Raw genomic sequence first — 56,686 nt, 5'->3', positions numbered from 1 at the left:
GTTTAAAAACAAGAAAGCGCTTGGTATCAAGGCCGACTGGATACATGGCGAGGCACGCGATAATGACAGTTCGTACTTCCTCTACAGCCGCGATGGCGAGCTAGACGTGGACAATAAAGACGCCACGGCAGTAGCCTTCCCTACGTGGGTTGTCAAGCATCCAATCATTTAATCATGTTTTGTCTACGTGTAGTGCGATGGCACAGTTTAGTTTATTAGATTAATTTTCAGATTGACTGATATCCATTAGGATAAATTATGGAGCGTGCTAAATCGTTTATCAATGCTACAAATAGCATTGTAATTAGATATATTTATGCTATTATTGTCATTAAATATTAACACTCTAATGTTATATATAGCATAAATGACCTACTGGGACAAAAAGCTGGTTCGGGAACAACTGGATAAAAGGCTGAAAAGCCCGTTGTTACCCCTTCTCCAATCGGATAATGGCTGGATTAAGCTGTTACGCGAAGCACTAGGCATGTCTACGACACAGTTGGCAAAACGTGTCGGCATTGATCAATCGCGTATCTCTCGGCTTGAGAATGCCGAAATAGATGGCGATCTCAAACTCTCCTCATTAAAGAAACTTGCCGAAGGTCTGAACATGACGTTTGTTTATGGTTTCATTCCACGGGATGGCCTTGAGGATATGGTCAGGCAACAGGCAAAGAAAATCGCTTTGAAGCGTATGCAGCGGGTTAATCACACTATGCGTCTGGAAGAGCAGGAACTGAGCACCGAGGAAAAGGCTAAAGCCTTTGATGATTTGGTGCAAAAGATTATGATTGAAGATGCCAAAGATTTCTGGGACGAATGACAGAGTTTAATTATCCCCCAGGCGCTACGCCCTTAACCCCAGAAGAACAAGATGGCTTGAAGCTCAGGCATATTACCACCCGTGGTGAACTTGACCGCTGGGAGCAGGATAATATTCAGTATGCGCTATCATGGCTTAGCCGTAGACGTAAATCAGATATTCTGGATGAAGATTTTATTCTTCTCTTGCACGAAAAAATGTTCCACAAAGTCTGGCAATGGGCTGGGAATTTTCGCCGATCTGATAAAAATATTGGTGTGTCATGGACAAAAGTCCGTATGGAACTACGCAACCTGCTCGATGATACAAAGACATGGATAGAGTTTAAATCGTATTCACCTGATGAAATTGCCTATCGTTTTCATCATCGTCTGGTTTTGATACATTTATTTCCAAATGGAAACGGTCGTCATTCACGCCTCATAACAGATGTCATTTTAACAGAAATATTTAAGCAAGACCCATTTACATGGGGCAGCGACGATCTCTCCAGCGCAAACGACGTTCGCAAACGTTATATCACGGCTTTAAAAGCTGCTGATGCAAATGATTACAGGTTGTTGAGTGAGTTTGTTAGGTCTTAACTTCCAATCACCGCCTCCAACGCATCATCGGCCGTCTTATTGGTAAAATTAGCCTGGTATCCAATCGTCGTTGTAATATTCGAATGCCGATACAGTTTCTGCAGCATCTGCACAGGGATTTTTTCACCCGAAATGTTACCAAAGGTATGGCGTGATATGTGCATGGTTAGCGGCTTTGTGATATTTGCCAGCTTGGCGATTTGCAGCAGCGCTTTATTGAGCCGTTTAACCGCATAAGAAATCTTACGCTGCACATTGTACGTATCATTGAGATCGTCCAAAACTTTGAGTTCTGGGAAGATTAAGTTATTTTTCTTTTTATCGGCTCTATATTGTTCAATAATCCGTAAAGCCTTATCAGGCACTTTGAGCGACCCCGCTTTGAGGTTCTTGCCCATCGCGTAGTAAAGTCGCTCATTCTGCAAGTCTGACCACTTCATACGCAGGACATCGGATACACGCACCCCTGCAAAATAAAAAGAAAATAACCAGATGTTGCGGGCGTGATGAAAGTAATCGTTGTCGGACAGATCCAGCCCTTCAATCAGTTTTACCTCTTCGGGCATCAAACCGATTTTGACAGAATCTGGAAACTTAATGGCGATTTTATCTTTCCCAAACGGATAGGCTTTGTTATCGACCAGGCCGCCCTTGATAGCCTGATTATAGAATGAGCAGGTGATTGACGATAGTACGCTCAGAAATGCCTCTGGAGCCTTTTAAATAGGCTTTGAAGCGGTTGAGCAGCGGGACTGTGATCTCAGGGAAAGAAATATCCCTATCACCGAGAAACTCCTTAAAATGATTAATGCGTGTCTGGTCGGTCTTCACACGGTTATATTTTCCAGCTTTACGCATATTCTCAATAAAGATATCGGCTTGAGCAAAGAAACTGGGCCCTGCTTTTGGCGTAATGTTGTCCCGTACTGCACTTAGGGCTACTGTTTTTGTTTGCCCTTGCACCAACATCAGACTGTCACTTGCTTCTGTTTTCTTTTGCAGGATCAAATGATTCAGGCGCACAGAATTGGGATGTGACTTTTTGACCTTCTGATTGACCTCATCCCAATCTGTTTTCTTCAGATAATAGCCAAGATAAATATAGGTGGTTTTACGTTCAACGGTAACACGTATAGCAAGCGGATACGTACCGTCATTGCTTCTCTTTTCTCGCAGTACAATTTTTAGCGATGCCATAAAAATTATTATCTTGTTTTTGTAAATCTCAACAAAGATAAAAAGATTTGGTACAACATAGGTACAACAAATCGCGTTTTTTTATGATTTTTTCTGAATTGTTATTTTTGTAACTACCTGACTATCAAATCATATTAAACCATATTGATTCATATAAAACCAAATTTCGTAGGATTCATAACCCTAAGGTCGGCAGTTCGATCCTGCTCCCCGCTACAAGGAAAAAGCCTAATTATCTACAATCAGATAATTAGGCTTTTTCCTTATGGCAGATGTTAAGCATTTGGTTAAGCAACGGAAGGCGCAAAGCAAAAAATCGTCTCTTTTAAAGTAATTTTCAAGGCCTCTAAGAATTTAATTTACTACTTTTCAAGCCTCCTACCCCTCCATCCCATTAAAGAAAGTATCTACATAGCCGACAATTTTCTCAATGATTCTTTCGCCTATGGTTTTTCGTTGTAGGGTTTTCGGTAGCACTTCTAAGATTTTGATAACATCGTTCTTTAGTGGTTTATGACCCGAAAACAGGTAGTCACTAACGATAGTATGCAGTTTGTCAGGGTTTAGCTTTTCTTCCTTCCAAATCGCTTCAAACCCTTTTTGACGTTCGGCTTCCCAATATTCCTCAAACTCGCCTTGTACATCGTCGGCATCTTCAATGATGGGTAAATTCTCATTGATAAATTTCTCTATCAATTCCCGTTTGCTCCGTAGCTGTACCTCACCCGAAAGTAGTTCCATGATTTCTTTGCGCTGCTTGGCTTGTTCGGTTGCTGATACCTCTTTGAGCCGGGCCAATAAACGAAGGATATAGGCTACGTTTATTTCATCCCTTTGAATCAATTCTAATTCAAAATCAACGTCATTTAGAATAGATACGGCTTCTTTCTGCGTATTGCTTTTTACTTTGTCATGCAGGTCTAAGTACTTGCTTTTGAAGTCCTCAAAATCCTGTTCGTCCATTTGCAGGTCTTCAAATTGGAAGTCTGAAAAAGTGGACATAATATTTTTAACCCGTATCAATTCCCGAAACGCTTTGACAAATTCCAGTTCTTCTTCCTCACTTGGCAACTCATCTACACTATCTACGGTGGGTGTTATTTGCAGTAGCTTTTCGTAGGCTTTGTTAAACTTGGTTACGTAGTCTTCATACGGCTTCATTATGATTTCTTCCTTGGCCTCTTTGTTGGAAAAAAGCGTAATGGCATCATCCGTGGCGTTTTTCAGGTTACGGAAACAAACGATATTGCCCTGCGATTTCTTTTCGTTCAAAATTCGGTTCGTTCTCGAAAACGCCTGAATCAAGCCGTGGTATTTCAGGTTCTTATCCACGTACAGGGTATTTAACTTTTTGGCATCAAACCCCGTTAAAAACATATTTACGACCAACAAAATGTCCACGCGGTCGCTTTCTTTGCTTCCTTCTTTTTCCCGCTCCTTTATCCGTTTGGCAATGTCTTTGTAGTAGTTATAAAAATTTTGGCTGTCTTTGGTTGAGTATTTGGTGTTGTACATCTTATTGTAATCACCAATAAACTCGTCCAACTTTTCGCGGGTATGTTTGTTTTCGGTAATGAGTTTTTCGTTTCTATACGCCACTTTGGGTTCTGCTGCCATACGTAACGGTTCATTCTCAACGCCAAAATCCTCATCGGGTAGCATCCCGTTGGCGTTTTTGTCGTCTTCGTTGGCGGTGTAGGAAAAGACAGTAACGACCCTTAAATGATGTTTCCCTTCTTCCTTTTTGGCTTTAAAGAGTTCGTAGTACTTTATCAGCGTATCTACGCTATTGACGCAAAACATCGCGGTAAACTCTTTGTTATGCGTCTTCTTTTCGTGGTTGGCGATGATGTAATCTACAATCTTTTCGAGCCGCTGCGGCGATTCCATCAACTCTTTGGTGTCAATGGCTTCTACCTCTATGTCTATTTCCGTTCGGGTATCGTCTTTCCTGCGGTACTTGCCTACGTATTCTACCGTAAAGCGTAACACGTTTTCGTCGCGGATGGCGTCGGTAATGACGTACTTATGAAGGCACTCATCAAAGAGGTCTTTGGTGGTTCGTTTGCCCCGTTCGTTTTTGACGGAGTTATCTACAAAAATCGGAGTTCCTGTAAAGCCGAAAAGTTGGGCGTTGCTGAAATACTTCTTTATATCGTCGTGGGTATCCCCAAACTGACTGCGGTGGCACTCGTCAAAAATAAAGACAATCCGCTTATCTTTCAGCGCGTCCATGTGTTTGAGGTGGTGCTGCTTACTGATAGCGTTGGAAAGCTTCTGAATGGTCGTTACAATGATTTTGGTATCGTCCGTAAATTTCTTGACCAAATCGCCCGTATATTCCGTCGCATCCACACTGCCCTTAGAAAAACTGTCAAATTCTTTTTGGGTTTGGTAGTCTAAATCCTTCCTGTCCACCACAAACACCACCTTATGCACCTGCGGCAAGGTGGCTAATATTTGACTTGTTTTAAAGGATGTAAGCGTTTTTCCTGAGCCTGTGGTATGCCATATATACCCGTTCTTATGCGGTCCGCCGCTGCGGGTGTTCTTCACGCGCTCTATAATTGCCTCCGTAGCGTAGTACTGATACGAGCGCATGACCATCAGGATTTGCCACGTCTCATGTTGTACTGTGTAACGGGTGAGCATTTTGGAAAGGTGGCAGGCTTCCAAAAACGCGGCTGAAAAGGCTTCCAGTTGTCGGATAGGCTTGTTTTGAACATCCGACCAATAGAAGGTTTGTTTAAAACCATCTTTTGGGTTATTGGCAAAGTATTTGGTATTTACCCCGTTACTAATCACAAAGATTTGAACATACTGAAACAATCCATAAGAAGCCCAATAAGAATGCCGCTGATAACGGTTGATTTGATTAAAGGCTTCTTTGAGTTCCAGCCCTCTTTTTTTAAGTTCTATCTGCACCAATGGCAACCCATTGATAAGAAGCGTAACATCATAGCGGTTTTTATAGGAGCCTTCGTTTTTGATTTGGCGGGTTACTTGGTATTGGTTTTGACACCAAAAATCCATGTTCAAAAACTCAATGTAAACGCTCTGCCCGTTCTCTCGTGTGAGTTGCATCTTATCACGGAGTATTTTAGCCCGTTCAAAGATGTTGCCTTTGTTGAGGTGGTTGAGTACCTGTCCAAATTCCCTATCGGTAAGCCTAACGTTATTGTGCTTCTCCAACTGCGTTTTGAGGTTGGCCAATAGTGCCGCCTCATCGCTGATAGCTACATAGGTATAGTCCAAATCCGTCGTCAGTTGCTTGATAAGGTTATCTTCCAGTAGTTGCTCCGACTGTGTACTCATTTTCTATTTCCATAAAGGTTCGCTTTTCCGATCTAACCTATTTCCCTTCTCATGCGTTCGGCTTTCTTTTCTGTCAGACGATTTTAACAAAATTATCTTCAAGTTTTACGTTAAAATTAATCTCTGCTTTTAATGCCCTAAAAACTTTTAAAACTGTGTCAATTGTCGCACTGTTTGCACTGTTTTCGAGTTTAGAAATTTGAGCTTTCTGCACACCAATAAGTTTCCCAAGTTCTTCTTGTGTCAGGTGGCGCTCTTGTCTTGCAGATTTAATCATTTTTCCTAACACGTCCATACGAAGTTCATACTCGTATTCGTCACGGTCAATTGTCCCGACTTTGCCGATATACTTGTCCTTCATTTCGGCAAGCGAATACGTCTTGATTTCCTTAGTTGCCATGATGATTACTTTTTGGGTTTGTTGTTGAAATATTTGTCTTTTAGTCTTACTGCACGGTCAATTTCATTTGCTGGCACTTTATCGACTTTTTTAATGAAGCCGTGGGTAGCAATTACTAACGTTTCCTTAGTTGTCTGACTTGTCCCAAAATGCAAGCAACCTAATTTGAAGTCCTGCAAATTTTGTCCGAAATTCCCAAATGTCATTTTGCAGTTTCTTGAACAACTTTGGGTCATTCGTCTGTTCAGCAAGGTCAATATTGTAAAATATTTTTTTGATGGTCTTTGGGTCAAGTTCTGCTATAAACTCGTTTGCTTCTTCCATAAACCTCGTCTCAAAATATTTCATTCGCTTCGGTGATCCGATTTAATGTTCTTTGTTTAACGCCACAAAAGTAAATAAAGTTTCTAAATTTGGAAACAAATATCCAATAAATACTTTGCCGTTTGGGGGGGCTTACGCAGAGTTTGAATTATCCCGTATCGGACTGCCGAAGCATCGGACTGCCGAAGCATCGGACTGCCGAAGCAGGGATACCATTATTATAGAGATAAAAGTATTTTTGTGGCCTATTGAACCCTGAAAGGGTGTCATCCCTGCTTCGGCAGTCCGATTCGGGATTTTATCGCATTTGGGACATTTTTTGGCTATCATCATGCCAACCCTTTGGGTTTTGCGTAAATCCTACTACCAAGAAACAATAAACTTGCCTATTATGACAGTAGAAAAATTAAATAACTCAAAAATTCCTATTATTGTTTTTGACAAAAAGTTAGAACAATTTAGAGGTAAGACTTTATTTCCGGAGAAGTTGGCAAAAGCAAATGAAATATTAGCGAAAGCAGGACTCCCAAAAACGCAAAAGTAAAACGATACCAATAGTGCCGCCTCATCGCTAATCGCTACGTAGGCTGGCGGTAATACTAAGAGCAACACAAAACTCAATGGACTCGCACAATTATGACAATCGAGGAGCTAAACAAACGAAAAACGCCAATTGTAGTGATTGACAAGTCTTTAGAAAAGTACAAAGGGAAAAACTTGTTTCCCGAAAAATTAGCAAAAGCCAACGAAGTGCTAAAAAAGATTGGATTACCCAAAATAGCGATAAAATAACACTGCCACCAACGTAAAACTCCCATTTAATTAAACCGTAAAGGCGTGATTTTTAATTATAATAGGCAAGGGTTTTACACAAACAACTGTTGTAATAAGCCTTTTTTATAGGATTGCGTTTGGCCTATCTGCTTCGCTACGGTTTCGATTTTGGTATCAATGGCAGTGAGGAAGTTGGCTATTTTGGTTTGTTCGGGGAGAGATGGTAGAGGTATCAATAGCGATTTAATAATTTCAGCAGATAAATTCCCTTGCCCGCCTTGCAAATATGTTTTAGTAATATTTTCCTTTTGGTGACTTAAAAAGGATGATATATAAAAATGATTATTGACACTTCTAATACATAATATAGCTTGGTTTATTGCTCCATTAATTTTAGAAATTCCAACCTCACCACTGGTAGCACCATACAAAGCATAAAGTATATCCCCTACTTTTACCATTTTTGCAGAAGAATTTTTTAAACCTAATTCGGTAATAAATTGCTCTGTTGATTCAGAATGTATCTCACCTGAACGTATAAATGGAATTTCGCCATTAAAAAACTCTTTTTTGGATGTTAAAGGAGTTCCACCTGAAAAAAACATCGCTATCTCCCCCAGCTTCTTCTCTTCCCAATCAGGATAATCCGCTCCATTCTCATCTTTAAATCGTATCTTTTGGCTTAAAAGCTGCTGCATTACGCCTTTTTTGTATTCTTCCAGTAGGGCTTTCTTTTGGGTGAGTTGTTGGATTTTGGTATCTATCGCGGTGAGAAAGTTGGCTACTTTGGTTTGTTCGGGGAGGGATGGAAATCTCAATTTTACTGATGATAAAGTCTCTTGACCGACATTATACCGCGTACTCCCTCCTGATTTTGATGTTATTACATCTCGTGCAGAATCTGTTTTCAGTAATTTATTAAGAAAGCGTGGTTCGTATTCACCTATTTTCTTTCCCCTTATGACAAAACCGCCAAAGGTAGCTGTGTTTACTTCGTCAAGATATACACAAGCTGTACCTACTTCTTCTCTTGTTTCCGAACTTCTTTGAAAAAGTATATCCCCATAGTTGACAGGGTATTTTGCTAACGTTTTTTCGTCAACATCTACACTGCCTATAATTTTTTCGTGTGTTATATACTCGTTATTAAGAATGTCTAAAACATTGATAAACTTTATCCCCTTACCATATTGCTCTTTACTTGCATTAATTCCGTTTTTAAACTCTAAAAGTTCGCCTAATCCTTTTTCCTCCCATTCCCCTTCAAATTCAGGGAAGCGCAATTTTGGTATTTGTGTGGTCATGGTTTTAGGTTAATTTTTCTAATACATATTTTCTGAACCAAATAGGTGCTTCATTTACTTGTAGTGAAATGTCTGTGCCGTTGGTTATTTCGGCAATCCAAGTTTTGGCATCGCCTGAGTTATCAAAAATATAGGCTCTGTTGGTGTATTTTATTGCCTCAAAAAGTAAATCAAGTGAGCGGTAATACCTCGCAATTACTTTGTCAGTCGGCACAGGATGCCCGCCCATTTTTACCCGGTGGCTTATTCGGAGTACATTAATGGCAGGGTCTTCGGTTGCCACAAAATACAGGTAGGTTTTATAGCCCAATTGTTGGGCTTTTTTCAGAATTCCAACTTTGTCGGGCGAAGACATCACGGTTTCAAAAGTAAACGATTGGTGGGTTTCTAAGTATTTATGCCTCAAAAAATCGGTCAGTATGGCACTCATGTACGAATCAATGCCTACATCGCTGAAATCAATAAATTCGGATTGAATATACTTGATTTCGTAGGTAAAATCGCCCAGTTCCGTTTTCTCAATCAGTGGGTGTTTGTCAAAGAAAGCCCTTATCTCCCGTTCGTTGGTTTGAATATTGTAGCCTCTAATATCAAGGTAATCCCTGTCTTTTATTTCTTTTTCTATCTCATCGGGATTCAGATAATGCCCCAGTAATTTTGATGAAACAACCGATTTAATGGTGCTTTTACCCGAGCCGTTGGGTCCCGCAAACATTCTAAGTCTTGGTACTTCCATTATCGTACAATTTTATAAAACCGTTGTGTTACCTTCATTGGTTTTTCAATTTCTTTGATAATTTTTCGACTTCCATCGGGCGACACTTCGATGAGTTTTCCATCTTCGGCAATCATCACTTTATCGCCCGAGGCGAGCGTTTGCCAATAGGCTTGCTTGGTAGCCGTTTCGGCCAAAATCGGAATTTGCTGTTCCAGATAATCTAATTCCTGTTCGTTTAGCATCGTCTTTTGTTTTTATAAAGATACGAGTAACTCATTTCAAAACGGGGTTTCAATGCCCAATTCTTTACAAAAATCGGCAATGGTTTTATCTTGGTATTTGTGTGGTCATGGTTTTAGTTGTTTGATAATTCGGTTTCAATGTCTTCGATACTCGGTAGGCTTGATTTTAGATTTTCGGGTAATGCCCTCGTCAATTCATATTCAGACACTCCAATGGGTTTGTTGGTATCTCGTAAGGCATATTCAGCAATTATCTTGTTGCTGTTTTCGCAAAGTATTAGCCCTATTGTGTGTTGGTCGGTTGGGTGTTTTAGCGTATCATCAACTACGGAGCAATAAAAATTCATTTTACCGGCATATTCGGGTTTGAAATTGCCTTTTTTTAGGTCAATCACAATAAAGCACCTCATTTTTAGGTGATAAAACAGAAGGTCAATATAAAAATCTTGGTTGCCCACATTCAAATGATACTGTCTTCCCACAAAGGCAAACCCAGTACCGAGTTCAAGCAAGAATTTTTCAATATGTTTCACTAATTCGATTTCCAATTCACGTTCCGCAAAAGGCTCGGCAAGCGTCAGGAAGTCAAAGATATACGGGTCTTTAAGGGTTTCTTTTGCTAATTCAGATTGTGGATTTGGTAAATAGGAGTCAAAGTTGCTAACAGATAATTTTTGTCTTTCAAGTAGTTTTGATTTTATCATACTGCTCAAAACGGCTCTACTCCAACCGCCGGCAATGATATGCTCGATATACCAAAATCTTTTTTCTACTTCTTTAATTTTTTCCATCAACAAAATATTGTGGCCCCACGGAATCGCAAGCAAAAGATTTTTATAATTCAATTTTGCAACAGGCTGTTGCAAAATTGAATATTCTTTGGCGAATCATAACATATATCCTAAGTTTCGTTCGGAAAACCCTTTTTGCTCGGGGAGTTCGTTTTTGAGGTCAGTAGCCAATTTCGGAATTATACCTGCCGACCAACCTTTTTCTTGTTGCCGTTTGAGAATCATTATCCCAATGTCCCAATACATCAAAATCATTTCGGCATTTACAGAAAGTGTTGCCTTGATTTGGGCGTTTTTTACCCTGATTTTTATATCATTGAGTAAAGAATTATAGCGTGTTAATTCCATGATTTAGAACGGTAAATTTTCATAAAATGCCCTTTCGTTGGGATCTTTGATGGCAATGAGCATCAAGTAATGCGACCAACTCAATTGAAAATTGGGGGTATTACCAACTACAATTTGAGATTTCGCAGACGCTGTCTGCGAAATTGAGTAGTTTAAATAAAACGCCCTCATTTGTTCCAAGTTTCTTTCAGAAAAACCCTTACCAAATTCATTTTGTAATTGAGCCGAAAGGTTTTTTAAAAGTGCTTTTCCATAAACGGCACGTGCTTCGCCTTGTTGGTCTTCTTCCACAATTCGCTTGCCGATGAGCCAATAGGCTTGCACCATTGCCAAATTGATACTCTGATACGCCTTTTGCCTTGCTTGGTGGAGTATGTTTTTTATGTCCGACAGTATTTGCATGTTTTAAAATCGGGGTTTATTTCAAAACGGGGTTCCAATGCCCAATTCTTTACAAAAATCGGCAATGGTTTGATCCGTTTGGGCCATTTCCAAATCTAAACTTTTCAGTTGGGCGGCAAGGGTGTTTATATCAATGGTGCCTTCTGCCTCAAACGTATCTACGTAGCGCGGTATATTCAGATTGTACTCGTTGGCGCGTATATCGTCCAGCGTTGCTTTATGGCTGTATTTTGGTTCTTGGGTGCGGTTGCGGTAAGTGCTTACTATTTTCTCAACGTCGCTGTCCCGTAGGTAGTTTTGGGCTTTTGATTTCTCAAAGTGTTGGCTACCGTCAATAAACAGTACGTTGTCGGGATTTTCGCGGCATTTTTTCAGCACCAACATACAGGTAGGAATAGACGTACCGTAAAAGATATTGGCAGGTAAACCGATAACCGCATCCAAATAGTTACGGTCTTCAATCAGGTATTGGCGTATGTGTCCTTCTGCCCCGCCTCTAAACAGTACCCCGTGAGGCACTACTACGGCCATGGTGCCGTTTTCGGCCAAATGATGAATCATGTGCTGCACAAACGCAAAATCAGCTTTAGAACCGGGGGCAAGCCTACCGTATTGGCTAAAACGGTCGTCGGACATAAACAACGGGCTTGCCGACCAAATAGCCGAAAACGGGGGATTGGCTACAATGGCTTCAAAACGTTGGTCTATGTGCTGCGGGTGTTCGAGCGTATCGTCTTGGCGAATGTCAAACTTTTTGTAATGTACCCCGTGCATTATCATGTTCATGCGCGCTAAATTGTAGGTGGTGCGGTTGAGTTCTTGCCCGTAAAAATTGGCTACTTCTACTTCTTTCTGCAAACGAAGCAGTAAAGAGCCTGAGCCGCAAGTAGGGTCATACGCTGATTTTATCTTGGTTTTGCCCGTCGTTACTATTTTTGCCAAAATGGTCGAAACCTGTTGAGGGGTGTAAAATTCCCCTGCTTTCTTGCCCGCTCCGCTCGCAAACTGTCCAATCAGATACTCGTACGCATCGCCCAATACATCGGCCTCGGTGTTTTGTAATTCAAAGTCAATCGTATCTAAGTGAGAAAGTACCTTTGTAATGATTTCGTTTTTGGCGGCTTCGGTACGGCCTAATTTGGTAGAAGTCAAATCAAGGTCTTCAAAGAGTTTATTAAAATCGTCTTCGCTATCCGAGCCCATTGTACTTTGCTCAATATTGGTGAGGATATTGGCTAAGTCTTCCAAGATAAAGTTATTGGTTTCGGCCTTACCCCGTTCGGCTATTTCGTGAAATAGTTCGTTGGGTTTCAGAAAAAAGCCCAATTGTTCTAAAGCTTCTTCTTTGATGGCTTCCAGGTATTGCTGTCCTTCTTCGGTGGTTTCGTCTATGATATTATACGTTAGTCCGTCTTCCTGTAAGATTTCATTAGCAAAGAGGTTCATCCGCTCGGATAGGTACTTATAAAAAATAAATCCAAGGATATAATCTCTAAATTCATCCGCGTTCATTTTTCCCCGTAGGGTGTTAGCGATGTTCCAAAGCTGTTGTTCAAGCTGTTTTTTGTGGTCTATGGACATGGGTACTGCTTCGTTAAAATTCTTTCCTTACCTCTGATTTAAGTGAGGGTAACCTGCAATTATAAGCTTTTTTTCTCATTTAATTCTACCTATAAGAAAGGCATAATGTAAGCCCTAAAGCTTTACCAATCTGTATCAGTGTATAGACATTAGGCGTATTTCTATCTGCTTCTATGCTTGAAATAATTTGCTGAGTAACCCCTAATTTAGCGGCTAACTGCTTTTGAGTTAAGCCTCTGTAAAGCCGCGCGTCTTTCACTATTGCTCCTAATGTTGCTTCCATAAATACAACTTGTTTTTGATGCCTTAGTACCCCTTTGCGAGCCTTATTTTAAGCCTTGAAAGCCACTTAAAAGTGCTACTTTTTACCCTGATAGCAAAGTAATTTATTGATTTTCAGTATCTTATATTTTTGTTTCGGTATTAGCTCCCCCCCCCCTTTAGTTTTGCCAATATTTCGCAAGGAGGGGTACATGGGTCAACGCGCGAAAAAGTCCTGAACTTTTGACCCTCCCCCCCTCATAGTTCAATAACTCCCTCACCGTAAGGGCTGTATGATTTCAAGATTATATTCATCAATTACTTTTTTGAGGTTGTGCGGTTTAATGGTCGTGAAGTCTGAAAATCGTAAACCTGTATTTGCCCCAATCAAAAACAAATCGCGCACTTTATCCAAACGTGGATTATCTGACAAGTTGAGCGCATACATTGCGGCCAATTCTTCCTCTGTTAGAGAGATGCTGTCTGATTCATCCTCAACCGTTTTAAACGCCTTGCTCTGAAATTTCAAATTGGTATTGATACCTTCCTCCGTTGCTTCACGAAGAAACGTTTTGAGCGTACTAACCTGCTTTCCTAACGTCGCGGGTTTGTAGTCCCTTCACGTTCACCATGTAGGCTACCGTACCGAATATCGCCTGCTGAGACACGACGGCGAATACCGTTGGATGCTTGAAGGCGGAAAACCTCTTTTTTCGATGAGAGAAGCATTTACCAGCTACATGGCCACGTGTGCCGAAGTACACCATCAAAAAGAGGACTGTAAGTGGGTAAAAAGAAAATAGACACTTCTTGGCTTTGCCATTCTTCAAACTCATCTTTAACAATTTGCGCATGATGAATTGGTCCGTTATCCATTACAATTACTCTGGGCTTTTTATGCTCTCTTTTGCAAAAATCGCTCAACGAGTTTTTAATAAATTCACCATCAAGGCTTTGCTCACTGTGATAAACCGTTAGATGACACGAGAGACTCATTATGCCTAAAACGTTCAGCCTACTATTGTTTCTTTTAGTAAAAGCCTCTGTATTTCACCTTTTTTTGCCAAGCATATGGACTGTAAGTCAGACCGCCGATGCGGTTTCGTTGTACAGCCCGATTCGTCAGCAAAATATAGTTCTATGTACCCTAATATTGAAAGAGTTAGTCATAGTTTCCATTTCTCATGCTTGTCGGCATAGTCTATTTTATCTTGCGCTTTGTGGGTACAGTAGCGAACACGTCGGTAGGAATAATTATTTTTTTAAAAACCTTTTGACTCTATCAGAACTCATCGGCAGTGCCAATTCTTTTACCAATTCAGCTTGAATTGCTTTGATATTTTGATAATGATTTTCGACAGCTCTATCTAAAACCTCCGTGTGTTTTTTATTATCGACACTTAAAATTTGTCTCCGCCCTTGTCCATTTTTTCGAGCCAAACCAGCAATAACTTGCTTTTGCCAAACTTTAACCCAGTTGCAAACTGTGTTTTTATTGACCTCTAAATGCTGTGTTATTTTATCATAATCCATGCCTGAATTATTTAATAATAAGCCTTGATATTTTTAACAAAACTCAGATTTAGGGTGATGCTTTGACTCTTCTGGTAAGGTGATTCGCTCGCTTTCGCTTAACTCAATATGTTTTTTCTTACGTCCCATGACACGAAAATAATAAAAAATACCTAAATTTGCTCAACTACTTATCATTGATTTTACAGATTTAATTACAAAAAATACCCAAAAATGTATAACGTTTAATTCTGATTAGTTACTTATGAGAACTTTCAAATTTTTGATTTTTCTTTTACTCATCTCGCCCGTTTCTTTCTCGCAGGACGATGGCAGCTTGCAATGTGCAGAAGCCAAAATTCGATATTTCGGGCGGCTTTCTCAGAATCCGCGCTCCCGCTTGGCCTACCCAGGCGACGATAACGTGGATGTCATCTATTATCGACTCAATTTATCGCTGACTTATACGACCAAATACCTCATTGGTGATGTGCTGGTCAACCTAAAAGCAAAAAGCAATCTGACGAGTTGCTTTCTGGATTTAAACTCGGTTTTGAAAGTAGATTCCGTAAAAGTCGCGGGCAAAAAGGTTAATTTCGCCCATGCCAACAATCGTCTGAATATAACGCTTTCTAAAACGTTGGCTGCCGGTCAAATCGTTTCTCTCAATATTTTCTACCAAGGGCTTCCTGCCACCACGGGTTTGGGCTCGTTTTCATTTGGACTCATCAATCAGAAAAAATCACAGGCCATGTGGAGCCTGAGCGAACCTTACGGAAGCCCGGATTGGTTTCCAAGCAAAGACAACCCTGCCGACAAAGCCGATTCGTCGGATGTTTGGATTACAGCGCCTTCTTATTTTGTGTCAGTTTCCAATGGCACATTACAAAGTGTAGTCACCAACCCCAACAATACCAAAACGTATCGTTGGAAAAATCGCTATCCCATTTCGCCTTACCTGATTTCGGTGGCGTGCAGCAACTATACGCAGTACAAAAATTACTACAAATACAACGCCACCGATTCGATGTTGGTGAGCCACTTCGTACAGCCTGACAACTTAACCGCCGCCAACAAGAAGAACTTAGATCAGACCGTCACGATGCTGAAAGTCTTTTCGGAGAAGTTTGGAGCTTATCCTTTTTTGAAAGAGAAATATGGTCATGCCGAATGCGGCTTTGGTGGTGGCATGGAGCATCAAACGTGTACCTCGATAGGAAGCTACGGTCAAAGTCTTATTGCGCATGAATTGGCGCATCAATGGTTTGGGAATAAAATCACCTGTCAAACGTGGGAGCACATTTGGCTCAATGAAGGCTTTGCCACGTACGGCGAAGCCATTTGGCAGGAATACTTGGGAGGAAAAAAGGCTTACAACGCTTTTATTCAAGCCCAAATGGTACGGGCTAAAAATGCTACCGGTTCGATTTTTGTACGAAACGCGTCGAACTCCGACGAGATTTTCAACAGTAACCGTACCTACGCGAAGGGTTCGATTGTATTGCACATGCTGCGCGGCATCGTGGGGGATGAAAAGTTTTTTCAAATTCTGCGTACGTATGTATCTTCAAAGTTCGCTTATGCCAATGCCACCACCAAAGATTTTCAAAGCGTTGCCGAAGCCGTGATGGGACAAAAATTAGACTACTTTTTCAACGAATGGATTTATGGCGAAGGTTTCCCTACCTATAGTTTCGGTTGGACGTATCAACAAAAACCCAACAATGTATATCGTATCAATCTGAGGGTCAAACAAAGCACTCGTACTACGGAACCGTCGTTTTTTACCATGCCGATTCCTTTTCAAATCAAAACATCCGTCAAAGACAGTACAGCAATCGTGTTCAATAATCAAGCCGAACAGTATTTTAACATTGATGTAAAAGGAAAACCGATAACGATAACGTTGGATGCCCAAAATTGGATTTTGAAAACCTTGAACTCGACTCCACTCACACTCATTACTGCCATTGATGAGCTGCCCAACACAGCAATCGTGTTCAATAATCAAGCCGAACAGTATTTTAACATTGATGTAAAGGGAAAACAGGAAACGATAACGTTGGATGCCCAAAATTGGATTTTGAAAACCTTGAACTCGACTCCACCCATTACTACCATTGATGAGCTGCCCAACAGTAGCTATTTCAAGGTATATCCCAATCCTGCTACCGAAAATGTAACGGTGGAATTCAAGTTGAAACTTCCCGCTAAGGTCAACCTGAAAATGATGAATTTAGAGGGGCAAACGGTTTGCGTATTGACCAATGAGTTGTTTCCCGTGGGAATGCATACCATAAAAACCACACTCACCTCCATTCCGGAGGGCGTGTACATCATCGTTTTAGAACAGCAGGGAGAGGTTTTAGTTCAAAAATTAGTGATAAAATAATATGCTTTCACTCCAAGTTCTTCTCAACCATTTTTACCTTACCCTCGATGCCCCTACGTATGATGCCATTGTGCATTGCGATTTTTTGAGGAATCAATTTGGCCCCAACGAGATCCGCACCACGCACCGCACCGACCGCAGCTATACGGGCCTGTATTTTTACGGCGAAAAAACCTATTTTGAGTTTTTTGATGTCACCACCGAAACCAGTCGAAAAGCAGGAGATTCGGCCATTGCCTTTGGTTTGGAACAGGAAGGAGAAACAACACTTTTACAGGAAAGATGGCTCCATTCAACGCGCCTGACCATCACTCGACCTGCCAAAGACAGTCAGGTAAACTGGTTTGAAATGCTGATTCCTGCGGGATTCTCACTCGAAAGTCCCGTAGCCGTTTGGACCATGGAATATTTACCTACTTTTTTACAGAAATGGCAACCTCAAGCCACCGCCGATAACTTACCCAAAGCCGAATGGATGGCTCGAAAAACCGTTCTAACCCGTTATAAATCACTCATTTCACCCGTTGAAAACCCTATTTTATGCAACGTAATCGGGCTGACTTTATGGGCCGATTCCACTGTTTATGCCGCTTTTAAAAAATTCACCGAAGATTTTGGGTATTCAAAAAAGCCAACTGAAACGGGTTTTTCTTTTACCGACAGCGAAGAAGTAACCTATCACATCAATCTGTCCAACAGCGACTTGTACAGCATTACCGAAGTAGTTTTTGAGGTCAATTCCCTACCTTCTCAGCAAACTTGGGAATTAGGGAGCTCAACGCTGAGATTTATGGAAGGAGGAAAGGCAGTTTGGAGCTTTGTGCGAAAAGAAAAATAGAACACAGATTTCACTGATTTAAACGGATACTCAAATCCGTATTTATCTGTTAAATCCGTTTTATCCGTGTTCTATTGAATTGCCTTTACACTCCCTTCGCAATCTTATCCAACCGCATAATAGACTGCACCATCGAACGTACATCGTGGTAGTTGATTTTCCACGAGTGGCTCATGTGCTTCCAAATCGGTTCGCCTTCGCGGGTCATGAGCGGCCACCATTCGCCCAGTGAGTGGTTTATCATTTTATCAAACACAAACCGATGGATATTTTCGTAGGCTTGTAAGTATTTTTCGTCTTTCAGGAAGCGATACGCATCTAACATCCCGATGAGCATTTCGGCCTGTTGCCAAAACTCCTTTTCTTTGTCGTACACCTGTCCGGAATGGGAACCTTCTACGTATACCCCACCAAATTCCCAATCCACTCCGTTTTCTACAGCATGAGTGTAGGATTTGGTGATTTGGTCGCGATAGGTATCATACGGCAGTCCCAACACATCCAATGCGTGCATCAAAAGCCACGCAAACTCTGAATTGTGTCCGTAACTGGTATTGTCTTCTGCCGCCGATTTCAGACCGTCCGGATTGAAACGGTCCCACCCCCACACAATGTCAAATTTGATTTGCGGAGCCACGCGCCAATCGGCCCAAAACTGCGGAATTCCCGTCCCATATTCAGGGTGCATTACACGACTGACGAGCAATTCGATGGTTTCCAACAACTTACGACGGTGAATCTCCAAGCCCGTACACTCGTACAAGGTCGTAAATGCCTCCATCAAGTGCATGTGAACATCGAGCGTTTTGCGGTCACCACCCGCTGCGCCGGGGCCTTTGAGCGTCCAATCGCGGTTAAACATTTCAAAATAGCCGCCGTAATGCGTATCAACGGCGTATTTTTGCAACAAATCAAAGGTTTTCTCGGCGTATTCACGTCCGCGCGGGTCACCCGTGGCAAGCGTATATTCACTAAGAGAATAAATGCAGAAACTCAGGCCGTACGCTATTTTTTGGTCAACGGTAACTTCGCCTTTACGGTTGGTCATCCAATAAAACCCACCGAATTCGTTGTCCCACATTTTATCAATCAGATAATCAACGCCGTGCCGTGCCATTTCGGCAAACACTCCATCACCATATCCCGCCCGATGTACGGAAGAATAGGTAAATACCGAGCGCGATTGAGCAATCAACGATTTCTCATCTTCACCCGAGTCGTTTCCAAACTGGTCGAAGTGAGTAAGAAAGCCGCCGTTTTCTTTGTCAACCGTGCGGGAAATCCAAAAAGGTAACAGACCGGTGTTAAGGTAGGTCTCAATCTCCTGACGAAGAGAAGCAATTTTTTCAGAAGTCATGGAAAAAGTGGAAAGGTTAATGTGTAAAGTGTAATGTGTAAAGTCATTAAAATACTGATTCTAATCTCATTCAGGCTATTTGAATAAGCTAAACCTTCTTCTGACTATCCGTTTTTAACTCTTTGGCCGAAACACTTTCATCACGGCCTCATTGGTTTCCAGAAAGGGTCCGTCAATCAAATCAATACAGTAAGGAATAGCGGGAAACACTGCATCTAAACACTGTCGAATGGCGGAAGGCTTACCTGGCAAATTGACAATCAAGGTCTTCCCGCGTATCCCCGCCGTTTGGCGCGACAAAATAGCCGTAGGAACGTATTTCAAACTTACCTGCCGCATCAGTTCACCAAAGCCGGGCATCATTTTCTGACAAACGGCTTCCGTGGCTTCAGGCGTCACATCGCGGAGGGCAGGCCCCGTTCCGCCACAGGTAACCACTAAACAGCAGCCTTCTTTGTCGGACATTTCGACAAGGGCTTGACTGATAAGGTGTTGTTCATCTGGAATGACCCGATACACAGGTTCCCATTGACTCGTCAAATATTCGTTGAGGGTTGACACAATGGCTTTACCGGGAATGTCTTCGTAAATACCCGCACTGGCACGGTCTGACACATTAATGATTCCGATTTTAATCATGAATTCAGAATTTAAGCGTTGGAATTTTGATAACTTCTCGAAAGTTGAGAACTTTCGGGGTGTTTAAATTAGTTTAACAGTAACAGAGAACGTTTAATCGTTCGCTGTATCATTTATGAATACGTTCGCCAAAGATACATTACGTTTGCACGAGTTGCGCCATACAGGATGCCGGGAAGATATTTTGGATATTCTGTACAATCGCGATTCGGCTTTATCGCACGGAGACTTAGAAAACGGACTCAAAGACCTCTACGACCGTGTTACGATTTATCGTACGCTAAAGACGTTCGTAGATAAAGGCATCATACACAAGGTATTGGATGAAGAAGGGCTGCGTTATGCGCTTTGCAAAGAGGTTTGTCATGACCATGACCACCACCACGACCACGTTCATTTTAAGTGCCAATTGTGCGGCAAAACCACCTGCTTGGACGATGTCCACGTTCCCAATTTAAAATTACCGCAGGGATTTGCTACGAAAGAAGTGAACTTATTGATTCAGGGTACCTGCCCGATTTGCACCAAGTAGAAGCGCAAAATTTTGCGTCTTTGAAGTTTGTAATTTTAAATTTTCTGTAAGTAGAGACGCTGCTCAGCAGACTGCGCGTCAACGGACCAAAACTATTGCGCCTTGTATGAGATAAACCGTGAATCTCTGTGCAAGATTTACAACCTAATCCACAAACATGACTCGGCTCCACTTTTCGGGCAAGTGGGTGTCATATACTCCGTGACTGTTTAAGGCCATGGCAGGGTGAGGCTGTACTTCTTTGCCACCAGGCATCAGTTTTTGAAATCTCCCCAAAAACAGCTTCCAAACATCGCCCTTTGAAGGGGGAATGCTTCTTCCGTTGGCAAGAAGTGCGAGGCTATTCCACGGAATAGCTATTTCTGCGCTCCAACCTTTATCTATGTCGGAATTGTCGTTTAAGGTACCGTCAATATTTACGGCAGTGGTCAAGCCAGGCATATCAAAATCAGTAAAAGCCCAACGAATTCCCCTTGGGTGGGTTCCTTTCCAAAAAGTGGCTCCGTTACGGTCATAATCGCCCCCAAATGTATAGGCTTGCGGACGATGCACATCAAATTGCGGAATATCAAATTTTGAACCTTTCGTGTAGGCATCTTTCCAGATAAAGAAGACTTCGTAAATGGTATTGGCGGCATTGATTTCCAATTCATAATAACAGTCATCGCCGTCTATAAACACTTCTAAGTCATTTTCCAGAAAAACAATACTGTCTCTTTCGGTAAGTTTGGCTTCGACAAACGGCTCTTCCGCTACAAAAGCAATGTACAAATGAGTGTCGTTCCAAAGAATGGCTGTTTGGGTATTATACATACCGGAATCCCCCGTTGTCATATCCACAAAACGCTTACTCCACTCTGCCTTTTGCCACACTTCTTTGTGTATATTTCCGTCAATATCAATCAGTTCCGTTGTTCTTTTTGCCAAATAGTCGGGTTGCATATTTATAGTATTTACAGAGTTAAGGTGAGGCCACTCTATTTGATATTAGTGCATTTGCACCGCAAATTTACGCACATAGGCAAAATAAAACCGCATCTCATTGATACGGTTTTATGTAAAAAAAACGAGAAGGTTTTTATCTACCCCGCTTAGCAAACCACGGTTTTTTGCCACGGTCCGCATTACCGGTCGGAGTTTTGGGTTGGCTCGAAGGATTGGATGCGGGCCGGCTCGGACGATTATTTCGGTTGGTGTTGGCCACATTATGCGCTTTAGGCGCTTCGTTGCCCGGCTTTTGGCTCAACGGAAAAGGATGGTCCTCAATGACGGGAATTACTTTGGCAATCAGTTTTTGAATGTCTTTCAGCGAACCTCTTTCTTCGGTATCGCAAAAAGAATAAGCTGTTCCTTTGGCTCCTGCCCTGCCCGTGCGACCAATGCGGTGTACGTAGGTTTCGGGAATCTCAGGAATTTCAAAATTAATTACATACGCCAATTCATCCACGTCAATGCCGCGCGCGGCAATGTCGGTAGCGACCAATACCCGCGTCGATTTCTCCTTGAAGTTATTCAACGCATTTTGGCGGGCATTCTGAGATTTATTTCCGTGAATCGCTTCGGCTTTGATGTCGTGTTTCAAAAGGATTTTGACCACTTTATCGGCACCGTGTTTGGTTCGGGTAAATACCAATGCGGTTTCAATGTCTTTATTTTCCAACAAATGAAGCAGCAGGTAATTTTTATTGTCTTTATCTACGTAAAATACCGATTGCTGAATAATGTCAACGGTAGAAGAAACGGGGGTAACTTCCACTTTTTCAGGACGAACCAAAATCGTATCCGCCAGCTTTACAATTTCAGGCGGCATGGTTGCCGAGAAAAACAGGGATTGACGCTTGGGAGGAATCACCGCAATGATTCTTCTTACATCGTGCACAAAACCCATGTCGAGCATCCGGTCGGCCTCGTCCAATACAAAGATTTCGAGGTGCTTCAAACTGACAAAACGTTGCGCCATGAGGTCAATCAAACGCCCGGGCGTAGCTATCAAGATATCAACGCCGTTTTGAAGGGCATCGGTTTGACGCAATTGCTTTACTCCGCCAAAAATAACGGTATGTTTTAAGCCGGTATGCTGCCCATAAGCCGCAAAACTTTCCCCAATCTGAATCGCGAGTTCGCGCGTAGGAGTTAATATTAAGGCTTTTATGGTTCTTTTTTCTTTACGGAAGGTTTGGCGCCCGGCCAACAATTGAAGAATCGGAATCGCAAAAGCGGCTGTTTTTCCCGTACCCGTTTGAGCACAACCTAATAGGTCTTTTCCTTCTAAAACGATGGGAATAGCCTCGGCTTGAATGGGCGTCGGCGTTGTGTAACCCTCGGTCTGCAGCGCTCTGCGAATAGGGTCAATTAAATTTAATGAGTCAAATGTCATGCAGTATTTTTTAAATGCAAAAGTTGGAAAGCAATGCGCTTTCCAACTTTAACTTACTCCATAACCGAAAAAAGGCAAAAATAGTTACAGGGACTTAATTTTTAGGTTTTTCCAGTTTACTTTGATACCGCCACCGTCGTGAATTTGCAGCGCAATGGAACCATCACCGGCTCCGATTTTCTCGTCTGTCAAGTCTACCATTTCGTGACCATTCAGCCAAGTTTGTACCCGTGAACCCTCTGCTCTGATTTTCAACGTATTCCACTCGCCAAATTTCAAAAACCCTTCTTTTTCGTCAGGAATTTGAATGATCCAACCGCGCCCGTACGACTCATAAATACCGCCCGTATCATGATTTGGGGGAGCTACTTCCACTTGCCAGCCGCTGATTTTAGTGCTGCCATCGGGGATATTGGAACGAATAAATACCCCGCTGTTTCCGTTGGCACCCTGTTTGAAATCCACACTGAGTTCAAAGTTTTTGTAGGTTTTTGTCGTGGCCAAATAGCCATAGCCTTTGTCAGGGCCGCTTTCGCAGACCAATTCGCCGTTTTCGACAAACCATTTTTCTGTACCGTAAATCTTCCAACCGGTCAGGTCCTTGCCGTTAAATAAGTTTCCTCCTTTTTGAGCGAACGTACCAGCCGTCAGCAATAAGCAACAGGCTGTCAATAGAAATGAATTGCGTAGTTTGAATGGATTCATTGCTTTTAATAATAAAGTGTTTATTTTAGTAAAATAAGTCAATCTTAACTGTTTTTTACCGTGAAAACTTCCTTTTTTATTACCTCCGCACTACTTATCGGCTGTTTAACAACCGCAAAATCCCAGGACAACGCCCCCGTCAGCTTGACTCAACTTTGGAAATCGGATACCCTGCTGCGCACTCCCGAATCGGTTCAGTACGATCCTCAACGTCAGTTATTATACGTGGCCAATATCAACAAAGTCAACGTAGAGAACCCGGACGGTGACGGCTTTATTACCATTCTAAATACCGATGGAAAAATCTCCAATCTCAAATGGGCAAGGGGACTCAACGACCCGAAAGGCATGGGAATTTTGGGTAATTCCTTGTTTGTAGCCGACTTGAAAGATTTAGTGGAAATTGATTTAAAAACGGGGGTTATTATCAAACGACATGCCGCTATCAACTCTGTGATGCTCAACGACGTAAGTGTCAGCCCGAGAGATGAAGTATTCGTGAGTGATTCACGCGGGCACAAACTGTACCGCTACGCGGACGGGAAAATGGAACTGTATTTAGATGACCCTAATTTACAGGGACCCAACGGTGTTTTTGCCGAAAAAGACTACATGATTGTTGCTTCAGCGGGAACAGGAAATCTTTGGAAATTGGACTACACCACAAAAAAATATACTTCCTGGGCAATGACCAACAAAACCGCCGATGGAATCCTGCGCTACGGCAATGATTACCTGATTTCCTGTTGGCATGGTGAAGTATATTATGTAAAACCTGACGGTAAAGTGTGGAAACTCATCGACAGCAAAGAGCCTCAAACCAATACCGCCGACTTTGGCTACATTCCAAATCAAAAAACCGTGCTCATCCCCAATTTTTATAAGAATACTGTAACGGCGTATCAGATTAAGTAACAGGGAAGCAACTATTCATGGAAATCTTCCTTAGCCTTTGTTTGGGCGTTGGTTTGGCCGCATGCTGCGGTTTTCGAGTGTTTGTACCGCTTTTATTGAGCAGTATTGCCATTCATTTTGGGTGGACCCATGTGGATGTTGGCTTTGAATGGATGGGCACTTGGACCGCTATTGCCGTACTTGCCACGGCCACCGTGCTCGAAATCGGCGGTTATTACATTCCTTGGGTAGACAATCTGCTGGATACCATCGCAGCTCCGGCCGCCGTAGCGGCGGGCACCCTGCTCACCACCTCTTTTATTGAAATTGACAACCCGATGCTACAATGGGGATTGGGCCTCATCATGGGCGGCAGTACCGCAGGATTCATTCAGGTTGGTACGAGTTTGGTACGATTGGCCTCTTCAAAATTCAGCGGCGGGGTAGCCAACCCCGTGGTTTCAACGGCTGAAACTTTTGCTTCCGTGGGCTTTTCGATTTTTACTTTTTGGTTTCCAATCGTTGCTTTTGTCTTAGTGATTTTGTTCGTTATGTGGCTCATTCAAAAGTTAGTAAATAGAAAAAGTAAGATTGAATAGATTCGGTCTTTCTACTTTAGATGCGTTATCAACGCATTGTTCTCCGCGTTCTCGTTGCTAACGAGAAGCAAGACCGTTATCACTTTCATTTCTTTACACTTTTAATCGCACGAGCGCCCCCGTTTAACCTTTACACTTTACTTAGATGAAAACCGACCGTCGTACTTTCGTAAAACAGTTGGGGGCTGTCTCCGCTTCCACTGCCATAGTGCAACCCTTCAACATTATCAAAAGCCTCAATGATAACAAAATCCGCATTGCAACCATTGGGATGGGAATCCAGGGATTTGCGGACACGAGGGCTGCCTTACGAACTGAAATGTGCGAGTTAGTGGCCGTAGCTGACCTGTATGACGGACGATTGGCCCACGCCAAGGAAGTATTTGGCAATCAAATCTATACCACCCGCGACTACCGCGAAATACTGGAACGCAAGGACGTGGATGCCGTGCTTATCGTGACTCCTGACCATTGGCACGACCGCATTTCCATTGCCGCGCTCAAGAAAGGCAAACACGTGTATTGCGAAAAACCGATGGTGCAAAACATCGAAGAAGGGGCGGCGGTTATTGCGGCGGCCAAAGCGACCGGAAAAGTGATGCAAATAGGAAGTCAGCGCATTAGCGGAGCGGTTTTTCAGGAAGCCAAACGGATGGTGGAAGCAGGCGATATCGGCATGATAAACTTCATCGAATCAACCAACGACCGTTTTAATTCCATTGGGGCGTGGCAATATTCCATTCCGACCGATGCTTCGCCTAAAACCATTGACTGGGAAGCCTTTTTGGGAGATGCCCCCAAACGGGCCTTTGACCCAGTACGTTTCTTTCGTTGGCGCAATTACCGCGACTACGGCACTGGCGTAGCAGGAGATTTGTTCATTCACCTCATTACGGGCGTTCATTTTGTGACGGGTTCGTTAGGTCCCAATCGCATTTTTTCGTCGGGGCAACTCTCCTACTGGAAAGATGGTCGCGACGTACCGGATGTGATGGTGGCTACCATGGAATACCCTGCTCAGGGCAAATTTGACCCCTTCCAAATGGTGCTTAGGGTTAATTTTGCCAACGCAGGCTCTATCAAAAATGTGACGCGTATCGTAGGGAATGAGGGAGAAATCAGCTTCAGCGGTGAAACGCTTACGCTTACCAAACGCAAACTGGCAGCAGCACCCGGTTACGGAAGCGGAGACAGTTTTAATACCTTTACTGACGCTCAACAAAAAGAATACACAGCTCTGTATGAGTCGAAATACCCCGTTGAAACTCGAACCGCCGAGCCAATCAAAGAAGTAAAATTTGAGGCGCCCCCCGGCGACGATTCTCATAAAAATCATTTTGCCCGTTTCTTTGACGGCATTATATCCAACAAACCCATTATAGAAGATCCGTTGTTTGGCTTCCGTGCCGCAGCACCCGTATTGGCCTGCAACAAAAGTTACTTTGAGAAAAAAGTAATTTCTTGGGATTCTAAAAACTTGAAATTGATGTAGTTGCTGATGCTTTCAGTCATACTGACTACCACGACCTTGGCGATCGGGATTAGGATTTTGGTAAACCCTCTATCCAGTGTTTTCCAAAAATACCTAACCCGGCGCCAAGCCAATCCCCTTTCAATATCTCACTTCTCCTTTTCAAAAATTACCCGTTGCAGGTTATCCGTTGCATAGGTGGCAACCTCAGAGTGAGTTGCCGTTTCTTTCTTACCCGAAGTTACTTCAAAAATAAGGTGGTCGCCCAGTAATTCGTAGGAGGAAGTCAACAAAAAGCCGCCGGTTTCAAACACACTGTACAATTTATTCCCCACCAAATAATCGGTTAATTCCAATCCTCCCCCTTCGTCGGTCACGTACAGGTTTTTGGCGGCGTCTTTCAGGCGTAATACATAATCTTTCACCGCAGGCCGCTGTGCCGATAGGTATTCGGTTTTCCAAGCCCAAGCATTGGGGTCGGTATGCTTGGCTACCGTCAGTCGTACCTGCACGCTGTCTTTGAGGGTACCGTGTTTGTACATATACATCGTGCCTTTCCACGTGCCGATACAGGCATCGGGGAAAGAAACCTTTTGCACAACAACCACGAGACTTTGAAAGGTGAGCCACAGGGTCATCAAAAACAAATTTTTCATTTCTTTTATGGTTTAAACAAACATCTTTACCTCAGCACTTGAAAGGATAATCCAAATCATTTTATCAACATAATAGCGGCTAACTGTTCCATACTATCCCATAAGTTCTTAAGTTGAACATTCTCATTTTCAGAATGTTGATTATTATCGTGATTAACAATGCAGAGATTAATAATCTTAGCGTTCAACTTCTCTTCAATAACAATAAGCGGTAAACTGCCACCCGAAGTAGGTTCTATCACTATCGGGTCAGAAGTGGTACTTTTCACGGCCTCAATTACTTTTTGAGAGATTGGCAAATCCAAGGGAGTGCGCTGGGCATTGTATCCACCTTTTAGGGAAGTCACTTTGGCAATTTTTTTGAATGTGTTTCTTTCTTCGTCGGTAGGGTTTTTATCAGTCACATAAAAACCTTGTCCTTTGATGTGCGCTATAACACGCTCAATCTGCCTTTTATAGTCAGTTCCCAGCACTTGTCTCAGGTCGAGCGTGGCAGTGGCTTCGGTAGGAATTACATTTCTTGCATTTTCTCCCACATCAGCACTTCTAATACCATTTATGTTAAGCGATGGGTATTCAAACGTCTCAAAAAGTGTTTTTCCGCCGCCCTCCGGTTTTATAAACCCCAATTCTTTCTTCATCTGCTCATCTACTGCAGGTATTGCGGCAAAGGCTTTTTTCTCACTGTCGGTAAAAGGTATCACGTCTCGGTAATAATCCTTGATGGTCACCATGCCATTGTCATCTTTCATGGATGCCAATAATTTCACCAACAAATTGGCGGGGTTAGGTGCCCAGTTGCCATAATGGCCACTGTGCAAAGGACGTTTGGGACCGTAAGTCGTGATTTCCAGATTGACATCGCCTCTTACCCCAAAGTCAAGCATTGGCAGACCCGACTGATGTACTGGGCCATCGGCAATAATCCAAAGGTCTGACTCCAACAAATTTTGATGCCGCTCCAAAATTTCTCCTAAATGAGTTGACCCTATTTCTTCTTCGCCCTCAAAGAAAAATTTGATGTTGCAAGTAGGCTCTAAATCATTCTTAACGAGCGCATCATACGCATTGATGATGGTCATTACGCCTGCTTTATCGTCTGAACTACTGCGGCATGAAATCCGCCATTCGGGGTTAATGGGTTCGTTGGGCTTTGGGAATGGTATTATTTCCCCGCCCTTTTCAATCGAATTGGTCAAAAGTAAAGGTGTATAGGGCTTTATATCAGGATGCCATTTTTCAGGATTGACGGGCTGACCATCGTAATGGGCATAAAAAACAATGGTACGATTGGCATTAGGGACCATAACTTCACCGTAAACAGCAGGGGGAGTACCAAAAGTGTTTGAAGACAACAATTGCGTTTTAACACCCCGTTTTTGCAAAAGTGCTACTATAAATTCGGCATTTCTTTGAATATTTCGTTTGTCTAAGGCAAAATTTGGAATAGACAGTAATTCAAAGTATTCTGCTAAAATCTTGTGTTCGTTGCCCTTTCGATAAGCCCTTATTTTCTCTATATCGCTTTGCCCAAAAGTGCCAAAGATTCCTCTCCCGTACCCTTTCGGGTTCGAAATGGTAAAGATGAGGGCAAAAAATAGTATCTTCCTGTTTGGTAAAATCCACTTCATCATCATTCAATCATTTTAACTCCTAATCCCGGTTTTCCATTTAATCTCAAATACCCATTCTCCAACACAAATCCGCCTTTTACTACATCTTCTGCCAGATCAAAACTCCCATCTAAGTCCAAATATTTTGTTGTGGGGCAGGCAAAAGCCGTATGTAAGGCAGCGGTGATACTAACAATACTTTCGTCATTACAACCCCAAAACAGCTCAATATCAGCTTGTTGGGCAATGTTTGCAATTTCAAAGGCATTCAAAATACCTCCACATTTCATCAGCTTGACATTGAAAATGCCGAACAATTGCGGCTCTTGGGAAAACTGGAGGGTGTAGCGAGCATCTTTCAAAGATTCATCGGCCACGAGTAACTTTCTGGTTTTTACATTTAATTTTAGCAATTCATGCTCGTCTCCTACGGGCAACGGCTGCTCAATCAACTCTAAATTAACGCTTTTCGTAACCACTAAAAAATTTTTCAAATCCTCTAAACTATACCCTTGATTGGCATCTACCCTGATTTTGAATTGGTTTTGGTAGCGTTCATTCAATTTCAGGATACGCTCTGCATCCTCCTGCCAATTTTCACCTGTTTTTACTTTCAGAACTTTAAAACCCAACTTTCGATAGGCTTCAGCTTCATTAAGTGTTTCTGCTACCGACATAATGCCAATGGTGACAGAAGTAGATAATGTTTTGATTTTTTGGCCGTAAAATTCTACTATGGGAATGCCCAAATATTGTCCAAAAGCGTCATGCAACGCAATATCAAGGGCGGCTTGCGTGCCAGGAAAATTTGAAAATGCTTGGTTGGTTTCGTAAATCAATTGCCTAAAATGCCGTATATCTCGCCCAATCAGGTTTTGAACAAAATCCGTTTGTAAGTTCTGCAACGTTTGGGTGCAGGTTTCACCCACCACTTCTTCGGCCGGGCTTGCTGCTCCTATCCCGATAATACCATTTTCCAACTCTATCTCCAAAAACACATTTTCTACCTCTGAAAAGGTATAACCTGCAATGCTGTAAGGTTTACTCAGCGCCAAATTTCTGCCATACGAACGGATAGTTTTGATTTTCATTTGCATTGGTGTACAGACATCTCGGCTGTCTGCTTTTTACCTATTAATTTTTCGTCTGTTTTGTCAAATCTTCTATGCGTTTTTTTGCAATTTCATTGGCAGGATTCAATTTTAAGGCTTTTTGATAAGACTCTATGGCTTTAGGAATATTTTTATTAAGCAGATAGGCAGCCCCCAGTTTATCGTGTAAATTAGACGATTCTGGATGATATTTCAGTCCCATATTGATCACTTTCAGCGACTTTTGAGCATCCGGAAAGCGATTGGGAGCGGTAAGATAATGTGCCAAAATCTCAAAAATTGTTTCGGGTGGCGACATACGCAGACCTATTTTTTTTGCTAATTCATCAAATTGCTTTTCAATTAAGTCGGGGTTTTGCATCAAACTATAATGGTTCATATCATAACCCTCAAATATAAACTGCAAACCCTCATACCAGCTCAGTAATGGAATGGAAGAATGATCTGTTTTAGGAATCACCTGAAGTTTCCATTGGAGGTTTTCGGGGGCATATTTGGCCAATTGATTACTCATCTTATGTATCGCATTGAGGTGATAGCTCTGTCCGGGTGCGTACATAGAATCAATCACAGTTACATAGTACCGCTGAATTTTCTTGGTTTCATAGTTTTGTAGCACCTTATGAGCTTCATTTGGGTATTTTGAGGCATCCCACCAGAGGCTAGGGTCAATCGCCAAATAACTGTCAAAAATACCTGCATGATGCAAAAGTGTGTATGTCGATGTAAGCCCCCCAAGCGAATGGCCTACATACACTCGATACGGAACCGTCCGATAATTGGTCTCAATGGACGGAAAAAGCTCTTTGGTCAGAAACTCCAAAAACAGCTCGCCCCCTCCACTTCCTTTAAACATCAATTTTCCAGCCTCAGTGGTTGGTTCTGTTCCATCTATCCCTTTGGTTGTTGGATTGGGGGTAAGGTCATGAATTCGATTTTCGGTATCAATTCCCACAACAATCATTTCGGGGATTTGAAAATTGACGCTTTCTCGTCCGCTCATAAAATTGACAACCCCCACCAAGGGGAAAAATACCGATTTACCGTCCAACACATACATGACAGGGTATTTTTGTGGACTAAAATTGGGATCGTTGTACGAAGTTGGCAGATTTACCCAATACGTACGCTCTTCATTGAGGACTTTGGAGGTCATCGTATATTTCTTGCCAATGATAAAAGGTTCACCTTCTTTATTTTGAGCAAGGCTAAGGTTTGCTAATAAAAAAAGTACGATAAGCTGTTTGAACATAGTGGTATATTTTTAAAAACTGAGATAATTGCTGATAGAATTTAAAACCTATCAGCGTTGAGACTAAGAATTGTTTGAACATCAATGCCTTCTTCTAACGGCAACCAAACCGGAATTCCCAAACGTGCTTTATAATTTCTTTGGTAGTCAAAGGCTTCCCGGTCACTGCAATCTTCCGTATTGAGCGCCAACGCAATCACTTTTGAGCCAAATTTTTCAATAATCTCAATTTCAGATTCTACACTCGGAATCTTCCCCCAATGCGGTTCGTTGTCAAAATAGGTACGCTTAGGTGCATGGACCAAAATCACGTATTTGGCCTGTCCCGAAATCAAAAACTCTAACCCGCACGGCCCGCTCGGGTTTCGTAATGACGATTGGCCTTCTATCAAAATCACTTCCGCATTCGTTTCTTTCCAACACGATACAATGGCGTGCTCCACCTCGCCCGACACAAAATCATTGAGCGTAGAGTCAAAAACAAACCCGTATTTTCCTCCCTGTAGCCAGCCTGTTTGACCCGTATAAATCATTTGTGCATTGATGCCATTGGCTTCGCACGCCTGACGTATCATGCGGGCAGTAGTGCGTTTGCCCAACGCACAATCCATCCCGATGACCGCAATAATGGGTGCTTTTACGTCATAAATCTCCCCCGTCCAAAAATGCAGATCTTTGCGTGATTTGGGCTTGCGCACATCTATCAATTGGACGTTATGTTGTTCGGCTAAAGCCACTATTTCAGGCTTTTCGGATAAATATTCGTGCAAACCATTGACAATAGAAATTCCTTTTTGAATCGCTGCCTTTATAATTTCCAACATATCCGAAGGCAACACTCCGCCCACCGTAGCTACTCCAACAATCAAATAATCAATAGGTTGTAACTTTTCAAGCGACTCAGTCAAACTCGAAAAAATAGGAATGTTCCGATGTTTTCCGTCCAATACAGCGCCCGCGTCCTGTCCGGCAGTCGGCGGGTCTATCACGCCTACAATCTCGTAGCGTTCAGTTCCGCGGATAAGCCCGTGTGCCGTTTTGGCGTCGTTGGTAACGAGCAAGCCGTTGGTAAGAATGACAGCCCCCCGCCCCCCAATGGGGGAGTTATTTTTTACAATGTATTCCATATTCTTGACCTACGTTCTTTTATCATTAACTGTATTAGTTCCCCCGTTGGGGGGTAGGGGACTTTATAAATACCCCCGAAAACCTCCCCGTAGGTTGCTGATTCTGATACACCATTTGCCCATTGACCCATACTTTTTCAATTCCCGACGAAAGCGCCGTTGAATTCTGAATGTTGGCATTGTCTTTCACCGTGTTGGGGTCAAAAAGCACTAAATCAGCAAAATAGCCCGTTTTTATCAGTCCCCGGTTTGGTATACCTAAACTTTCCGCGGTCAGAGCTGTCATTTTATAAACAGCCGTTTCTAAGGTCAAGGTTTTGGTGTTTCTCACGTAATTTCCCAATACCCTCGTAAATGCGCCGTAGCCACGCGGGTGCCCGCCCCAGCCGCCATCCGAACAGATGCCCGTAAATGGCCAAGCTAAGAAATTAGCCACGTCGGTTTCACTCATGGATTTACCCATGATAGTCTCAATACTGCCTTTGTAATCGGGATTTTTAGACTCAAAATCACCTGCTTGAGCAATTAAAGCCATCAAAGTTTGAGCAGGTTTTTCATTTCTAGTATTGGCTATTTCTGCAATGGTTTTACCCGCATAAGCAGTATTGGGCGCAAACCGAACCAAGACCGAACCGGCCGGGTCAAACAATTGATTAACGGCAAATGCAGCGCTTTCTAAATTGGTATAATCTCGTTTTGGAAACAGCACGCGTAGAGTTGAATTCCAAAAATCATACGGATAGCAATCTGCGGTAATATTGATTCCTTCCGAGCGTGCTTTTTGCAATTTCGCTAATACTTCGGGTGACCGTCCCCATTGGTCACGTTTGGCAATTTTAATGTGCGATACCTGTACCGGCATCTTGGTTTGTTTGCCAATGTCAATAATTTCGTCCAATGCTTCCTCCAGTCCAATGTCTTCACTGCGAATGTGACTGATGTACCGCCCATTGGCTTCTGCAGCAACTTTCGCCAATTGCAATACCTCATCACGGTTAGAGAAAAAAGCCGATTCGTATTCCAAACCCGTTGCCAAACCCAAAGAACCTTTGCTCATTTCAGTTTTCAACTCAGCTTTCATTTTCTCAATTTCTTCGGGCTTTGCCGTGCGATACAAGCTTTTGGCTCCCATCGCCTTTGACCGCAGGGTTGAATGTCCCGTATAAGTAGCGACATTGACCGAAACAGGACGTTTATTCATTCTGCTTAGAAGAGTATCCATCGGAAAACTGCCACCATCCTGCCCAATCACAATCGTTGTAATCCCTTGGCTTACCAGCGCCTCTGCACCCGGATGTGTCTCCAAACCACCAAAATGGTGACTATGGGCATCAATAAATCCAGGAGTCAACGTCAGGCCGTTTGCATTGGTAACGGCTTCGTTTGGAAAAGGTTGTAAATCACCGATTTCCCATATTTCATTGTCTTTCATCCGAACCGAAGCCCGACGTGCCGCCGTACCAGTTCCATCCATCAGATTGGCGTTGGCTATTAGGTTTGTATTGGGTAATTGGGGTGACCTCCCTTCCAGAATGTCTTTGATAATAGAACGCGCTGTAGCGTCAGTTGAACTGGTAAGGATAATCCAAGTAATTTTCTTATCAATGTCTCTCGATATATTGTTCAAAAAACCTACCCAACTGCCTGTATGCGACATCTTTTTACCTGATTCGTCTAAGAACCAACCAAAACCATATCTTGAAATCGTACCATCATTAAGTTTCGCAGGTGTAAATGCCTCTTTCAACGTACTGGCACTCACCAATTTTTCCGTATAAAGTGCCTGTTCCCACTTCAGCAAATCCTCCACTGATGAATACACATTCCCGTCACCTGATACACCATCAAGACGAACTAAATCATTTGGAAGCATTTGCCCATTTTCTCGTATAACCCCAAAAACACGGTTGGCTGGGTATTGCTTAATGGTGAAGTTATAAAGATAGGTATCTTTCAACCCCAACGGTTTGACAATCTGCTGATTAAAATAGTCCTGTATCAACATCCCCGACGCTTTTTCAATCACCATAGCCAACAAAACATAACCTGTATTGCAGTAAGAAAACTTCCCGTTTGGTTCAAAGGCAAGTTTCGGTTGATGATTTTTCAACAGTTGAAGCACCTTTTCGTTGGTCAGCGTATCGAGCGTATTGTAATATTGAGTAGCCAACTCAAAGTACTCAGGCAGACCGCTTGTGTGGTTGAGCAAATGCCGAATCGTAATGTTTGAGTAAGGAAATTCGGGCAAATGCCGTTGCACTTTATCGTCGAAGCTGAGCTTGTCTTTCTCCTTGAGCATCATAATCATCATGCCCGTAAATTGCTTTGAGATAGAAGCTAAATTAAAAGCAGACGTTGTTTTGAGCGGTTCGCGAGTAGTCAGGTTAGAAATCCCAAAGGCTTTTTTATACACTGCTTTGCCCTCTTGTGCCAATAGGAATACACCATTTAGCATCCCGCGTTCGTACAGTTTGGTTAAGGCAGAATCAAGGGTGGTAATTTGTTTGGGCGTAGGTTGGGCACAAACAGTGACTACTCTGACAAAAGCAATCAGGAATAAACAGACCTTACTCATAGCACAATGGGGTTTAGGTAAAATAGAAAAGCCTATTGAAAAAGCACCGAAGCGCTTTTTCAATAGACTCTAATCAGCATATACAGTAAGCTACTTTTTAATAGCCTTAGGTGTCAAAATCATGCTCATCCGTTTGCCTTCAAGCTTGGGTTCCAGTTCGACTTTGCCAACTTCTTCCAATGCTTTGGCAAAACGCTCTAAAAGCTTATAACCTTGGTCCTTAAATACGATTTCACGTCCTGAGAACTGTACGTAAGCTTTCACTTTGGCACCTTCTTTCAAGAAGTTGATGGCGTGTTTGAGTTTGAAATCATAGTCATGATCATCGGTAGTAGGACTAAAGCGAATTTCTTTAATCACCACTTTCTGCGCATTGGCCTTGATTTCTTTCTGCTTTTTCTTTTGTTCGTATTTGAATTTAGAGTAGTCAATTACTTTACAAACGGGTGGAACGGCATTGGGAGAAATCTCTACTAAGTCCAGGTTTTGTTCTTCCGCCATGCGCAAGGCCTGCTGCACATCATAAATGCCTTGTGGGACATTTTCACCTACTAAGCGTACTTGCGGTACTCGGATACGCTCATTGATACGATACGGTTCTTCTTGTCTTACTGGTCGAAAAGGTCTGCGTTGTTGTTGAGCCATTCAGTACTTAAATTAGGATAAGTTTTGTTTTGTGCGAAAACTAATCAATAGTTGAGTTTTCTACAAAAAAATGTGTAAAAAAGTTTATATTAAATGCAAAAATAGGAGTTAAATGTGAAGAGTTATGGATTCCATATAAAAAAGTTAGGAGTTAAAGATTAAAAGTTAATAAAGTTGCCCTTCTTAACCCGTAACCTTTAACTCCTTTTTATTTTATTTTCAACGACTAACGTACCTTAAACGTCGTTGAACCAATACGGAAACCTTCACAATACAGCTCAATGGTATGGTCCCCTTTTTTCAAAGGAATACCGCCGCGTGAATAAATGATTGAGCCTTGCGAGCCGTCATTGCTATAGTTAAGTGTTTGTTTAGCAGTATAAACGGTTTCGCGTCCTCCGTAAACAAAAGTCCCTGAGCCAGTCGCCATATCGGCCATCACCGCCCCTTCGGGATCCAAGATGCGCAGATACACTTCACGGTTACCATTTTGCGAGATAGGATTGGCCGCTAAATCGAAATCTACTTTGAGTTTGTCAATTCGTTTTGCTCGATAAGCTCCTCCATCGCGTTCTTTTCCTTTGGCAGAAACCGCATTTACGGCAATTTTTTCTGCTTTCAATGCCGACGCAATCGTTACTTTTTCGGCCAATTCCCGGTTTTTGACACTCAAATTACCCACCGAATCTTCAAAAGTGCGTTGCGTGCGCTGCAGTGTTTCTCTTTCACCCTCTAAACCCGTCACCTTGGACGAAAGCTCCTGATTTTGAGCGGTAACAATTCCCAGTTCTTCTTTCAGTTTGGCAATATCGGTATCTTTTTGAACCAGAATTGCCTCATAGTTCTTTATTTTCTGCTTGTATTTAGATAAATCAACATTGGCCGCACTGGATGCGCTCCGCAAGGCTGCTTTGTCCTTGTCAAGTTGTTGTTTTAACGTAATCAATGAGTCCACTTGCCCACCCAACTGCTGAATTTCAGCTATCTTAGCGTCTAATTGCGCCGAAATTGAGTCCAGCTTCATTTTAGTAGCTACAACTTCTTCCGTTCTAACGGCAATGACGGTTTCCTGTTCTTTGTTCTTTTCCCGTTCTTTGTAGAAAAAATAAATCAGCACCACGTTTAGAAGAGCTAAAATCGCTAACGCCGCAAGGAGGAGGCTTTTACGGTCTTTCTTTTGTCCTTCTTGATTATAGTCCATAATATTGTTAATTTGTTAGAGATAGTTATCGCCCAAGAAACGCCCTGCTGAAAAATTTATTGCAAAAATTAAAAAATATTTCAATGATTGAAAATCATTCGCCAAACACCGACGAAGAAGAGGAATTTTACGAACATCACCGCATCGTGGTCGACCGCGGTCAATCCCTCATGCGCATTGACCATTATCTTAAGCATCACCTTTCCAATATTACAAGGACCAAACTACAGAACGCCATTGAAACTGAGTCGGTAAAAGTTAATGATAAACCAGTAAAATCAAGTTATAAAGTCAAGCCATTGGATGTGGTTACCGTCTCAATGCCGCATCCACCACGCGACACAGACATTATCCCCGAAGATATTCCGCTTACAATTATTTATGAAGACGAGGAGGTATTGGTTCTCAACAAACCTGCAGGTATGGTGGTTCATCCTGCTCATGGAAATTGGACGGGCACTGTTGTCAATGCTTTAGTTTATTATTTTCAGAACTTACCTACGGGAAGAAACGGCGAAGCAAGGCCCGGACTGATTCATCGAATTGATAAAGATACTTCAGGGCTGCTCGTTATTGCCAAAACAGAATATTCAATGGCGCATATTGCGCGGCAATTTTTTGAACATACGACTGAGCGTACCTATTATGCCCTTATCTGGGGAGAACCCAAAGAGGCCGAAGGGACCATTGTAGGGCACATCGGTCGCAGTGCCCGCGACCGCAAAATAATGGCGGTTTATGAGGATGGCAGTCAGGGAAAACATGCCGTGACTCATTATAAAGTACTGCAATCTTTCAAATACGTAAGTTTGGTTCAATGCAAGCTGGAAACGGGTCGAACGCACCAAATCAGGGCTCATTTTCAGCATTTGGGACATCCATTATTCAGCGATTCGGTCTATGGCGGCGACAAAATTCTGCGCGGTACAACGAGCGGCAGTTATCGCGCCTTTGTCGAAAACTGCTTTCAACTCATGCCTCGTCAGGCGCTTCATGCCAAATCGCTTGGTTTTCAGCACCCACGCACCAAAGAATGGATGCAATTTGAGTCAGAATTGCCCGAAGATTTTAAAGCCGTATTGGCTAAATGGGAAAAATACGGTAATCCAAGCAGTGAGTAGTCAGAAGCGAGTACGGAATCGTGTCCGTTCGGTTAGCTATTACGATTCTATCACATTCGTAAAAAGATAGAGCCATATCAATCGCGCCATTCTGAAATTGAACTGAAAAAGAATGAGTACCACTAAAATGCTGACTACTAAATTTTTAACATCAACGGCATTGGCTCCTAACGTCATACAAATTGCATAGACCACAGCCATTTCTAAAGTGGCAAGTCCATAACTGACGTACATAGCGCCCCAGTAAAAGCCCGGCTCTTTACTGAAATTGTAATGACAATGAGGACAATTCTCCTGCATCGCGGCAGGTCGGAAGCTGAGCAGATTTTTCGTGTTAAACACTTGTCCCTTATGGCATTTGGGGCATTTATTTTGAAGGGCGTGAATGAGCGACATGAGCTTTATTTTGATTTTTTGAATATACAAAAATAAAGCTATTTATTACCAAAAATAAGCCATTTTTGTAGCCAAATACAGGATAATACGGACATTTTTCATGAAAAACATTCCCATTTACGGTATCACGGAATTTTCAGAAACCGATTTGGTAACCGCATTTTATGCCAATAATTTACGGAGTCATCTTCAAAGTCATCGTTTTGTTAATTCAGCACATAAACACAGCACCTATATTGCGGTATTGTTTACGGAAGGAAGCGGGAAACATGAAATAGATTTTGACACCTACGAAGTACGTCCAGGAAGCGTATTTTTACTTACGCCGGGGCAAGTGCATTCGTGGGAGCTGTCGGCGGATATAAACGGCTACGTTTTTTTCCACACCGAATCATTTTATAATACCGCGTATCTTTCTAAAAAGTTGACCGATTTTCCCTTCTTTTATCTCCAAACTAACTACCCCGTTATTTACCTGCAAGAAGATGCTTTGGACTCTGTAATACCTTTGTTTAAAGCGATTTACGAAGAATATCAAACCCATTTACCGTTCAAATTTCAAAAACTGAATTCGCTGATTGATTTAACCTATATTCAACTCTCAAGGTCTTATCAGGAACACAACAAAGTCGTTGATAAACAGCCTTTTCAGTACAACAGAATAAAAAAACTGGAGAAATTGATTGATGAAAATTTCAAAACGAAAAAACTTCCTAAAGAATACGCTGATTTAATGAATATGACAACGCGTCACTTAAATCGCATTTGTCAGGAAACATTAAACCAAACAACGACCGATTTGATTCTGAAAAGAGTCATGGTAGAGGCACAAAGAATGCTGATTCACAATGATGTAACCGTAGCTGCCGTTGCTGACTCTTTGGGTTATGAAGATTACTCCTATTTCATTCGGCTATTCAAAAAGCAGATAGGAGAATCTCCCAAAAAATTTCAAAACCGAATGACAAATTCTGCGATTGTAAATAGTAAAAACGACTTGCTTTTTTAACGGAGACTATAATTGTTGGAAAGAAAATTTCATTCAAGCTGACTATGCTTTTCAAGTATGAAGCGATGCGAGTAGCTCATTCGACCCTAAAATTGGATGGAAAGAAGTGGATGATAAAAGCAGATTAATTTTTGTAGCAAAACCTCACAGGTTTACAAATCGTCAAACCGTGAAACCTGTGAGGTTTATATACCTAAGCCAATACCTGAGCCGAAGCGCGGTATTTTACTTCGACGTTGTGAAGCTCGATGAGAGGCTTCAAGAACTCTTCCAAATAATTGATGTCCAACTGACTCGCTGCATCACAAAGCGCTTCTGACGGACAGGTATGGGCTTCCACAAATAAGCCATCCACTCCCGCAGCTACGCCGGCGCGAGCTAACACAGGCAAATACTCACGTGCCCCGCCTTTGCTGTCTTTAGAAGGAATCCCGTATTTACGAATCGCATGAGTTACGTCAAATACCACGGGATAGCCCGTTTTGTTCATGTGATAAAAACTACGCGGGTCCACAATCAAGTCATTGTAACCAAAAGTATAACCCCGCTCGGTCAGGATAATCTGCTCATTTCCACTGTCTTCAATCTTTTTGACAGGGTGCTTCATATTTTCAGGAGCCAAAAATTGCCCGTGTTTCAAGTTCACCACACGGCCTGTTTTAGCAGCTGCCACGACGAGCGTAGTTTGCATACAGAGGTACGCAGGAATTTGAAGCACGTCTACCACTTCGGCTACCGGAGCACATTGTTCAGGATAATGCACATCGGTTAAAAGCGTAAAGCCAAATTGCTCTTTTACTTTTGCCAAAATCTTGATACCTGCCTCTAAACCGGGACCCATGTAATAATCCAAGCTACTGCGGTTGTCTTTCATGAAAGAAGACTTATAAATTATTTTGATACCCAGCCGCTCCGAAATTTCTTTGAGGCGTTCAGCTACAGTCATCATTATTTTTTCGTCTTCAATAACGCACGGCCCCGAAATCAGGAATAATTCATCGGCTCCGCACTCAATATCGCCTACGCGAACGATTTTCTTTTGTTGCATTTCTTATAGTTGATTCAATATGTGTTCAATTTTTACCTTCAAGTCGGGAATATCACTCAATATAATCCCCCAAATTACATCAAAGTCAATCCCGAAATATTCGTGGATGACAATATTTCTTAATCCAACAATTTTGCGCCATTCTACTTCACTAAACCGCAGTTGGGTTGTTTTTGTAACATGATTACCCGCTTCTCCAATGATTTCAATTTGTTTAATACAAGCAAAACGCATCATTGAATTGCCTAAAAACTTATCAATATCAACATCATGTGTATAAGTCTCAATTTCTAAAATGGCATCGTAAATATGTCGAAGTCGTGCTTCATCCCCCAATTCACCTTTCATATATCAGTTGTTTTTCTGCTTCTATATAGGGTCGAATGTATTTTGATAAGCCTTCTTCTGAAACCAAATCCACTTTTTTATGAAGTAAGTCTTCCAAATCAAAAATCATTTGTACATAATGAAGTCCAATTCGTTGAGAATAATCTAATTCAACCAACAAATCCACATCACTTTCTTCAGTTGCTTCTCCCCGTACATACGAGCCAAACAGATACGCCTTCAAGACCGGTTGTGTCTTAAAATAGTTTTGAATTCGGCGGATATGATTCTTGGATAACTTCATCGAGGTAAGATATTAATGCAAAAATGCTTTTTTTACCAACAACTTCAAACTGTGCAATTAGCTTTCCGGGGATTTCTACGCTTCTTCCAACTTGGACTTAATCCCAACTTTATCAAATAACTCCGACAGACTCAACTGCGTTTGTCGAATATCCTGCCAATCTTTCAGGACAACTCCGAGGGTAGATTCTACCAACGATTTTTCCAGATGATTGATGTGCATACCTGCCAAAGCCTGCGCCCAATCGAGTGTTTCAGCAATGCCCGGCACTTTATTGAGCCGTTGTTTTCGCAACTCCTGCATAAAGGCAGTAATCTGACGTGCCAACGTCGCGTCTATTTGCTCTACTTTCGATTTTACAATGGCCAATTCTTTCTCAAAGGGCGGATAATCTATCCACAGATACAAACACCGCCGACGCAAGGCTTCCGAAAGTTCACGGGTACGATTGCCCGTCAGAATCACGTGCGGGATATGGGTCGCCTTAATTGTTCCTATTTCGGGAATGGTTATTTGCCAATCCGAAAGCATTTCGAGTAAAAAGCTCTCAAATTCTTCGTCGGCTCTATCTACTTCATCAATCAACAAAACGGGAGACTTTGGGTGCGTAAGTGCCTGTAAAAGGGGGCGTTTCAGTAAAAATTTCTCACTAAAAATAGATTTCTCCATCTCTTCCTGACTGCGTTCTGCTTTATTACTTTCTCCCATTTTCAAATACAACAACTGATGTTGATAATTCCACTCATAAATGGCGTGGTGAGCATCCAATCCTTCGTAACACTGCAGTCGAATCAAGTCTGTCTCTAACGCCTGCGCCATTACTTTGGCAATTTCGGTTTTGCCCACACCTGCCGGACCTTCAATCAAGAGCGGTTTATTCAATTGCATTGCCAAATAGACTGACATTGCTACGTATTCGTCAGCAATATAGCCACGCGATTGGAGTAATGTATGAACCGAGGGAAGGGAATGAGACATTCTTTTAGTTTATGTGGGTTTATGTAGCTCTTAAAACATTAACTTACAATTCATCCATGCTCGTATCCGTCCGCTTAAGAATCGACAAAAACAATCCCAAGGGAATATCTTTGTTTCCATGGACAGGAATAGGCATTGTCTGTTTTCTTTCGGGGTGATACATTAAATGATAACTACCATTAATACGTTTCATTATCCAACCTTTTGCTTCCAAAACCTTGATTAAATTCTTTGGTGACTGATTCATCAAGTTATGCTATCAAAAGTTTAGAAGCTGAATTGATGGGTACAGAAATGGAATACTCTACTGCATTACTGTCATCAGGAATAGGAAGTCCTTCTTCTTCCATTACTAAAAGAACGCCTTCCAGAGCATCTCTAATATTTTGCATCGCTTCCTCCATGGTACTACCGTAAGCTATACAGTAGTTAAGTGTTGGAATGTCAGCAAAATAACCTCCCGTGTCATCTTTGGTAATGACCACTCTGTAAATTCTATTTTCCATTTTTGGTAATTGTTTCGAATCATTTCTTCCAAAAACACTCAAAATCTCTACTTAAATCATGCTGTATTTAATCAGGAAATTGCGACTTATCAATATTAGGAATAATCCGCAACGCGTTTTTGTAATATACTTTTTTCAGCACTTCGTCGGACAAACCCATTCCGTACATCCGCCAAAAAGCGTGGTATTTTTTGTGGTAAGGGAAATATTCGTCATCCGTTTCCAAAACCCGAAAATACGTTGCGTATTCGGAAGGCACCCAACTGTCTTTTCCAAATAGGATTCTATCCTGCCATTTGGTAAAAAACTGATTGGCAGCGCGAGGTTGACGCCCCAATTCTGCAATGACCGCTCCGATTTCTACGTACATATTTGGGAATTTCTTCATCAGGCTATCCAGTTTTTTAAGGTCATTGGGATACCAACCCATGTGTGCATTGATGAACGTCGTTTTGGGATGACGGGCAAAAACGGCGTGTTGTTCGCGCATTAAGGAGTCAAAAGGAACGGGGTCGTTGGCATCTCGCTTGCGTCCTGCGTGAGTTTTGAGTTCCAACCAACGCTCGTTGTAGCGGTCCATAGGGTCCCAAAATGATTTGGGGTCAGCAGTGTGAATAATGACCGGAATGCCCAATTCACCGCATTTTGCCCAAATTGGATCAAGACGTGGGTCACTTACGGCTACGCGTTTACCGTCGGTGTCTTTGATGCCGCTGAATCCCAAGCTTTTATACACTTTCATTCCAACGGCTCCCGCTTTTACATCATCTTCAATTTGCTTGGCAGCGCGTTGCCCATAGCCCGGTGAACCAATGTCTTTCAATTCAGGATTGGTAAAAATCATGAACCGTTTCGGATAATTTTTGCGAACATTGGCAATGGCACCGTTGATGGTAGAAGTGCCTTCTTCCCATTGTTGCGAAAACCCCCGACCGCTCAGGTTGACCATTACTCCCATATTAAGCGCGTCCATATCAGTTATCAATTTTCCTAAATCCTGAGAATTCATCCCGAATTGGTGATTATGAACATCAATAAATGGAAATTTCGATCGCGTTACTTTATGCTCTGCGACCTTGAGCGTTGAGATAGGGTCATATTCTTCAAAACCAAGCGGTTGAGTAATGGGGCCGTTGTTGGTGTTTTGGCCACAGGCAGCCAAGGCAATCAAACTGCAAAGAAAGGCAAGGTGTTTTTTCATTGTATTGGGTTTTGAAATAATGGTATCCTTCACTGCTTTTATTCTTACTCTTAACTATCTCCCTTCAGGTTTATAGATCAAAGCCACACACAATGCGGCAATCCCCTCTTTTCGGCCTACAAATCCCATGTTTTCGGAAGTAGTGGCTTTGATGGAAATATCTTCGACATCTACGTTCATTACTCCTGACAAACATTCTTTCATAATGGGTATGTGTGGATTGAGTTTTGGTTCCTGCAAAATCACCGTTACATCTACATTTCCGACCTCATATCCTGCCTCACGAATCATTTCCAAAACTTTTGCTAAGAGTATTTTACTGTCTACGCCTTTCCATTGCGGGTCTTTGTCCGAAAAATGGTAGCCGATATTACGCATATTGGCCGCACCCAGCAGCGCATCACATAACACATGGCACACCACATCGGCATCTGAATGCCCTTTTGCGCCATAAGTATGAGGGATTTTAATGCCTCCTAACCAAAAATCTCGACCTTCTTCCAATTGATGAACATCGTAACCCTGTCCGATTCTAAATTTCATTCGTCTTTTCTTTATTGAATGGCTCGATAATACAACGTAGAACTGTTTTCTTTTCTAAGAACTCGTTTAGCCATATTTTGCACATCTTCTACCGTTACAGCCTGTATTTGTTCTGCTTCACAATTGACCAAATCGGGGTTTCCCGAACTGGCTGCATACGCCAAATTCATGGCCCGATTAAGCAGTTCAACTTCTGAGAAAGCAAGTGTAGATTCGGCCTGATTTTTTACTTTATTCAACTCCATTTCCGGCAACGTTATTTCTACCAGTTCCTGTAAGACTTCTTCCACAGCAGCATCGGCTTCTTCAAACGTCACACCCGGGTTCAGATTTCCCTGTACTACGAACAAACCTGGATCCACTGAAGCTGTATTATAGGCGTTGATATTCGTAAACAACTTTCTCTCTTTCAACAATTTTTGATACATACGTGCTGACTTTCCACGTCCCAACACATCACTCATCAAATCAACCGTATAATAATCCTCCGCAAAACGTCCCGGAACATGATACGCTTTATAGAGCGCGTTCAATGGTACTTTTTCCGCCGTTTCCATAAATCGGGCAGCCGTTTGAATCGGCTCCTGAGGCAAGTTTCTGACGTACTTCTCCCCTGCTGCGATGGGTCCAAACCACTTCTCCGTTAATGCTTTCACTTGCGGCAACGTCACATCGCCAGCCACGACCAAAATCGCGTTGTTGGGAAGATAGTATTTATAAAAAAAGTGTCGAACATCTTCGAGTGTCGCATTTTCAATATGGCTGATTTCTTTGCCAATTGTGGCCCAGCGATAAGGATGCACCTGATAAGCCAACGGACGCAATTTAAGCCAAACATCCCCATAAGGCTGATTAAGGTAACGTTGATTAAATTCCTCTATTACTACTTTTTGTTGAATTTCAAGCACTTTAGGGTCAAATGACAGACTCATCATCCGGTCGGATTCGAGCCAAAAGGCCGTTTCCAAATTGACGGCCGGGAGAGTAATGTAATAATTGGTAATGTCGGGCGAGGTGAAAGCGTTGTTTTCTCCGCCTACTTTTTGGAGCGGTTCGTCGTAAGCAGGTATGTTCTTGGAGCCGCCAAACATTAAATGCTCAAAAAGGTGAGCAAAGCCGGTGCGGCTTTCTTCTTCATCACGCGAGCCAACATTGTACAAAATATTGACTGCCGCCATGGCAGTAGTATGATCTTCGTGGACATAGACTTCAAGGCCGTTGTCAAGGGTAAAATGGTCGTAGTGAATCATGAATTTTTGCGTACACAGTCAATAGTCGGCAATCAACAGTAAATCCGGGTTAGGTTCTGATGAATACTCCCTCGTTCCGTAAAAAAATAATTGTTTATTAAACTCTTTATTGGTTCTTTAACGTTAAGGACAAAGCTAAAGGTTTCCCACCGAACGCCCAAAATTAGCATTTTCTATCTATCTGCAGTAACCGCTACATGAAACGAAACATTCTCTTATTTAAAGGAAATACCTCAAAAATAAAAAACTCAATTCTCGCTCACTTTTTGCAGTTTTTCCTTTTTCTCTTTGCTTTTTGTTTTGTTTCTCCCACAGCCCATACTCAAATTCTGTACGACATCCCTACCCAAAATTTAGTTCTGGAAGCCATTGATCATATTTATAATTATGAATTTGGAGAGGTTGAACCTGTAGCACGACAAATTCGAGCCAAATATCCTAATCACCCCGTTAATTCTATGCTCAAAGCCATGCAGCTACAATGGCAATACCTGCCCGTGAAAGACAACAAAGGGGTTAGTGGGCAATACCTTAGTCTATTACATGATTGTTTGGCAAAAGCCAAAGTATTAGAGAAAAACGAAAAGACACGTCCGGAAGCCGCTTTCTTTTCAATGGCAGGGCATGGCTATATTGCATTAATGCATAATTACAATGGCGATAAGCTTAAGGCCGTCAGTGAAGCCAAACAAGCGTATGATTACGTGATGGAAGGGTTTAAATACATGGATAAAAATCCTGAATTTTATTTTTCGTCTGGGTTATACAATTATTACGTAATTCGCTATCCTGAAGATCATCCGATTGTTAAGCCCATGCTATTTTTCTTTAAAGACGGAAACCGCGAGGAAGGCCTTCGACAAATGGATGTTGCCGCCCGAAAGGGGGTCTTTACACGCACGGAATCAGCATTTTATTTAGCCAGAATTTTTCTAAAACATGAATTACGGTATGAACGTGCCGGTGTTTATTTAGCATCATTGACCCAAAAATACCCTAACAATCCCATATTTTTGATGAAATACACGGAAGCTCTATTACTTCTGAACAAATACGAGGAAGCCAAACCTTACCTCGAACGACTTACCAAGCGGACGGACAAGTTTTTCCCCATTATATGGCGAACATTTGAAGGTTTAATTCAGGAAAAGCACCTCAAAAACGACCAAGAAGCTGTCAAGTTCTACCAAGCGGCTCTTCGCCAATCCTACGACGACGAATATACCAAAGAGTACCACGCTTTTTCTTATGCAGGTTTGGCCCGCATTGCTCTTCGGGCAGGAGACCGTAAAAAAGCCATTGGCTATTATAAAAAAGTAGAAGAACTGGCCGAATACAAAGCTCTCTTAAAAGAAGCAAAAGATTTCTTCAGGTAGTTACTCGATCTGCTTGCCAGCCATCGTTGGTTGATTGGCAACCAGTTGTATTTTCCAAACACCCATTTCCTGCACCAACGTAATTCCGCTTTGCGATGTAATTTGCACTACCCCTGTAGCTAAAGGCTTCACAATTACCAGTGCTTCCGTTAGTGGACAAGCTTCCGGGTTCCAACTTGTGCCGTTCCAATGAAGAATTGTTCCCTGATTTCCCACCGCCCAACCCTCCTGAGCATTGGCAAGATATACTGCCGTCAGATTTTCATTGGTAAATACCAACACATCACTCCAGCGTTCACCATCCCAACGAAGCAGTGTCGCATTGTGGCCAACTGCCCAGCCATAATCATCAGTTAATACATCAAGTGCGGTGATTGGTAGAGTTGTGGGCAATTCTACATTTTCCCAATTTTCCCCAAAAAACCGTTGGATTTTCCCATCCTTTATTCGCCAATTATTTTTGGATGATGAAGCATTTGGAGCCTGTGCCCATACTGCTATGATAGTTGCTAACAGAATCAAAAAAGAAATAAGTAATTTTTTCATGGATTTGTTGAGTTTGGCATAACTTTTTAAAATATACTTCCCAATGGTTGCTCACAAATCATGCCAAGGCAACAATTTTACCGTATTGATATAATTTTCAACGACTTAGGCAAGCCTACAGATAACGAAAATTTGACTAAAAATGTATTTAAAGTGCTTTTTAATCCACTTTTACAGTGAAGCTCAACTACGATCGATTAACCATCTCCGAAGCCAAAGCGATTCAAGTTCAATTGCGTGAAAGTATTGATTTAACTCCCCGACAACAGCCCATTCATACCATCGCGGGTGCAGATATTTCCCTGAATCGTTTTAGTGAAATCATTTATGCGGGTATTGTTATCCTGCGTTATTTGGATCTACAACCGATTGCTTACTCGTTGGTAAAAAGTAAGACTGTCTTTCCTTATGTACCCGGTTTTTTAGCTTTTCGGGAAATACCGGCTTTGGTGGAAGCCTTTGCGCAACTACCCACAAAACCTGACATCATCATGGTAGATGGACACGGGATAGCGCATCCGCGAAGAATGGGGATTGCCGCCCATTTTGGCAGCCTTACTCAAACGGCAACATTGGGCTGTGCCAAGAAAATTCTTTTTGGAAAATGGCAGCATCCAGGCGACTACAAAGGCCAATATTCGCTGATTAAAGACAAAGAAGAGGTCATTGGGTATGCCCTTCGGAGTAAAAACAAGGCAAACCCGATTTTCATTTCGCCGGGCAATCAGATGAGTTTGGAAGATAGCTTAACCGTCACTTTACACTGCATCGGCAACTATCGCCTGCTGGAACCCACCCGTAAAGCTCACGAATTTGTGAATCAATTTCGCACGGGACAGTTGCAGGAAGGTTATCATGAATTGGGCAATTGGAATTTATTTTAACAAACGATTTTTATCCCTGCAACGCTACCAACGCATCAAAATCTTCGGCCAACTTATAGCTCAATCGGTCAAATATTTCCGCAAAACGGGTATACTGAGCATGGTGAGCGGCATTGGCCTGATAAGTTTCTACCGAACGAATGGTTTGAGCCGCCGCTTCCAAATCGCTGAAAACTCCTAAGTGTGTCAGCGCTAATAGGGCAGCTCCTGCACTCGCGCTGTCGTGCTTATCATTGACATAAACCGTTTTACCAAATACGTCAGATAATATCTGTGCAAATAAAGGCAGGGTTGCGTATGCTCCGTTGATGTATAGATTTTCAATGGAACGATACTGTTGAAGGAGTTTACCGATACTGAACATTTCATAAATAATTCCTTCTACTGTAGCACGAATAAAATGCCGCCTTTCGTGAGTAATATTGACCCCAATGTACGCTCCACGTGCATTGGCGTTCCAAAGTGGGGCTCTCTCTCCGAGTAAATAAGGTAAAAACAAAAGTCCGCCTGCTCCTGCCGGTACGCGCTCGGCCTCAATCAGCAATTGTTTGACCGTGTGTTCCATGTCCAAATGCACACCTGATGCTCCAAATTGTTGCACAAACCACTCAAATACCACACCGCCATTGTTGGTAGGGCCTCCGGATATGTATTTCCCTTCCGTTAAAATGTAATTAAAAAATCGCTGTTGGCTGTCCTGAATCATTTGCTTGCCTGCCACGCGCATCGCTCCGCTTGAACCAATGGTGATGGTTGCGTTTCCTTCGGTCACAACACCTGCACCAACCGTAGCAAAACACCCATCGCTTGCTCCAACAATCACTTTGGTGGCACTCGAAAGACGAAAAAGTCGAACGTATTCTTTTTTAAATTTAAGTTCTGCAAAATCAATAGGTACAGGTTCTGACAAATGTTGGGGCTTAATTCCCGCATAATCCAACGCCAAAGAATCCCATTTCAGCGAATGAATATTGAACAAACCCGTAGAAGAAGCAATGCTTTGGTCAACAACTAACTGCCCCGTAAGTTGATAAATGATGTACTCTTTTATGGAGATAAATTTATAGACTTTTTCAAACCAAGTGGCGGGGGTATGATTCCGAAACCAACGAATTTTCACCAACGGAGACATGGGATGCAGGGGGGTGCCTGTCTGTTCATAAATCACTTTTCCTTCTTCCGAATTTTTGAGCGCATTGGCTTCGTCACGTCCCCGGTTATCGGCCCAAATGACAGCATTTCGCAAGGGTACCCCGTGCTTGTCAATGGGCAAAATACTGTGCATGGAAGCCCCAAAAACCACCGCTACGGGGTGATGTTTTTTTGTTAATTCATCGTTAAGCAGGCTTTTAAGCGCATACAACACCGTCAGATAAATCTGCTCCGGGTCTTGTTCACTGTAGTCAGGCTGTGGATGAAAGGTCGGGTATGTGCCCTGCCGCCAACCAATCAAATTGGTAGCTTCATCAAAAGCTGAAACTTTAACTTTTGTGGTTCCGATGTCTATGGTGATAATGCAATTCATAATAATTGAAAGCCCCCCCGCCCCCGATGGGGGAGTTTTTTAATTAGCCTTGGGGTTAGGGAGCTTTTTTTCGAAAATGTCCCGGTGTATAACCTGTTAATTTTTTAAAGGTCGTCGAAAAGTGCTGTGAGGAATAAAAGCCCGTATCTAATGCTATGTCAGTCAGACTCTTACTCGTTTGCCTTAATTGTCTCATTGCTTCGGCAATTCGAATATTAATCAAATAATTGAGCGGAGAAAAACCCGAATAAGCCTTCACTTTTTCCGTAAAAGCCGTGCTGCCCGACCCCACGACAGTAGCCATTTCTTCTACTGTCCAGGGATGATCCAGACTATCACGAAGCATTTGTTCGAGTTGTTCAAAAGCATGGGGGAAATCCCGACGCTGATTTTGTTGTTGGCTCAGGTGACGCACAATCGTTACCAACAATTCGTCCAACAATTGATTAACACGAGTTTGATACGCAAATTCAGCCTGTTTTACTTCTGCTTCAATTCGTAACAGCAAATCGTTGGCCTGCTTCAAATTATTTAAAACCATAGGGGCATGAGAAACCAAAAGCCGCCCCATGAGTTTTTGGTCGTTTTCACTAATTGTCGACCATTTTCCCAAAAAAAGTTCTCTATGTACTTCGAACAATTCGGGCTCTAAAATAATCCAGGACAGGCTCCCGATTTCGAGGGTATTTGTAGGGCTTCCGAAGCCTTGCCAGGGGCACAAAACCACTACATCATTGGGATAAAGTACATGTCTTTGCCCTTCCACCATCCACTCAAATTTCCCCTCCAGAACGCATACAATTTGCACTCCTCCCCTTACCGAAACCGGCCAGTCATTGAGACGAACGGTAGGATTTTTGAGACGTACTAACTCTCTTATATGAGCAAAATCAGGCAGCGGCAAAAGCGGCTGAACGGGTAGATTCATTTACTAAAAAAACAATTATTAAATTTTTTAAATAAAACATAAAAATATTGCAAAATTCTACATCGTCCATTCGTAGAAGTTTTTTGTACAATACTATGCTTTTTTTGCAATCAGTTAAGCACCCTATAATTTCATTATTACATCATTCCAATCTTTCACCCAGATGAGAAAACGTTTATCCTTGCCACGAGTTGCCCTACTATTGATGGCTTACCTGGCGATCCAAAGCACACTTTGGGCGCAAACCCGCATAAGTGGCACTGTCACAAATGCAAATGACAAATCAGCGTTAGCCGGCGTGTCCGTATTGGTAAAAGGAACCAATACGGGTACATCTACCGACGGAAACGGAAACTACGCCATTAACGCCCCCTCAGGAGCTACTTTGGTTTTCAGTTTCATCGGTTATAGCCCTAAAGAGATTTCTATTGGAAATCAGACCAAAATTGATGTTTCACTCGCCGAAAGCGCCGAAGCATTGCAGGAAGTAGTAGTTACTGCTCTCGGTATCAAAAAAGAGTCCAAAAAACTGGGATACGCCACTACGACCATCAACGCGAATGCGCTTACTGAAAACCGATCACCTAACTTCATGAATACCCTCCAAGGGAAAATTGCGGGCGTAAATATTTCCGGTCTGGGTACAGGACCGGCAGGTACTTCCAAAATCAGGATTCGGGGGCAGTCTTCTATTTCGGGGCAAAACAACCCGCTCATTGTGGTAAACGGTGTACCGATTGACAATACAAACTTTGGTACTAACCCCGGCAACGCGGCATCCGACAACTCTATCGGAGTACGCGGCAGCGGCAATACCTCTGACGGTGGCGATGGTCTCAGTTCTATCAATCCCGACGATATCGAAAGCATGACGGTCTTGAAAGGGGCAACGGCGGCCGCCCTGTACGGCTCTCGGGCTAAAGATGGCGTAATCATGATCACAACCAAATCTAAAGGCGACAGCAAGGGCATTGGCGTTACCTACAACACCAACTACACCAACGAAACCCCGCTTGACTTCACTAATTATCAATACGAATACGGTCAAGGTGAGAACGGTGTTCGCCCCACTACCCCCAACCCCACTTCGGGTCAATGGTCGTTTGGGGAGAAATTTCAGCCCGGCATGACCCATATACTTTTTGATGGCGTCACAGTACCGTATGAGCCTGTTTACAACCGCATCAGAAAATTCTACCGCAATGGCTCCAACTTTACCAATACGGTTTCTTTGGCTACCAATTCAGACAAAGGCGGTTTGAATCTTTCAATTTCTAACATGGACAGTAAAGGAATTGTACCCAATAATAGCTTCAACCGTAAGACCATCAATTTTGGATTTGCGTATGATTTGTCAAAGAAAATAAGTTTTGCGGGCAACATTAATTACTCTAAGGAATACAACAAAAATCCGCCAAACATTGCCAACCAAGATAACTCTATTCCAACTTCTATTGCCAACATGGCTAATTCCATGCCGTTGGATTTATTGGAAGCCAAGAAATTTAATGCTGCAGGTAATGAATTTATCTATTCACGGTTCATGAACCGAACCAATCCTTACTTTACGCTATCGGAGCAGTTTCAGAATATTCGCCGTGACCGCCTTTTTGGCAATATCTCAGTCAAATACAACATGACTCCCTGGCTATATATACAGGGGCGCGTAGGGCAAGATTACTGGTCGCGTGACCAGGATTATAACAATTTTCCTACAGGCCAAGCTTCACTTGCGGCAGCACCCGTTGGTTTTGTGAACGGTATTTACACCCAAGAGTCGCGGAGATTTAGAGAAACCAACCTTGATTTTCTGGTAGCAGCCACAAAAACCTTTGACAACTTCGGCCTTGATGTCAATGTGGGTGGCAATCAATTATATCGTCGTTCAGATCTAAACTCAGTTCAAGTACAGGATTTTGTAGTGCGTGGGCTTTATACCGTAATGAATGGCCGCTTGAAAGATCCCCAGTACGGACTTTCGGAAAGAGCGGTCAATTCGTTGTATGGCTCGGCAGAATTTTCTTTCAAAGATTATTTGTTTGTAAACGTTACTGCCCGCAACGACTGGTTTTCCACGCTGGCCCCTGCCAACCGCAGCATTTTGTATCCCTCTGTTTCGGCAAGTTATGTGTTTTCTCAGGCATTTGAAAACACGCCCAATTGGCTATCTTTCGGTAAACTTCGCGCTGCCTATGCCGAGGTGGGTAGTGATACCGACGTAAGCCCTTACTCACAGTCGCTCTTTTATGGTATCAACGCCAATTTATTTGGCGGGCAACCGGTGGGCGGCTCATCGGGGAATACCGTACCCAACGCCAACCTACGCCCGATGCGTATTTCAGAAAAAGAAATTGGTTTAGAGTTGAAGTTATTTAAAAACCGCGTTACATTAGATGCCGCCATTTATCAGAAACTTACCCAAGATCAAATCGTTTCGGCACAAATATCTGATGCTTCCGGTTTTACAAGTACCCTGATAAACAGCGGCCGTAGCCAAAACAACGGTGCGGAGGCATTGCTGGGTTTAGTACCTATCAAATCATCCGATTTTCAGTGGGATTTGACCTTCAATGCTTCTTATAACAAGACCAAAGTGTTGAGCCTTTTGACAGACACTCCCGGTGAGCGTATTACCGTTGGCACACACGTCTTCAACGGAGAATTGCGCCAGATAGTAGGTCAGGAAATGGGGCAAATTTATGGTTTTGGATTTAGAAGAAATGAACAAGGGCAAATGATTTTTGGTGCGAATGGCCTTCCGCTTCGCACGCCCGATTTGATTTCCTTCGGCAGTGCTTTACCAAAATGGGTGGGAGGCATCAATAACTCCTTCAATTACAAAGGTATCAACTTATCGTTTTTGATTGATTTCAAACTGGGAAATATGATGCTTTCCGGTACTAACTTCAACGCAGTGCGTCATGGATTAAACAAAATGACATTGGTAGGCCGCGAAGGTGGCGTATTGGGGGTAGGCGTAAACGAAAAAGGAGAAGTGAATGCTGTGAAAGCGCCCGTGCAGGATTATTGGTCGGTAGTACGCTCGCAAGCCTTGATAGAACCTATCATCTATGATGGGGGCTATTGGAAATTGCGCCAAATTACGGCAGGGTATGACATTACAAAGCTTTTACCCAAAAACTTCCCTGTTAAGTCCGCCAAACTGAGTCTGGTAGCCAACAATGTGTTGATGCTCAAGAAATGGGTGGACAATATCGACCCTGAATCATTTGGCTACTCGTCAGACAACCTCGTGGGTATGGAATCAACAGGCTTGCCTACTACGCGCAGTGTGGGCTTTAATTTGAACGTTAAATTTTAATTCAAGCCCCCAAACCCCTGAAGGGGGCTTAATACAATGCTTTCGGGGACACCTACAAATAATTGAACAATGAAAAAAATAATAAAAACAATCGCTCTTTTACTCCCCCTCTGGGGGTTAGGGGGCTTGATGACAGGCTGCGATAACGGCTTTGATGATCTCAACATCAACAAGACCGCCGCTACCGCCATCAATCCGGTGTTTATCCTTAACAATGCCACTGTTAATTCGTCTTTTACGAACAGCTCTATCTTTTACGATATGGGTATTGTTCAACAAATGATCACTCCCAACGAAGGCGTATTGGCAGGGGCTAATTTCAATCAGGACATCCGTGATAATACGGTGCAGAACTGGCAGAAATATTATCGTTCCGTTATCCGACATACGCAGGATGTAATTGATCAAACCAAAGCCCTGCCTAACCGCAGCAACCTGACCAACATGGCCAGAATTCTTCAAGCCAACGCTTTTATGATTTTGACGGACACCTACGGGGACATACCTTACACAGATGCTTCAAAAGGCTATACCACTCAGGTTTTTTCGCCAAAATACGACACCCAGCAATCAGTTTATGCGGGCATTATTAAAGAGCTTACCGAGGCTACCACGGCTTTGGATGCTTCTAAGACGATAGAGACTGCCGATATATTATATACCGGCAATATTGCACTTTGGAAAAAATACGGCAATTCGCTGCTGCTTCGTGCCGGTATGCGTTTGAGCAAAGTAGATGCCGCCCAAGCCCAGCAGGTAGTAGCCCGCGCCGCTCAGGCCGGTGTGATGGAGATTAACGCCGACAACGCCATAATTCGCCATGATGCCAGCTACGTAAACGGTATCGGAAACCTACTCAACGCAACCGAAGCCGCCAACGTATATTTAGCCGCTCCTTTTGCTGATTTTCTTAAAAACACCAATGATCCGCGCTTAAGATCCATTGCCGTACGGTATATTGGGGCAAAATCAGGCCCCGAACAAGTGGCCTCACGCGCTTCTACTGATCCCGCTGTGCAAATCGGGATGCCTTTTGGATTCAACAACAGCACCATAGCCTCTCAAGTAGCACTTAACAAATTGGCAAGTTTTTACGATTTCAGTCAAGTTGATAGAACCCGCATGACCAAAAATACCGCTCCCACGTTTTTGGTAACGGCTGCTCAGACGCAACTTTTACTGGCTGAAGCCACCCAGAGGGGATGGGTAACCGGCACGACTGCCGAAACTTATTATAATCGTGGTGTGCGCCTGCACATGGAACAATTGGCTCTGTATGATGCCAACGCTGCCGTGCCGGCGGCTTCCATTGATACTTATTTAAAGGCCAATCCCTTTGTGGCAGCAAATGCACTGGAACAAATCAATACGCAATATTGGGTGGCTTCCTTCCTAAACGGTGCCGAAGCATTTGCCAATTTCCGAAGAAGCGGATTCCCTAAACTGTCGCCCAATCCTTTCCCGGGAAAATCCATTAAGGGTGACTTCATCCGACGCCTAACGTACCCTAACTCAGAGATTTCGGTCAACAGTACCAACGTTAAAGAAGCCATTGCCCGTCAGGGTGCCGACGATTTGGACACCAAAGTGTGGTGGGATAAATAGTAAAAAGAAGCCGAAATTCAGAAGTGAGAAGCTTAGAATTGTTAATTTTGCTTCTCACTTCTTTTATATCATTCATTCACTTCGTATAAAATATGCAAATCGGATTCGTAGGTCTCGGCAAAATGGGCTACAACTTAGCACTTAATCTACATCGTCATGGCTATGAAGTGGTGGCTTACGATGTAGTCACCGAAAATGTCAAAAATATCCTTCTGGAAGGCATTGCTCCGGCATACAGTTTAGAGGACATGTGCCAACAATTGGAAGGACGCAAGGTGGTGTGGCTCATGGTACCTGCCGGCAAACCTGTGGATGATTGCATAGAAGCGCTGCTCCCTCATCTTGCTCCCAATGATATTGTCATTGACGGTGGCAACTCTAACTTCAACGACTCCGTACGTCGTCATAAATACCTTAAATCCAAAGGGTTTGACTACTTAGACTGCGGTACCAGCGGCGGCGTAGAGGGCGCTTTATTGGGTGCCTGTACCATGATTGGCGGTGAAGACGACGTATTCAGCTATTGCGAATCAGTATTCAGAGATATTTCCCTCGAAAACGGCTACCTGCACGCGGGCGGTCCTGGTAGTGGGCATTTCGTAAAAATGGTTCACAACGGAATCGAATACGGAATGATGCAGGCCATAGCCGAAGGATTTGAAGTGATGGAGAAATCGAACTATAACCTTAATTTGGAACAGGTGGCCCGGGTGTTTAACCACGGCTCTGTGGTGAGAAGTTGGCTGATGGAATTGACCGAAAATGCTTTTTCCAAAGACCCCAAATTGGATACCATCAAAGGGGTTATGCACTCGTCGGGGGAAGGAAAATGGACGCTCGAAACGGCCTTAGACATGGGAGTTCCAACGCCTGTCATTGCGTTATCGCTCCTCATGCGGTATCGTTCGCAGCAGGACGACACCTTTACTGGTAAAGTAGTAGCTGCTCTCCGAAACGAATTCGGCGGCCACGCCGTCGAGAAAGCCATTTAGAATGACCAATTCAGAATGTCGAGGTCAGAATGCAGAATGTCGAGTGAAATAAACTATTAAATTCGACATTCTGCACTCTGAATTCGACATTTTTATTTATGAGCCTGTTTAAACTTTAGTTTTTTTATTGATTTTACGTAGGAAAATGACTGAGAATGCCATAAAATGCAATGACATCCAATTTTTGACTGAAAATTCAAACCTCACTAAAAGGGCTTTAAACCCATCAATCCAAGCGTTTGAATGTTCAATCACAGATCT

General features: G+C 42.7%; 59 protein-coding genes and 1 pseudogene (1 of these 60 cut by a window edge). 18 read left to right on the top strand and 42 right to left on the bottom strand.

The window, feature by feature from the left end:
* The 3 genes from Q0081_RS18235 to Q0081_RS18225 form a co-directional block, all read left to right on the top strand.
* Positions 1-172 carry the 3' end of a hypothetical protein gene (locus Q0081_RS18235; RefSeq protein WP_298356406.1) on the top strand. Its footprint begins 602 nt before the window's first position, so only the last 172 of its 774 coding nucleotides appear in the window; the start codon falls outside the window, past its left edge; the stop codon is at positions 170-172.
* Positions 173-367: 195 nt separating this feature from the next.
* Positions 368-826 (top strand): mobile mystery protein A, encoded by a 459-nt coding sequence (locus Q0081_RS18230; RefSeq protein ID WP_298356401.1) that lies wholly within the window; start codon positions 368-370, stop codon positions 824-826.
* Positions 823-1,410: a mobile mystery protein B gene (locus Q0081_RS18225; RefSeq protein WP_298356398.1), complete on the top strand. Its 588-nt coding sequence runs from the start codon at positions 823-825 to the stop codon at positions 1,408-1,410. The genes Q0081_RS18230 and Q0081_RS18225 overlap by 4 nt, the downstream gene beginning before the upstream one ends.
* Here the strand turns inward: Q0081_RS18225 and Q0081_RS18220 are convergent.
* The 5 genes from Q0081_RS18220 to Q0081_RS31660 form a co-directional block, all read right to left on the bottom strand.
* The gene (locus tag Q0081_RS18220) at positions 1,407-1,976 is read right to left on the bottom strand and encodes a tyrosine-type recombinase/integrase (protein WP_298356395.1); all 570 of its coding nucleotides are present in this window, start codon (positions 1,974-1,976) and stop codon (positions 1,407-1,409) included. The genes Q0081_RS18225 and Q0081_RS18220 overlap by 4 nt on opposite strands.
* A gap of 97 nt (positions 1,977-2,073) precedes the next feature.
* Complete coding sequence (locus Q0081_RS18215) at positions 2,074-2,607, bottom strand: phage integrase SAM-like domain and Arm DNA-binding domain-containing protein (protein ID WP_298356393.1); 534 nt, start codon at positions 2,605-2,607, stop codon at positions 2,074-2,076.
* Positions 2,608-2,985: 378 nt separating this feature from the next.
* The gene (locus Q0081_RS18210; protein ID WP_298356390.1) at positions 2,986-5,922 is read right to left on the bottom strand and encodes a type I restriction endonuclease subunit R; all 2,937 of its coding nucleotides are present in this window, start codon (positions 5,920-5,922) and stop codon (positions 2,986-2,988) included.
* A 73-nt stretch (positions 5,923-5,995) separates the two neighbouring features.
* Positions 5,996-6,322, bottom strand: coding sequence for a helix-turn-helix domain-containing protein (locus Q0081_RS18205; RefSeq protein ID WP_298356388.1), 327 nt, complete (start codon positions 6,320-6,322; stop codon positions 5,996-5,998).
* Positions 6,323-6,448: 126 nt separating this feature from the next.
* Positions 6,449-6,646, bottom strand: a complete 198-nt coding sequence (locus tag Q0081_RS31660; protein WP_310586506.1) for a type II toxin-antitoxin system RelE/ParE family toxin — start codon at positions 6,644-6,646, stop codon at positions 6,449-6,451.
* Between the two features lie 391 nt (positions 6,647-7,037).
* Here Q0081_RS31660 and Q0081_RS18195 point away from each other — a divergent pair, with 391 nt between their 5' ends.
* Positions 7,038-7,190 (top strand): hypothetical protein, encoded by a 153-nt coding sequence (locus Q0081_RS18195; protein WP_298356386.1) that lies wholly within the window; start codon positions 7,038-7,040, stop codon positions 7,188-7,190.
* A gap of 92 nt (positions 7,191-7,282) precedes the next feature.
* Entirely contained in the window at positions 7,283-7,438 is a 156-nt protein-coding gene (locus Q0081_RS18190) for a hypothetical protein (protein WP_298356383.1), read from the top strand.
* Between the two features lie 74 nt (positions 7,439-7,512).
* Here the strand turns inward: Q0081_RS18190 and Q0081_RS18185 are convergent, their stop codons facing one another.
* From Q0081_RS18185 to Q0081_RS18140, 11 genes and pseudogenes are all read right to left on the bottom strand, one after another.
* Entirely contained in the window at positions 7,513-8,724 is a 1,212-nt protein-coding gene (locus Q0081_RS18185; protein WP_298356380.1) for a restriction endonuclease subunit S, read from the bottom strand.
* 4 nt (positions 8,725-8,728) lie between these two features.
* Positions 8,729-9,460 carry a zeta toxin family protein gene (locus Q0081_RS18180; protein WP_298356377.1) on the bottom strand — a complete coding sequence of 244 codons (732 nt, stop codon included), beginning with the start codon at positions 9,458-9,460 and terminating at the stop codon, positions 8,729-8,731.
* Positions 9,460-9,684 carry a hypothetical protein gene (locus Q0081_RS18175; protein WP_298356374.1) on the bottom strand — a complete coding sequence of 75 codons (225 nt, stop codon included), beginning with the start codon at positions 9,682-9,684 and terminating at the stop codon, positions 9,460-9,462. The genes Q0081_RS18180 and Q0081_RS18175 overlap by 1 nt, the downstream gene beginning before the upstream one ends.
* 113 nt (positions 9,685-9,797) lie before the next feature.
* Entirely contained in the window at positions 9,798-10,388 is a 591-nt protein-coding gene (locus tag Q0081_RS18170; protein WP_298356412.1) for a YhcG family protein, read from the bottom strand.
* Positions 10,374-10,823: pseudogene (locus Q0081_RS18165) on the bottom strand (DUF1016 N-terminal domain-containing protein); the annotation flags it as partial. The pseudogene Q0081_RS18165 and the gene Q0081_RS18170, both read right to left, overlap by 15 nt.
* 3 nt (positions 10,824-10,826) lie before the next feature.
* Complete coding sequence (locus tag Q0081_RS18160) at positions 10,827-11,225, bottom strand: DUF1016 N-terminal domain-containing protein (RefSeq protein WP_298356371.1); 399 nt, start codon at positions 11,223-11,225, stop codon at positions 10,827-10,829.
* A gap of 21 nt (positions 11,226-11,246) precedes the next feature.
* On the bottom strand, positions 11,247-12,806 hold the full coding sequence (locus tag Q0081_RS18155) for a type I restriction-modification system subunit M (protein WP_298356368.1): 1,560 nt from the start codon (positions 12,804-12,806) through the stop codon (positions 11,247-11,249).
* Positions 12,807-12,891: 85 nt separating this feature from the next.
* Positions 12,892-13,089 carry a helix-turn-helix transcriptional regulator gene (locus tag Q0081_RS18150; RefSeq protein WP_298356365.1) on the bottom strand — a complete coding sequence of 66 codons (198 nt, stop codon included), beginning with the start codon at positions 13,087-13,089 and terminating at the stop codon, positions 12,892-12,894.
* A gap of 255 nt (positions 13,090-13,344) precedes the next feature.
* Entirely contained in the window at positions 13,345-13,596 is a 252-nt protein-coding gene (locus Q0081_RS18145; protein WP_298356362.1) for a hypothetical protein, read from the bottom strand.
* Positions 13,597-13,796: 200 nt separating this feature from the next.
* Positions 13,797-14,063, bottom strand: coding sequence for a transposase (locus Q0081_RS31920; protein ID WP_409034077.1), 267 nt, complete (start codon positions 14,061-14,063; stop codon positions 13,797-13,799).
* A gap of 258 nt (positions 14,064-14,321) precedes the next feature.
* Positions 14,322-14,600, bottom strand: coding sequence for a hypothetical protein (locus tag Q0081_RS18140; RefSeq protein ID WP_298356359.1), 279 nt, complete (start codon positions 14,598-14,600; stop codon positions 14,322-14,324).
* Between the two features lie 244 nt (positions 14,601-14,844).
* On the opposite strand from Q0081_RS18140, the gene Q0081_RS18135 reads away from it, so the two are divergent.
* Together Q0081_RS18135 and Q0081_RS18130 are read left to right on the top strand one after the other, a co-directional pair.
* The gene (locus Q0081_RS18135) at positions 14,845-16,971 is read left to right on the top strand and encodes a M1 family aminopeptidase (RefSeq protein ID WP_298356356.1); all 2,127 of its coding nucleotides are present in this window, start codon (positions 14,845-14,847) and stop codon (positions 16,969-16,971) included.
* Between the two features lies 1 nt (position 16,972).
* Positions 16,973-17,809, top strand: a complete 837-nt coding sequence (locus Q0081_RS18130; RefSeq protein ID WP_298356353.1) for a DUF5829 family protein — start codon at positions 16,973-16,975, stop codon at positions 17,807-17,809.
* 85 nt (positions 17,810-17,894) lie between these two features.
* Here Q0081_RS18130 and Q0081_RS18125 read toward each other — a convergent pair whose 3' ends face one another.
* Entirely contained in the window at positions 17,895-19,166 is a 1,272-nt protein-coding gene (locus Q0081_RS18125; RefSeq protein WP_298356350.1) for an AGE family epimerase/isomerase, read from the bottom strand.
* 114 nt (positions 19,167-19,280) lie between these two features.
* Positions 19,281-19,805: a molybdopterin adenylyltransferase gene (gene mog / locus Q0081_RS18120; protein WP_298356348.1), complete on the bottom strand. Its 525-nt coding sequence runs from the start codon at positions 19,803-19,805 to the stop codon at positions 19,281-19,283.
* Positions 19,806-19,920: 115 nt separating this feature from the next.
* On the opposite strand from mog, the gene Q0081_RS18115 reads away from it, so the two are divergent.
* On the top strand, positions 19,921-20,337 hold the full coding sequence (locus Q0081_RS18115) for a Fur family transcriptional regulator (protein WP_298356346.1): 417 nt from the start codon (positions 19,921-19,923) through the stop codon (positions 20,335-20,337).
* A gap of 144 nt (positions 20,338-20,481) precedes the next feature.
* Here the strand turns inward: Q0081_RS18115 and Q0081_RS18110 are convergent, their stop codons facing one another.
* From Q0081_RS18110 to Q0081_RS18100, 3 genes are all read right to left on the bottom strand, one after another.
* Positions 20,482-21,279: a carbohydrate-binding family 9-like protein gene (locus tag Q0081_RS18110; protein WP_298356343.1), complete on the bottom strand. Its 798-nt coding sequence runs from the start codon at positions 21,277-21,279 to the stop codon at positions 20,482-20,484.
* Between the two features lie 136 nt (positions 21,280-21,415).
* Positions 21,416-22,714 carry a DEAD/DEAH box helicase gene (locus Q0081_RS18105; protein ID WP_298356340.1) on the bottom strand — a complete coding sequence of 433 codons (1,299 nt, stop codon included), beginning with the start codon at positions 22,712-22,714 and terminating at the stop codon, positions 21,416-21,418.
* Positions 22,715-22,798: 84 nt separating this feature from the next.
* The gene (locus Q0081_RS18100) at positions 22,799-23,419 is read right to left on the bottom strand and encodes a DUF1080 domain-containing protein (protein WP_298356337.1); all 621 of its coding nucleotides are present in this window, start codon (positions 23,417-23,419) and stop codon (positions 22,799-22,801) included.
* Positions 23,420-23,479: 60 nt separating this feature from the next.
* Here Q0081_RS18100 and Q0081_RS18095 point away from each other — a divergent pair, with 60 nt between their 5' ends.
* The 3 genes from Q0081_RS18095 (at position 23,480) to Q0081_RS18085 (ending at position 26,404) form a co-directional block, all read left to right on the top strand.
* Positions 23,480-24,334: a gluconolaconase gene (locus tag Q0081_RS18095; RefSeq protein ID WP_298356334.1), complete on the top strand. Its 855-nt coding sequence runs from the start codon at positions 23,480-23,482 to the stop codon at positions 24,332-24,334.
* Positions 24,335-24,351: 17 nt separating this feature from the next.
* Positions 24,352-24,912, top strand: coding sequence for a DUF4126 domain-containing protein (locus Q0081_RS18090; RefSeq protein WP_298356331.1), 561 nt, complete (start codon positions 24,352-24,354; stop codon positions 24,910-24,912).
* 145 nt (positions 24,913-25,057) lie between these two features.
* The gene (locus tag Q0081_RS18085; RefSeq protein ID WP_298356328.1) at positions 25,058-26,404 is read left to right on the top strand and encodes a Gfo/Idh/MocA family protein; all 1,347 of its coding nucleotides are present in this window, start codon (positions 25,058-25,060) and stop codon (positions 26,402-26,404) included.
* A gap of 128 nt (positions 26,405-26,532) precedes the next feature.
* On the opposite strand, the gene Q0081_RS18080 is transcribed toward Q0081_RS18085, so the two are convergent.
* The 8 genes from Q0081_RS18080 to Q0081_RS18045 form a co-directional block, all read right to left on the bottom strand.
* Positions 26,533-27,039 (bottom strand): hypothetical protein, encoded by a 507-nt coding sequence (locus tag Q0081_RS18080; protein WP_298356325.1) that lies wholly within the window; start codon positions 27,037-27,039, stop codon positions 26,533-26,535.
* Positions 27,040-27,095: 56 nt separating this feature from the next.
* A complete protein-coding gene (locus Q0081_RS18075; RefSeq protein WP_298356324.1) occupies positions 27,096-28,673 on the bottom strand; it encodes a M20/M25/M40 family metallo-hydrolase in 1,578 nt (525 codons plus the stop codon).
* Positions 28,673-29,743 (bottom strand): mandelate racemase/muconate lactonizing enzyme family protein, encoded by a 1,071-nt coding sequence (locus Q0081_RS18070; protein ID WP_298356321.1) that lies wholly within the window; start codon positions 29,741-29,743, stop codon positions 28,673-28,675. The genes Q0081_RS18075 and Q0081_RS18070 overlap by 1 nt, the downstream gene beginning before the upstream one ends.
* 43 nt (positions 29,744-29,786) lie before the next feature.
* Positions 29,787-31,016 (bottom strand): alpha/beta hydrolase-fold protein, encoded by a 1,230-nt coding sequence (locus Q0081_RS18065; RefSeq protein WP_298356318.1) that lies wholly within the window; start codon positions 31,014-31,016, stop codon positions 29,787-29,789.
* A 41-nt stretch (positions 31,017-31,057) separates the two neighbouring features.
* Positions 31,058-32,143 carry a DUF1611 domain-containing protein gene (locus Q0081_RS18060; protein ID WP_298356316.1) on the bottom strand — a complete coding sequence of 362 codons (1,086 nt, stop codon included), beginning with the start codon at positions 32,141-32,143 and terminating at the stop codon, positions 31,058-31,060.
* 34 nt (positions 32,144-32,177) lie between these two features.
* Positions 32,178-34,718: a serine hydrolase gene (locus tag Q0081_RS18055; protein WP_298356313.1), complete on the bottom strand. Its 2,541-nt coding sequence runs from the start codon at positions 34,716-34,718 to the stop codon at positions 32,178-32,180.
* 90 nt (positions 34,719-34,808) lie between these two features.
* Entirely contained in the window at positions 34,809-35,363 is a 555-nt protein-coding gene (infC, locus tag Q0081_RS18050) for a translation initiation factor IF-3 (protein WP_298356310.1), read from the bottom strand.
* Between the two features lie 226 nt (positions 35,364-35,589).
* Positions 35,590-36,564, bottom strand: a complete 975-nt coding sequence (locus Q0081_RS18045) for a hypothetical protein (RefSeq protein ID WP_298356307.1) — start codon at positions 36,562-36,564, stop codon at positions 35,590-35,592.
* A gap of 83 nt (positions 36,565-36,647) precedes the next feature.
* On the opposite strand from Q0081_RS18045, the gene Q0081_RS18040 reads away from it, so the two are divergent.
* Positions 36,648-37,685 carry an RluA family pseudouridine synthase gene (locus Q0081_RS18040; RefSeq protein ID WP_298356304.1) on the top strand — a complete coding sequence of 346 codons (1,038 nt, stop codon included), beginning with the start codon at positions 36,648-36,650 and terminating at the stop codon, positions 37,683-37,685.
* 39 nt (positions 37,686-37,724) lie between these two features.
* Here the strand turns inward: Q0081_RS18040 and Q0081_RS18035 are convergent, their stop codons facing one another.
* Positions 37,725-38,081: a hypothetical protein gene (locus Q0081_RS18035; protein WP_298356301.1), complete on the bottom strand. Its 357-nt coding sequence runs from the start codon at positions 38,079-38,081 to the stop codon at positions 37,725-37,727.
* 100 nt (positions 38,082-38,181) lie between these two features.
* Between Q0081_RS18035 and Q0081_RS18030 the strand changes: the two genes are divergently transcribed.
* A complete protein-coding gene (locus tag Q0081_RS18030; RefSeq protein ID WP_298356298.1) occupies positions 38,182-39,090 on the top strand; it encodes a helix-turn-helix transcriptional regulator in 909 nt (302 codons plus the stop codon).
* 193 nt (positions 39,091-39,283) lie between these two features.
* Here Q0081_RS18030 and kdsA read toward each other — a convergent pair whose 3' ends face one another.
* The 9 genes from kdsA to Q0081_RS17985 form a co-directional block, all read right to left on the bottom strand.
* Positions 39,284-40,138: a 3-deoxy-8-phosphooctulonate synthase gene (kdsA, locus tag Q0081_RS18025; RefSeq protein WP_298356295.1), complete on the bottom strand. Its 855-nt coding sequence runs from the start codon at positions 40,136-40,138 to the stop codon at positions 39,284-39,286.
* 3 nt (positions 40,139-40,141) lie between these two features.
* Positions 40,142-40,486, bottom strand: coding sequence for a DUF86 domain-containing protein (locus Q0081_RS18020; RefSeq protein ID WP_298356291.1), 345 nt, complete (start codon positions 40,484-40,486; stop codon positions 40,142-40,144).
* Complete coding sequence (locus tag Q0081_RS18015) at positions 40,476-40,769, bottom strand: nucleotidyltransferase family protein (RefSeq protein ID WP_298356288.1); 294 nt, start codon at positions 40,767-40,769, stop codon at positions 40,476-40,478. The genes Q0081_RS18020 and Q0081_RS18015 overlap by 11 nt, the downstream gene beginning before the upstream one ends.
* Before the next feature lie 75 nt (positions 40,770-40,844).
* Positions 40,845-41,747: a MoxR family ATPase gene (locus Q0081_RS18010; protein WP_298356285.1), complete on the bottom strand. Its 903-nt coding sequence runs from the start codon at positions 41,745-41,747 to the stop codon at positions 40,845-40,847.
* 43 nt (positions 41,748-41,790) lie between these two features.
* Positions 41,791-41,994 (bottom strand): type II toxin-antitoxin system HicA family toxin, encoded by a 204-nt coding sequence (locus Q0081_RS18005; RefSeq protein WP_298356282.1) that lies wholly within the window; start codon positions 41,992-41,994, stop codon positions 41,791-41,793.
* Positions 41,995-41,998: 4 nt separating this feature from the next.
* Complete coding sequence (locus Q0081_RS18000; RefSeq protein WP_298356280.1) at positions 41,999-42,253, bottom strand: type II toxin-antitoxin system HicB family antitoxin; 255 nt, start codon at positions 42,251-42,253, stop codon at positions 41,999-42,001.
* A 67-nt stretch (positions 42,254-42,320) separates the two neighbouring features.
* Entirely contained in the window at positions 42,321-43,454 is a 1,134-nt protein-coding gene (locus tag Q0081_RS17995; protein WP_298356276.1) for an amidohydrolase family protein, read from the bottom strand.
* Between the two features lie 54 nt (positions 43,455-43,508).
* On the bottom strand, positions 43,509-43,997 hold the full coding sequence (ispF, locus tag Q0081_RS17990) for a 2-C-methyl-D-erythritol 2,4-cyclodiphosphate synthase (RefSeq protein WP_298356273.1): 489 nt from the start codon (positions 43,995-43,997) through the stop codon (positions 43,509-43,511).
* Between the two features lie 11 nt (positions 43,998-44,008).
* On the bottom strand, positions 44,009-45,247 hold the full coding sequence (locus Q0081_RS17985; RefSeq protein WP_298356270.1) for a pitrilysin family protein: 1,239 nt from the start codon (positions 45,245-45,247) through the stop codon (positions 44,009-44,011).
* A 197-nt stretch (positions 45,248-45,444) separates the two neighbouring features.
* Here Q0081_RS17985 and Q0081_RS17980 point away from each other — a divergent pair, with 197 nt between their 5' ends.
* Positions 45,445-46,623, top strand: coding sequence for a lipopolysaccharide assembly protein LapB (locus Q0081_RS17980; RefSeq protein WP_298356268.1), 1,179 nt, complete (start codon positions 45,445-45,447; stop codon positions 46,621-46,623).
* Here Q0081_RS17980 and Q0081_RS17975 read toward each other — a convergent pair whose 3' ends face one another.
* Positions 46,624-47,169 (bottom strand): YCF48-related protein, encoded by a 546-nt coding sequence (locus Q0081_RS17975; RefSeq protein ID WP_298356263.1) that lies wholly within the window; start codon positions 47,167-47,169, stop codon positions 46,624-46,626.
* 176 nt (positions 47,170-47,345) lie between these two features.
* Between Q0081_RS17975 and nfi the strand changes: the two genes are divergently transcribed.
* A complete protein-coding gene (gene nfi / locus Q0081_RS17970; protein WP_298356259.1) occupies positions 47,346-48,053 on the top strand; it encodes a deoxyribonuclease V in 708 nt (235 codons plus the stop codon).
* A 10-nt stretch (positions 48,054-48,063) separates the two neighbouring features.
* On the opposite strand, the gene Q0081_RS17965 is transcribed toward nfi, so the two are convergent.
* A complete protein-coding gene (locus Q0081_RS17965) occupies positions 48,064-49,578 on the bottom strand; it encodes a gluconokinase (RefSeq protein ID WP_298356256.1) in 1,515 nt (504 codons plus the stop codon).
* Positions 49,579-49,633: 55 nt separating this feature from the next.
* Positions 49,634-50,506 carry an AraC family transcriptional regulator gene (locus Q0081_RS17960; protein ID WP_298356251.1) on the bottom strand — a complete coding sequence of 291 codons (873 nt, stop codon included), beginning with the start codon at positions 50,504-50,506 and terminating at the stop codon, positions 49,634-49,636.
* A gap of 163 nt (positions 50,507-50,669) precedes the next feature.
* Here Q0081_RS17960 and Q0081_RS17955 point away from each other — a divergent pair, with 163 nt between their 5' ends.
* The 3 genes from Q0081_RS17955 (at position 50,670) to gnd (ending at position 56,425) form a co-directional block, all read left to right on the top strand.
* Complete coding sequence (locus Q0081_RS17955; protein ID WP_298356248.1) at positions 50,670-53,828, top strand: SusC/RagA family TonB-linked outer membrane protein; 3,159 nt, start codon at positions 50,670-50,672, stop codon at positions 53,826-53,828.
* Positions 53,829-53,897: 69 nt separating this feature from the next.
* Complete coding sequence (locus tag Q0081_RS17950) at positions 53,898-55,433, top strand: SusD/RagB family nutrient-binding outer membrane lipoprotein (RefSeq protein WP_298356245.1); 1,536 nt, start codon at positions 53,898-53,900, stop codon at positions 55,431-55,433.
* Between the two features lie 92 nt (positions 55,434-55,525).
* Positions 55,526-56,425, top strand: coding sequence for a phosphogluconate dehydrogenase (NAD(+)-dependent, decarboxylating) (gene gnd, locus Q0081_RS17945; protein WP_298356242.1), 900 nt, complete (start codon positions 55,526-55,528; stop codon positions 56,423-56,425).
* Positions 56,426-56,686 lie beyond the last annotated feature (261 nt).

The sequence above is a fragment of the Runella sp. genome (genome assembly GCF_027484545.1).
Lineage (GTDB): Bacteria > Bacteroidota > Bacteroidia > Cytophagales > Spirosomataceae > Runella.
This window is presented reverse-complemented; position numbering and strand designations above follow the sequence as displayed.

Excerpts from the sequence above, each read along its gene's own strand:
- Q0081_RS18035 (WP_298356301.1), bottom strand. The coding sequence starts at position 38,081 with ATGTCGCTCATTCACGCCCTTCAAAATAAATGCCCCAAATGCCATAAG.
- Q0081_RS18005 (WP_298356282.1), bottom strand. The coding sequence starts at position 41,994 with ATGAATCAGTCACCAAAGAATTTAATCAAGGTTTTGGAAGCAAAAGGT.
- gnd (WP_298356242.1), top strand. The coding sequence starts at position 55,526 with ATGCAAATCGGATTCGTAGGTCTCGGCAAAATGGGCTACAACTTAGCA.
- Q0081_RS18225 (WP_298356398.1), top strand. The coding sequence starts at position 823 with ATGACAGAGTTTAATTATCCCCCAGGCGCTACGCCCTTAACCCCAGAA.
- Q0081_RS17960 (WP_298356251.1), bottom strand. The coding sequence starts at position 50,506 with ATGAATCTACCCGTTCAGCCGCTTTTGCCGCTGCCTGATTTTGCTCAT.
- Q0081_RS18170 (WP_298356412.1), bottom strand. The coding sequence starts at position 10,388 with ATGATAAAATCAAAACTACTTGAAAGACAAAAATTATCTGTTAGCAAC.
- infC (WP_298356310.1), bottom strand. The coding sequence starts at position 35,363 with ATGGCTCAACAACAACGCAGACCTTTTCGACCAGTAAGACAAGAAGAA.
- Q0081_RS17995 (WP_298356276.1), bottom strand. The coding sequence starts at position 43,454 with ATGAAAAAACACCTTGCCTTTCTTTGCAGTTTGATTGCCTTGGCTGCC.
- Q0081_RS18085 (WP_298356328.1), top strand. The coding sequence starts at position 25,058 with ATGAAAACCGACCGTCGTACTTTCGTAAAACAGTTGGGGGCTGTCTCC.
- Q0081_RS18090 (WP_298356331.1), top strand. The coding sequence starts at position 24,352 with ATGGAAATCTTCCTTAGCCTTTGTTTGGGCGTTGGTTTGGCCGCATGC.
- Q0081_RS18020 (WP_298356291.1), bottom strand. The coding sequence starts at position 40,486 with ATGAAAGGTGAATTGGGGGATGAAGCACGACTTCGACATATTTACGAT.
- Q0081_RS18065 (WP_298356318.1), bottom strand. The coding sequence starts at position 31,016 with ATGTTCAAACAGCTTATCGTACTTTTTTTATTAGCAAACCTTAGCCTT.
- Q0081_RS18160 (WP_298356371.1), bottom strand. The coding sequence starts at position 11,225 with ATGCAAATACTGTCGGACATAAAAAACATACTCCACCAAGCAAGGCAA.
- Q0081_RS18070 (WP_298356321.1), bottom strand. The coding sequence starts at position 29,743 with ATGAAAATCAAAACTATCCGTTCGTATGGCAGAAATTTGGCGCTGAGT.
- Q0081_RS18205 (WP_298356388.1), bottom strand. The coding sequence starts at position 6,322 with ATGGCAACTAAGGAAATCAAGACGTATTCGCTTGCCGAAATGAAGGAC.
- Q0081_RS18130 (WP_298356353.1), top strand. The coding sequence starts at position 16,973 with ATGCTTTCACTCCAAGTTCTTCTCAACCATTTTTACCTTACCCTCGAT.
- Q0081_RS18010 (WP_298356285.1), bottom strand. The coding sequence starts at position 41,747 with ATGTCTCATTCCCTTCCCTCGGTTCATACATTACTCCAATCGCGTGGC.
- Q0081_RS17980 (WP_298356268.1), top strand. The coding sequence starts at position 45,445 with ATGAAACGAAACATTCTCTTATTTAAAGGAAATACCTCAAAAATAAAA.
- Q0081_RS18150 (WP_298356365.1), bottom strand. The coding sequence starts at position 13,089 with ATGGAAGCAACATTAGGAGCAATAGTGAAAGACGCGCGGCTTTACAGA.
- Q0081_RS18210 (WP_298356390.1), bottom strand. The coding sequence starts at position 5,922 with ATGAGTACACAGTCGGAGCAACTACTGGAAGATAACCTTATCAAGCAA.
- Q0081_RS18105 (WP_298356340.1), bottom strand. The coding sequence starts at position 22,714 with ATGACATTTGACTCATTAAATTTAATTGACCCTATTCGCAGAGCGCTG.
- Q0081_RS18075 (WP_298356324.1), bottom strand. The coding sequence starts at position 28,673 with ATGATGAAGTGGATTTTACCAAACAGGAAGATACTATTTTTTGCCCTC.
- Q0081_RS18040 (WP_298356304.1), top strand. The coding sequence starts at position 36,648 with ATGATTGAAAATCATTCGCCAAACACCGACGAAGAAGAGGAATTTTAC.
- Q0081_RS18175 (WP_298356374.1), bottom strand. The coding sequence starts at position 9,684 with ATGCTAAACGAACAGGAATTAGATTATCTGGAACAGCAAATTCCGATT.
- Q0081_RS18030 (WP_298356298.1), top strand. The coding sequence starts at position 38,182 with ATGAAAAACATTCCCATTTACGGTATCACGGAATTTTCAGAAACCGAT.
- Q0081_RS18220 (WP_298356395.1), bottom strand. The coding sequence starts at position 1,976 with ATGCCCGAAGAGGTAAAACTGATTGAAGGGCTGGATCTGTCCGACAAC.
- Q0081_RS31920 (WP_409034077.1), bottom strand. The coding sequence starts at position 14,063 with ATGAGTCTCTCGTGTCATCTAACGGTTTATCACAGTGAGCAAAGCCTT.
- Q0081_RS17955 (WP_298356248.1), top strand. The coding sequence starts at position 50,670 with ATGAGAAAACGTTTATCCTTGCCACGAGTTGCCCTACTATTGATGGCT.
- Q0081_RS17975 (WP_298356263.1), bottom strand. The coding sequence starts at position 47,169 with ATGAAAAAATTACTTATTTCTTTTTTGATTCTGTTAGCAACTATCATA.
- Q0081_RS18135 (WP_298356356.1), top strand. The coding sequence starts at position 14,845 with ATGAGAACTTTCAAATTTTTGATTTTTCTTTTACTCATCTCGCCCGTT.
- ispF (WP_298356273.1), bottom strand. The coding sequence starts at position 43,997 with ATGAAATTTAGAATCGGACAGGGTTACGATGTTCATCAATTGGAAGAA.
- Q0081_RS18110 (WP_298356343.1), bottom strand. The coding sequence starts at position 21,279 with ATGCAACCCGACTATTTGGCAAAAAGAACAACGGAACTGATTGATATT.
- Q0081_RS18195 (WP_298356386.1), top strand. The coding sequence starts at position 7,038 with ATGACAGTAGAAAAATTAAATAACTCAAAAATTCCTATTATTGTTTTT.
- Q0081_RS18125 (WP_298356350.1), bottom strand. The coding sequence starts at position 19,166 with ATGACTTCTGAAAAAATTGCTTCTCTTCGTCAGGAGATTGAGACCTAC.
- Q0081_RS18215 (WP_298356393.1), bottom strand. The coding sequence starts at position 2,607 with ATGGCATCGCTAAAAATTGTACTGCGAGAAAAGAGAAGCAATGACGGT.
- Q0081_RS18155 (WP_298356368.1), bottom strand. The coding sequence starts at position 12,806 with ATGTCCATAGACCACAAAAAACAGCTTGAACAACAGCTTTGGAACATC.
- Q0081_RS18080 (WP_298356325.1), bottom strand. The coding sequence starts at position 27,039 with ATGAAAAATTTGTTTTTGATGACCCTGTGGCTCACCTTTCAAAGTCTC.
- Q0081_RS17965 (WP_298356256.1), bottom strand. The coding sequence starts at position 49,578 with ATGAATTGCATTATCACCATAGACATCGGAACCACAAAAGTTAAAGTT.
- kdsA (WP_298356295.1), bottom strand. The coding sequence starts at position 40,138 with ATGCAACAAAAGAAAATCGTTCGCGTAGGCGATATTGAGTGCGGAGCC.
- Q0081_RS18015 (WP_298356288.1), bottom strand. The coding sequence starts at position 40,769 with ATGAAGTTATCCAAGAATCATATCCGCCGAATTCAAAACTATTTTAAG.
- Q0081_RS18230 (WP_298356401.1), top strand. The coding sequence starts at position 368 with ATGACCTACTGGGACAAAAAGCTGGTTCGGGAACAACTGGATAAAAGG.
- Q0081_RS18190 (WP_298356383.1), top strand. The coding sequence starts at position 7,283 with ATGACAATCGAGGAGCTAAACAAACGAAAAACGCCAATTGTAGTGATT.
- Q0081_RS18000 (WP_298356280.1), bottom strand. The coding sequence starts at position 42,253 with ATGGAAAATAGAATTTACAGAGTGGTCATTACCAAAGATGACACGGGA.
- Q0081_RS18100 (WP_298356337.1), bottom strand. The coding sequence starts at position 23,419 with ATGAATCCATTCAAACTACGCAATTCATTTCTATTGACAGCCTGTTGC.
- Q0081_RS18055 (WP_298356313.1), bottom strand. The coding sequence starts at position 34,718 with ATGAGTAAGGTCTGTTTATTCCTGATTGCTTTTGTCAGAGTAGTCACT.
- Q0081_RS18115 (WP_298356346.1), top strand. The coding sequence starts at position 19,921 with ATGAATACGTTCGCCAAAGATACATTACGTTTGCACGAGTTGCGCCAT.
- Q0081_RS18045 (WP_298356307.1), bottom strand. The coding sequence starts at position 36,564 with ATGGACTATAATCAAGAAGGACAAAAGAAAGACCGTAAAAGCCTCCTC.
- Q0081_RS17950 (WP_298356245.1), top strand. The coding sequence starts at position 53,898 with ATGAAAAAAATAATAAAAACAATCGCTCTTTTACTCCCCCTCTGGGGG.
- Q0081_RS18060 (WP_298356316.1), bottom strand. The coding sequence starts at position 32,143 with ATGGAATACATTGTAAAAAATAACTCCCCCATTGGGGGGCGGGGGGCT.
- Q0081_RS18180 (WP_298356377.1), bottom strand. The coding sequence starts at position 9,460 with ATGGAAGTACCAAGACTTAGAATGTTTGCGGGACCCAACGGCTCGGGT.
- Q0081_RS31660 (WP_310586506.1), bottom strand. The coding sequence starts at position 6,646 with ATGGAAGAAGCAAACGAGTTTATAGCAGAACTTGACCCAAAGACCATC.
- Q0081_RS17985 (WP_298356270.1), bottom strand. The coding sequence starts at position 45,247 with ATGATTCACTACGACCATTTTACCCTTGACAACGGCCTTGAAGTCTAT.
- Q0081_RS18185 (WP_298356380.1), bottom strand. The coding sequence starts at position 8,724 with ATGACCACACAAATACCAAAATTGCGCTTCCCTGAATTTGAAGGGGAA.
- Q0081_RS18140 (WP_298356359.1), bottom strand. The coding sequence starts at position 14,600 with ATGGATTATGATAAAATAACACAGCATTTAGAGGTCAATAAAAACACA.
- mog (WP_298356348.1), bottom strand. The coding sequence starts at position 19,805 with ATGATTAAAATCGGAATCATTAATGTGTCAGACCGTGCCAGTGCGGGT.